58 protein-coding genes, 1 rRNA gene and 1 pseudogene (1 of these 60 only partly in view) are annotated in these 55338 nt (G+C 69.7%); 31 read left to right on the top strand and 29 right to left on the bottom strand.

Annotation, left to right across the window (positions count from 1 at the left end):
• From ACZ4WS_RS39940 to ACZ4WS_RS39900, 9 genes are all read right to left on the bottom strand, one after another.
• Positions 1–36, bottom strand: the beginning of a protein-coding gene (locus ACZ4WS_RS39940) for an ABC transporter permease (RefSeq protein ID WP_467988044.1). Its footprint begins 1182 nt before the window's first position; the window shows 36 of its 1218 coding nt (coding positions 1–36); the start codon lies at positions 34–36; its stop codon lies off the left edge, out of view.
• Positions 33–794 (bottom strand): ABC transporter ATP-binding protein, encoded by a 762-nt coding sequence (locus tag ACZ4WS_RS39935; protein ID WP_467988125.1) that lies wholly within the window; start codon positions 792–794, stop codon positions 33–35. Before ACZ4WS_RS39935 ends, ACZ4WS_RS39940 begins: the two co-directional genes overlap by 4 nt.
• Positions 795–805: 11 nt before the next feature.
• A complete protein-coding gene (locus ACZ4WS_RS39930; protein ID WP_467988043.1) occupies positions 806–2434 on the bottom strand; it encodes a hypothetical protein in 1629 nt (542 codons plus the stop codon).
• A gap of 235 nt (positions 2435–2669) precedes the next feature.
• The gene (locus tag ACZ4WS_RS39925; RefSeq protein ID WP_467988041.1) at positions 2670–3167 is read right to left on the bottom strand and encodes a hypothetical protein; all 498 of its coding nucleotides are present in this window, start codon (positions 3165–3167) and stop codon (positions 2670–2672) included.
• 281 nt (positions 3168–3448) lie between these two features.
• A complete protein-coding gene (locus ACZ4WS_RS39920; RefSeq protein ID WP_467988040.1) occupies positions 3449–5197 on the bottom strand; it encodes an ABC transporter ATP-binding protein in 1749 nt (582 codons plus the stop codon).
• Between the two features lie 85 nt (positions 5198–5282).
• Positions 5283–5420 (bottom strand): hypothetical protein, encoded by a 138-nt coding sequence (locus ACZ4WS_RS39915; protein ID WP_467988039.1) that lies wholly within the window; start codon positions 5418–5420, stop codon positions 5283–5285.
• 35 nt (positions 5421–5455) lie between these two features.
• Positions 5456–5584, bottom strand: a complete 129-nt coding sequence (locus tag ACZ4WS_RS39910; protein ID WP_467988038.1) for a hypothetical protein — start codon at positions 5582–5584, stop codon at positions 5456–5458.
• A gap of 249 nt (positions 5585–5833) precedes the next feature.
• The gene (locus ACZ4WS_RS39905) at positions 5834–7084 is read right to left on the bottom strand and encodes an LmeA family phospholipid-binding protein (protein ID WP_467988037.1); all 1251 of its coding nucleotides are present in this window, start codon (positions 7082–7084) and stop codon (positions 5834–5836) included.
• Between the two features lie 58 nt (positions 7085–7142).
• Positions 7143–8942 carry a bifunctional metallophosphatase/5'-nucleotidase gene (locus ACZ4WS_RS39900; protein WP_467988036.1) on the bottom strand — a complete coding sequence of 600 codons (1800 nt, stop codon included), beginning with the start codon at positions 8940–8942 and terminating at the stop codon, positions 7143–7145.
• A gap of 525 nt (positions 8943–9467) precedes the next feature.
• Here ACZ4WS_RS39900 and mshD point away from each other — a divergent pair.
• Positions 9468–10394: a mycothiol synthase gene (gene mshD, locus ACZ4WS_RS39895; protein ID WP_467988034.1), complete on the top strand. Its 927-nt coding sequence runs from the start codon at positions 9468–9470 to the stop codon at positions 10392–10394.
• Positions 10395–10422: 28 nt separating this feature from the next.
• Here mshD and ACZ4WS_RS39890 read toward each other — a convergent pair whose 3' ends face one another.
• From ACZ4WS_RS39890 to ACZ4WS_RS39865, 6 genes are all read right to left on the bottom strand, one after another.
• On the bottom strand, positions 10423–10980 hold the full coding sequence (locus ACZ4WS_RS39890) for an LppU/SCO3897 family protein (protein WP_467988033.1): 558 nt from the start codon (positions 10978–10980) through the stop codon (positions 10423–10425).
• Positions 10981–11013: 33 nt separating this feature from the next.
• Positions 11014–11637: an ABC transporter gene (locus ACZ4WS_RS39885; RefSeq protein WP_467988124.1), complete on the bottom strand. Its 624-nt coding sequence runs from the start codon at positions 11635–11637 to the stop codon at positions 11014–11016.
• Between the two features lie 80 nt (positions 11638–11717).
• Positions 11718–13280, bottom strand: a complete 1563-nt coding sequence (locus ACZ4WS_RS39880) for an ABC transporter permease (protein WP_467988032.1) — start codon at positions 13278–13280, stop codon at positions 11718–11720.
• Entirely contained in the window at positions 13277–14137 is an 861-nt protein-coding gene (locus tag ACZ4WS_RS39875) for an ABC transporter ATP-binding protein (RefSeq protein WP_467988030.1), read from the bottom strand. The genes ACZ4WS_RS39880 and ACZ4WS_RS39875 overlap by 4 nt, the downstream gene beginning before the upstream one ends.
• Before the next feature lie 82 nt (positions 14138–14219).
• Positions 14220–15092 (bottom strand): zf-HC2 domain-containing protein, encoded by an 873-nt coding sequence (locus ACZ4WS_RS39870; protein WP_467988029.1) that lies wholly within the window; start codon positions 15090–15092, stop codon positions 14220–14222.
• Complete coding sequence (locus ACZ4WS_RS39865; RefSeq protein WP_467988028.1) at positions 15089–15631, bottom strand: RNA polymerase sigma factor; 543 nt, start codon at positions 15629–15631, stop codon at positions 15089–15091. Before ACZ4WS_RS39865 ends, ACZ4WS_RS39870 begins: the two co-directional genes overlap by 4 nt.
• 124 nt (positions 15632–15755) lie before the next feature.
• Here ACZ4WS_RS39865 and ACZ4WS_RS39860 point away from each other — a divergent pair, with 124 nt between their 5' ends.
• The 6 genes and pseudogenes from ACZ4WS_RS39860 (at position 15756) to ACZ4WS_RS39835 (ending at position 20067) form a co-directional block, all read left to right on the top strand.
• Positions 15756–16142, top strand: coding sequence for a GntR family transcriptional regulator (locus ACZ4WS_RS39860; RefSeq protein ID WP_467988123.1), 387 nt, complete (start codon positions 15756–15758; stop codon positions 16140–16142).
• Positions 16043–16672, top strand: a pseudogene (locus tag ACZ4WS_RS39855) (ATP-binding cassette domain-containing protein); the annotation flags it as partial. The gene ACZ4WS_RS39860 and the pseudogene ACZ4WS_RS39855, both read left to right, overlap by 100 nt.
• Before the next feature lie 386 nt (positions 16673–17058).
• On the top strand, positions 17059–18084 hold the full coding sequence (locus ACZ4WS_RS39850) for an ABC transporter permease (protein WP_467988026.1): 1026 nt from the start codon (positions 17059–17061) through the stop codon (positions 18082–18084).
• The gene (locus tag ACZ4WS_RS39845) at positions 18081–18866 is read left to right on the top strand and encodes a hypothetical protein (RefSeq protein WP_467988025.1); all 786 of its coding nucleotides are present in this window, start codon (positions 18081–18083) and stop codon (positions 18864–18866) included. The genes ACZ4WS_RS39850 and ACZ4WS_RS39845 overlap by 4 nt, the downstream gene beginning before the upstream one ends.
• The gene (locus ACZ4WS_RS39840) at positions 18863–19063 is read left to right on the top strand and encodes a hypothetical protein (protein ID WP_467988023.1); all 201 of its coding nucleotides are present in this window, start codon (positions 18863–18865) and stop codon (positions 19061–19063) included. The genes ACZ4WS_RS39845 and ACZ4WS_RS39840 overlap by 4 nt, the downstream gene beginning before the upstream one ends.
• Positions 19060–20067 (top strand): hypothetical protein, encoded by a 1008-nt coding sequence (locus tag ACZ4WS_RS39835; protein ID WP_467988022.1) that lies wholly within the window; start codon positions 19060–19062, stop codon positions 20065–20067. Before ACZ4WS_RS39840 ends, ACZ4WS_RS39835 begins: the two co-directional genes overlap by 4 nt.
• Before the next feature lie 142 nt (positions 20068–20209).
• Here the strand turns inward: ACZ4WS_RS39835 and ACZ4WS_RS39830 are convergent, their stop codons facing one another.
• On the bottom strand, positions 20210–20437 hold the full coding sequence (locus ACZ4WS_RS39830; protein WP_467988020.1) for a hypothetical protein: 228 nt from the start codon (positions 20435–20437) through the stop codon (positions 20210–20212).
• Between ACZ4WS_RS39830 and ACZ4WS_RS39825 the strand changes: the two genes are divergently transcribed.
• From ACZ4WS_RS39825 to pstB, 7 genes are all read left to right on the top strand, one after another.
• On the top strand, positions 20436–22667 hold the full coding sequence (locus ACZ4WS_RS39825; protein WP_467988019.1) for an RNA degradosome polyphosphate kinase: 2232 nt from the start codon (positions 20436–20438) through the stop codon (positions 22665–22667). The genes ACZ4WS_RS39830 and ACZ4WS_RS39825 overlap by 2 nt on opposite strands.
• Positions 22648–23778 (top strand): CHAD domain-containing protein, encoded by a 1131-nt coding sequence (locus tag ACZ4WS_RS39820; protein WP_467988018.1) that lies wholly within the window; start codon positions 22648–22650, stop codon positions 23776–23778. Before ACZ4WS_RS39825 ends, ACZ4WS_RS39820 begins: the two co-directional genes overlap by 20 nt.
• A 16-nt stretch (positions 23779–23794) precedes the next feature.
• Positions 23795–24238 carry an NUDIX hydrolase gene (locus tag ACZ4WS_RS39815; protein ID WP_467988016.1) on the top strand — a complete coding sequence of 148 codons (444 nt, stop codon included), beginning with the start codon at positions 23795–23797 and terminating at the stop codon, positions 24236–24238.
• A gap of 358 nt (positions 24239–24596) precedes the next feature.
• Entirely contained in the window at positions 24597–25724 is a 1128-nt protein-coding gene (gene pstS / locus ACZ4WS_RS39810; protein ID WP_467988015.1) for a phosphate ABC transporter substrate-binding protein PstS, read from the top strand.
• Positions 25725–25827: 103 nt separating this feature from the next.
• A complete protein-coding gene (gene pstC, locus ACZ4WS_RS39805) occupies positions 25828–26835 on the top strand; it encodes a phosphate ABC transporter permease subunit PstC (protein ID WP_467988014.1) in 1008 nt (335 codons plus the stop codon).
• A complete protein-coding gene (gene pstA / locus ACZ4WS_RS39800; RefSeq protein WP_467988013.1) occupies positions 26832–27896 on the top strand; it encodes a phosphate ABC transporter permease PstA in 1065 nt (354 codons plus the stop codon). The genes pstC and pstA overlap by 4 nt, the downstream gene beginning before the upstream one ends.
• A 39-nt stretch (positions 27897–27935) precedes the next feature.
• Entirely contained in the window at positions 27936–28712 is a 777-nt protein-coding gene (gene pstB / locus ACZ4WS_RS39795) for a phosphate ABC transporter ATP-binding protein PstB (RefSeq protein ID WP_467988011.1), read from the top strand.
• A 190-nt stretch (positions 28713–28902) separates the two neighbouring features.
• Here the strand turns inward: pstB and ACZ4WS_RS39790 are convergent, their stop codons facing one another.
• The 3 genes from ACZ4WS_RS39790 to ACZ4WS_RS39780 all read right to left on the bottom strand — a co-directional run bounded on the left by ACZ4WS_RS39790 (position 28903) and on the right by ACZ4WS_RS39780 (position 31112).
• On the bottom strand, positions 28903–29319 hold the full coding sequence (locus ACZ4WS_RS39790; protein ID WP_467988010.1) for a hypothetical protein: 417 nt from the start codon (positions 29317–29319) through the stop codon (positions 28903–28905).
• Between the two features lie 166 nt (positions 29320–29485).
• Positions 29486–30484 carry an inorganic phosphate transporter gene (locus tag ACZ4WS_RS39785; RefSeq protein WP_467988009.1) on the bottom strand — a complete coding sequence of 333 codons (999 nt, stop codon included), beginning with the start codon at positions 30482–30484 and terminating at the stop codon, positions 29486–29488.
• Positions 30485–30491: 7 nt separating this feature from the next.
• Positions 30492–31112, bottom strand: coding sequence for a DUF47 domain-containing protein (locus tag ACZ4WS_RS39780; RefSeq protein WP_327429850.1), 621 nt, complete (start codon positions 31110–31112; stop codon positions 30492–30494).
• A gap of 245 nt (positions 31113–31357) precedes the next feature.
• Between ACZ4WS_RS39780 and ACZ4WS_RS39775 the strand changes: the two genes are divergently transcribed.
• Positions 31358–31726 (top strand): metal-sensitive transcriptional regulator, encoded by a 369-nt coding sequence (locus ACZ4WS_RS39775; protein ID WP_467988007.1) that lies wholly within the window; start codon positions 31358–31360, stop codon positions 31724–31726.
• 131 nt (positions 31727–31857) lie between these two features.
• Here ACZ4WS_RS39775 and ACZ4WS_RS39770 read toward each other — a convergent pair whose 3' ends face one another.
• The gene (locus ACZ4WS_RS39770; RefSeq protein ID WP_467988006.1) at positions 31858–32052 is read right to left on the bottom strand and encodes a hypothetical protein; all 195 of its coding nucleotides are present in this window, start codon (positions 32050–32052) and stop codon (positions 31858–31860) included.
• 130 nt (positions 32053–32182) lie between these two features.
• Positions 32183–33022: an SCO4651 family lipoprotein gene (locus ACZ4WS_RS39765; protein ID WP_467988005.1), complete on the bottom strand. Its 840-nt coding sequence runs from the start codon at positions 33020–33022 to the stop codon at positions 32183–32185.
• Between the two features lie 119 nt (positions 33023–33141).
• Between ACZ4WS_RS39765 and ACZ4WS_RS39760 the strand changes: the two genes are divergently transcribed.
• Positions 33142–33312, top strand: coding sequence for a hypothetical protein (locus ACZ4WS_RS39760; protein ID WP_467988003.1), 171 nt, complete (start codon positions 33142–33144; stop codon positions 33310–33312).
• A gap of 91 nt (positions 33313–33403) precedes the next feature.
• A complete protein-coding gene (locus ACZ4WS_RS39755; RefSeq protein WP_467988002.1) occupies positions 33404–34975 on the top strand; it encodes an FAD-binding oxidoreductase in 1572 nt (523 codons plus the stop codon).
• Between the two features lie 94 nt (positions 34976–35069).
• On the opposite strand, the gene ACZ4WS_RS39750 is transcribed toward ACZ4WS_RS39755, so the two are convergent.
• Both ACZ4WS_RS39750 and ACZ4WS_RS39745 read right to left on the bottom strand, forming a co-directional pair.
• Positions 35070–35768 (bottom strand): phosphatase PAP2 family protein, encoded by a 699-nt coding sequence (locus tag ACZ4WS_RS39750; protein WP_467988001.1) that lies wholly within the window; start codon positions 35766–35768, stop codon positions 35070–35072.
• 214 nt (positions 35769–35982) lie between these two features.
• Entirely contained in the window at positions 35983–36990 is a 1008-nt protein-coding gene (locus ACZ4WS_RS39745) for a bifunctional lytic transglycosylase/C40 family peptidase (protein WP_467987999.1), read from the bottom strand.
• Positions 36991–37078: 88 nt separating this feature from the next.
• Between ACZ4WS_RS39745 and ACZ4WS_RS39740 the strand changes: the two genes are divergently transcribed.
• On the top strand, positions 37079–37750 hold the full coding sequence (locus ACZ4WS_RS39740) for a hypothetical protein (RefSeq protein ID WP_467987998.1): 672 nt from the start codon (positions 37079–37081) through the stop codon (positions 37748–37750).
• Here ACZ4WS_RS39740 and ACZ4WS_RS39735 read toward each other — a convergent pair.
• From ACZ4WS_RS39735 to ACZ4WS_RS39725, 3 genes are all read right to left on the bottom strand, one after another.
• Positions 37747–38496 (bottom strand): trypsin-like serine peptidase, encoded by a 750-nt coding sequence (locus ACZ4WS_RS39735; RefSeq protein WP_467987997.1) that lies wholly within the window; start codon positions 38494–38496, stop codon positions 37747–37749. The genes ACZ4WS_RS39740 and ACZ4WS_RS39735 overlap by 4 nt on opposite strands.
• A 79-nt stretch (positions 38497–38575) precedes the next feature.
• Complete coding sequence (locus ACZ4WS_RS39730; protein ID WP_467987996.1) at positions 38576–39166, bottom strand: Uma2 family endonuclease; 591 nt, start codon at positions 39164–39166, stop codon at positions 38576–38578.
• A 43-nt stretch (positions 39167–39209) separates the two neighbouring features.
• Positions 39210–39659, bottom strand: a complete 450-nt coding sequence (locus ACZ4WS_RS39725; protein ID WP_467987994.1) for an ATP-binding protein — start codon at positions 39657–39659, stop codon at positions 39210–39212.
• 220 nt (positions 39660–39879) lie between these two features.
• On the opposite strand from ACZ4WS_RS39725, the gene ACZ4WS_RS39720 reads away from it, so the two are divergent.
• The 12 genes from ACZ4WS_RS39720 to ACZ4WS_RS39665 all read left to right on the top strand — a co-directional run bounded on the left by ACZ4WS_RS39720 (position 39880) and on the right by ACZ4WS_RS39665 (position 53245).
• Positions 39880–40725: a helix-turn-helix domain-containing protein gene (locus ACZ4WS_RS39720; protein WP_467987993.1), complete on the top strand. Its 846-nt coding sequence runs from the start codon at positions 39880–39882 to the stop codon at positions 40723–40725.
• A 10-nt stretch (positions 40726–40735) separates the two neighbouring features.
• Positions 40736–40927, top strand: coding sequence for a DUF397 domain-containing protein (locus ACZ4WS_RS39715; protein WP_467987992.1), 192 nt, complete (start codon positions 40736–40738; stop codon positions 40925–40927).
• On the top strand, positions 40920–41165 hold the full coding sequence (locus ACZ4WS_RS39710) for a DUF397 domain-containing protein (RefSeq protein ID WP_467987990.1): 246 nt from the start codon (positions 40920–40922) through the stop codon (positions 41163–41165). The genes ACZ4WS_RS39715 and ACZ4WS_RS39710 overlap by 8 nt, the downstream gene beginning before the upstream one ends.
• Positions 41159–42058, top strand: a complete 900-nt coding sequence (gene bla / locus ACZ4WS_RS39705; RefSeq protein ID WP_467988122.1) for a class A beta-lactamase — start codon at positions 41159–41161, stop codon at positions 42056–42058. Before ACZ4WS_RS39710 ends, bla begins: the two co-directional genes overlap by 7 nt.
• 422 nt (positions 42059–42480) lie before the next feature.
• Positions 42481–43845, top strand: coding sequence for a S53 family peptidase (locus tag ACZ4WS_RS39700; protein ID WP_467987989.1), 1365 nt, complete (start codon positions 42481–42483; stop codon positions 43843–43845).
• Positions 43846–44158: 313 nt separating this feature from the next.
• Positions 44159–45475 (top strand): S53 family peptidase, encoded by a 1317-nt coding sequence (locus ACZ4WS_RS39695; RefSeq protein ID WP_467987988.1) that lies wholly within the window; start codon positions 44159–44161, stop codon positions 45473–45475.
• A gap of 504 nt (positions 45476–45979) precedes the next feature.
• The gene (locus ACZ4WS_RS39690; RefSeq protein ID WP_028804304.1) at positions 45980–46288 is read left to right on the top strand and encodes a hypothetical protein; all 309 of its coding nucleotides are present in this window, start codon (positions 45980–45982) and stop codon (positions 46286–46288) included.
• A gap of 196 nt (positions 46289–46484) precedes the next feature.
• Positions 46485–47336: a DUF8175 domain-containg protein gene (locus ACZ4WS_RS39685; protein ID WP_467987986.1), complete on the top strand. Its 852-nt coding sequence runs from the start codon at positions 46485–46487 to the stop codon at positions 47334–47336.
• Positions 47326–48657, top strand: a complete 1332-nt coding sequence (locus ACZ4WS_RS39680; RefSeq protein ID WP_467987985.1) for a hypothetical protein — start codon at positions 47326–47328, stop codon at positions 48655–48657. Before ACZ4WS_RS39685 ends, ACZ4WS_RS39680 begins: the two co-directional genes overlap by 11 nt.
• 14 nt (positions 48658–48671) lie before the next feature.
• Positions 48672–50213 (top strand): SCO6880 family protein, encoded by a 1542-nt coding sequence (locus ACZ4WS_RS39675; RefSeq protein ID WP_467988121.1) that lies wholly within the window; start codon positions 48672–48674, stop codon positions 50211–50213.
• 14 nt (positions 50214–50227) lie between these two features.
• Positions 50228–51652: an ATP-binding protein gene (locus ACZ4WS_RS39670; protein WP_467987984.1), complete on the top strand. Its 1425-nt coding sequence runs from the start codon at positions 50228–50230 to the stop codon at positions 51650–51652.
• Between the two features lie 15 nt (positions 51653–51667).
• On the top strand, positions 51668–53245 hold the full coding sequence (locus ACZ4WS_RS39665; RefSeq protein WP_467987983.1) for a type IV secretory system conjugative DNA transfer family protein: 1578 nt from the start codon (positions 51668–51670) through the stop codon (positions 53243–53245).
• A gap of 50 nt (positions 53246–53295) precedes the next feature.
• Here the strand turns inward: ACZ4WS_RS39665 and ACZ4WS_RS39660 are convergent, their stop codons facing one another.
• The gene (locus ACZ4WS_RS39660; RefSeq protein ID WP_467987981.1) at positions 53296–53847 is read right to left on the bottom strand and encodes a GNAT family N-acetyltransferase; all 552 of its coding nucleotides are present in this window, start codon (positions 53845–53847) and stop codon (positions 53296–53298) included.
• Positions 53848–53970: 123 nt separating this feature from the next.
• Between ACZ4WS_RS39660 and ACZ4WS_RS39655 the strand changes: the two genes are divergently transcribed.
• The gene (locus ACZ4WS_RS39655) at positions 53971–54732 is read left to right on the top strand and encodes a CDP-alcohol phosphatidyltransferase family protein (protein ID WP_467987980.1); all 762 of its coding nucleotides are present in this window, start codon (positions 53971–53973) and stop codon (positions 54730–54732) included.
• Between the two features lie 82 nt (positions 54733–54814).
• Here ACZ4WS_RS39655 and ACZ4WS_RS39650 read toward each other — a convergent pair whose 3' ends face one another.
• Both ACZ4WS_RS39650 and rrf read right to left on the bottom strand, forming a co-directional pair.
• Positions 54815–54964 carry a hypothetical protein gene (locus tag ACZ4WS_RS39650; protein ID WP_467987978.1) on the bottom strand — a complete coding sequence of 50 codons (150 nt, stop codon included), beginning with the start codon at positions 54962–54964 and terminating at the stop codon, positions 54815–54817.
• 282 nt (positions 54965–55246) lie between these two features.
• Positions 55247–55338, bottom strand: a 5S ribosomal RNA gene (gene rrf / locus ACZ4WS_RS39645); the annotation flags it as partial.

Raw genomic sequence — 55338 nt, 5'->3', positions numbered from 1 at the left:
GCGGACGTTCGCCAGCGCCAGACTGAAGACGTTCATTCGGCGCTCTCCGTCTGCGTGTTGGCCCTGGCCCGCTCGGCCACGGGCTTCTCCACCGTCGCGGGCTTCTCCGCCGCGACCTGTGTGAACGTGCCCTTCTCCAGGCGGTGCACCACGTCCGCGAACTCCGACACCGAGGGGTTGTGCGTCACCAGGAGCACGGCCCGGCCCTCGTCGGCGAGTTCGCGGAACAGCCCGAGCAGCACGTCCTCGCTCTCCGTGTCGAGGTTTCCGGTCGGCTCGTCGGCGAGTACCGCGGGCGGGTCGTTGATCAGCGCCCGCGCCAGCGCCACCCGCTGCTGCTCACCGCCCGACAGTTCGCTGGGCAGATGGTCGGCGCGCTCCGCGAGCCCGACCCGCGCCAGCAACGCGCGGGCGCGTGCCTCACCCTCGGCGCGGCGGCCGGTGAACGGCAGGACGACATTGCGCAGCGCCGAGTGCTGCGGCAGCAGGTTGTACGACTGGAACACGAACCCGAGCCGGCCGCGGCGCAGATCCGCCAGCGCGCCGTCCGAGAGGCCCGCCGTGTCGACGGGATCCGCGCCGTCGGTGTCCGCGACGAACACCCGGCCGCTGTCCGGCGGCGTCAGCAGCCCGAGGATGTGCAGGAGCGTGGTCTTCCCGGAGCCCGAGTGGCCGACCAGGGCCGTGACCTCGCCTCCCCTCACGGTGAGGTCGACGCCGCGCAGGACGTCGACCCTCCTTCCGCGCAGGGTGTAGGACTTGCCCACACCTTCCGCACGCAGCAGCGCGTTCACCGAACTCTCGCTCACTTTCCGTTCCTCGGGGTCCCGGCCGGCAGCCATTCCATGGCGCCGTGCAATTGCCGGTCGAGCGTCCACACGCTCCAGGTGGTCTTCAGGTCGCAGGCGGTGTCCCCGCCGCCGACCTGGTACAGGTCCGGCAGGCCGGGGCAGCCCTTGTACGGCGTGATGCCTCGCCCGAGGGCTTCGCGCAGCGTCACGTCGAGTGCGCCGCCGCCGAGCGAGTATGCCCGTACGACGAGTGCGTACTGGTAGACGGAGGTGAACCGGTCCGGGTTCTGGGCCCACGGCTTGAGAGCCGCGGCGGTGATCCAGGACGGGATGCTCCGGCTCCGGTCGCTGTCGGCGAGGCCGACCGCGACGGTGGCCGCCGCCACCACCCGGTCCGGTGTGTCCAGGCTCCAGGTGCCGATCGTCGGGGCGCCGGCCGTGACCCCGGCGTCGACGCAGTTGAGGGTGGTGCGCTGCCACTGGGTGGCGTTCGCCTCGGTCACGGTGGCGGGCAGCACCTGCGGGTCGGCGCACAGCTGCCGCGCCTGTTCGCTGGTGCCGCCGCCGGCGGTGACCTTGCGCAGGGCGGCCCGGTTCAGCCGCTCGGCGCCTTCCTGGCCGGCGTCGGGGGACTTCTCCTCCCGCTCAAGTGCCGCCAGCAGTGCGGGATCCCGGCGCGACCAGCCGGCCAGGGCGCGCAGCCGTTGTACGAAGAGGGAGGCGTCCGGGTTGCCGATGTAGGCGTCGGGGTCCCGCACCGTCCCGTCGTCGAGCCGTTCGTCGTCGAGCCGCTTCAGCACCGGCGCGAACACGCTCTTCGGCGAACCGGCCGCCTTCAGCACATGGACCAGGCGGTAGAGCTGCTCGTACGGGAGCGTCTTCGCGCCGTCCCGGAGCACCGGTTCCCAGACCTGGCGGTTCACGGCGGGCCGCTTCCCCGCCGCCTCCTGGATCAGCACATAGCTGTAGGTGTCTTCGAGCCGGGTCGCCCTGGCGTCGGGCGTGAGGTCCGCGAAGTCGTCCGTACGCGGCGCCCCGATCCGGGTGAGGGCGGCGGGTACGGGCTCCTTCAGCAGCTGGAGCGAACGGGCCAGGGCGCCGCCCCGGTCCAGCGTCTTGGACTTCCCGGCCAGCGAACGCAGCCAGGCGACGGTGGTGGCCCGGTCCGCATCCGGGAGGTCCCGCAGGCGCCCGAGTGCGTCGAGCACTTCGAGGGCGGCCCAGGTGGCGCCGAGGTGTGCCGGGTCCCCGTCCTTGCCGAGGGCCGAGTCGACGTACCAGCCGCCCTTGGTGCGGGTCTTGTTCACGTCCACCGCGTCGCCCTTGCCCAGCGCTCCGTCGGCGCCGGCCCGCCGCAGCGGGATCAGCCAGTCACGGCCCCAGAGCGAGGAGGTCTCCAGCGCTTCCCGGCGCAGTGACGCGGCGTCCGCCGAGGTGATGCTCGTCTTCGGATCACGGCCCAGCTCGGAAAGCGTCCGCAGCGCGTAGGACTGCGCCGCGGGTCCGGCCGGCTCCTGGCGCAGGAAAGGGTGGTAGTAGTAGCCGTTCTGCTTACTGACGAGAAGCTCGAATTGCCGGGCTGCGGCGGATTCACGCCGCGCGGAATTCTCCGATGTGGATGATGTGGATGTGCATGACGTCATGAGGGCGGCACACATGGCCGCCCCGACAAACCGGGACGCCAGCTTTCCGCCGCGCGTCACCGAACCGAATTTCACCGAACGCCCCCGTGCGTCGTCCTTCGTCTTCACCGGTCGCACTCACACGAAAAGGCGCCACACCGCCGGGCCCTGACGGTGTGACACCTCTTCTCAGTTCACTCGCCGCGTCAGCTCAGCTCAGCCCGGACCGGCGGAACCGAGTGGAAGCGGAAGCGGATCAGGCGGCGCCCGCGTACGCGCACTTCTCGCTGACGTTGATCGCGCTGGTCACCCGAGCCGAACCGCAGCTCTTGGTCGACACGTAGGTGGTGGCACCGCCCGGCTTCATCTGGCCGTAGGTGTCGGAGATGTTGGCGTTGGTGTTCTTCCAGCGCACCTCACCCAGGGACCGGCTCTTCATCGTGAGCGTGGCCTCGGGGTTCTTGGAGATGGTGATGGAGACGCTGACGCCGTGAGCCTCCAGCAGGGCGCGGTTCTGGATCCACTGCGCCTTGCGCGGATTGGTACCGGACATCTTCGTGGACGCCTTCCAGTCACAGGCGGTCACGTAGAAGCCACAGTGCCAGGCGTTGATCGAGATCTTGTTGCCGCCCGGCAGACCCACCGAAGTGGAGGCCGAGGTGGCGTGGGCCGGCGCCGCCGCCATCACGAGGGCCCCGGCCGCGAAAGCGGCGGCAGCCCCGGACATCAGGCGCATACGTATGCCCTTGTTCATTCGATTGTCTCCCCGTTCGAGATACCAAAAACGGCTCCCTGGTCAAGGAACCGGAACCGCGTCGCACCTGAATCCCCCAGGCGTCATTCGCGGTCCCCAATTGATACCTGGCTTGAATCGCGTGGCGCAATCTGGCAGGTCACCGTCAAGCATGCGCTTCATCACACCCGGGAAGTGGAACCCGATGGCTGAAAACTGCATCAGGGGCTCGCGGACCCCGACGCCCGGCTTCGTCCGCATTCACCGGGCGTGCCGACGAAATTACTCCCGGCACGCGGTCTTCACACAGAAACGGTGATTCCTTTACCCGGGGAAGCGAGCCGTGCGTACACCCCGTCCCGCGCCATCAGCTCATCGTGCCGGCCGGCCTCCACCAGCCGTCCGCCGTCCACGACCAGGATGCGGTCCGCGTCGGGCGCCAGCGACAGATCGTGCGTGATCATGACGGTCGTACGGCCCGCCATAAGCCGGCGCAGCGGCTGCACCACGCGGCGCGCGGCGACCGAGTCGAGACCGGCGGTGGGTTCGTCGAGGACGAGGACGGGGGCGCCGCGCAGCATGGCGCGGGCGATGGCGATGCGCTGAAGCTGGCCACCGGAGAGCGTGGCCGTGCCGGGCGCGATCTCGGTGTCGTACCCGTCGGGCAGCGCGCTGATGAAGTCGTGGGCGACGGCGTCGGTCGCGGCGCGCCGGATCTCGTCCTCCGTCGCCCCCGGCCGTCCGCACTCGATGTTCTCGCGGATCGTGCCGCGCAGGATGAGGGTCTCCTGGGGCAGCAGCGCGACGTTCTCGCGCAGGAACTCCAGGGGTACGTCGGTCAGCGGGACGCCGTCGAGGCAGATCACGCCGGACGTGGGGTCGTAGAAGCGGGTCAGGAGCTTGGAGAGGGTGGACTTTCCGGCGCCGCTGGGCCCGGTGACGATGACGAGTTCGCCGGGTCCGGCCGCGAACGTCACATCGTGCAGGGTGTCGCGCTCGGCGCCCGGGTAGCGGAACGAGGTGCCGTGGAAGCTGACCCAGCCGCGTACGGGCCATTCCCGGACCGGGTCGGCGGGGTCGGTGACGGCGGGCTCGGTGTCCAGGATCTCCTGGAGCCGCTCGGCGCCGGCGGTGGCGGCGGTGAGGGTGAGACCGAGCTGGCCGAGGTTGCGGATCGGCGGGTAGAGGTAGCCGAGGAAGGCGGCGAAGGCGAGCAACTGGCCCAAGGACATCCGCCCTTGAGAGATCTCCCAGGCGCCGAGGCCGATCACCGCGAGCACGCACAGCGTCTCGACGACCTCGACGAACTGCTCGTACATCTCGCTCGCCCGCGCCCCGCGCACGGACGCCCGCATCCAGGCGCGCGCCTCCTTCTCCAGCCGCTTCTCCTCGGCGCGGCGGCGGTTGTACGCCTGCGTCAGCACCACATTGCCGAGCGACTCCTCGACGACCGAGGTGATCGCCCCGTCGGCGGCCCGCTCCTCCTGGGAGGCGGTCTTGATCCGTCCGGAGAAACGCCGGGCGGCGACGAGGAAGAGGGGAGCGAGGACGAAGGTGACCAGGGCCAGGTCCCAACGCAGCCAGAGCGCTGCGGCCGCGTAGAAGACGGCCGAGAAGGCGGCGGAGACGGTGCCGACGACCCCCGACACGACCATCTGCTCGATGGCCTCGACATCACCGGTGAGGCGTTCGACCAGATCGCCCTGGCGGTGCTTCTGAAAGAAATCGGGCGGCAGATCCTGAACGTGACGGAACACACCCGCGCGCAGCCGGAGTACGAATCTCTCGGCGGTCCACACGGCGAGCGAATTGCCGAGATAGCCGACGATCGCACCGAGTACGGCGACCCCGAGCCAGGCTCCGGCGGGCCCCCAGAAAGCGGAGAGCGAGCCCGCCTTCAACGCGTGGTCGGTCAGCTCCGCGAAGAGCAGGATCGACGCAGTCTCGGCGAGTGCGGCCACGACCACACACCCGATGATCAGCACCAGCCACTTGCGATCGCCGCGCGTCAGCGGCCAGAAGCGCGCGAACGCCTCCCGGACTTCCCGCATGTCGGCTCAACTCCCTTTTCCGGTCCAGAACATGGCCGAGGCGGGGCCACCGGAACAATTCCGGGGCCCCGCCTCGTGACGGCTACTAGCGGCCCTGACGGCTCACCGGGCGCTGCTTCGGAGCGGCGGGCTTCTTCGCGACGGGCTTCTTCGGGGCCTTGCCAGCGCACTTGTCGGCGGGCTTGTTCTGCTTCTTGACCGGGGCGATCTTGTGGAAGCTCATGAGTGTCCCTCTCTCTGCTGCGGTAGGTCTGCTGGTTACTTGTTGCCGACGGGGCGGCGGGGGGCAGCCTTCTTCGGCGCCGGCTTGGCGACCGTGTGCGCCTTCTTCGGAGCAGGCGCGGCCTTGCGGTGCTTCTTGACCGGGGCGACCTTGTGGAAGCTCATGGGGTTCTCCTTCTTCCCAGTGGGTGAATTCCCTTTGCCGTTTGCGTCGTTCGCTTTCGACATGGAAAACACTACGGGACCCAGGACCCCGAAATCGCCAATTCGGCTTAGACCTCAATGAATTGCGGCTGAAAGACATTCTTAGAGCGGCGGGGGAACCAACCCGCCGCTCACACAGAATTTATTACGGACCTCACCTGGAATTTACCGAGGTAACTGCCAGACTAATTCATTGCGGCGACCGGCCTCTCAGTCACCGATCGCCAGCCCCGACCCCGTCACCCGTACCCGTATCCCGTCCTTCTCCACGCGTACGTCCCGCAGGCGCACGTCCCCGTCCGCCGGATGCGGCAGGCGGAAGCCCAGGGACAGCTGGTCCACGAGGACGGGTCGGGTGAGGCGCGCGAGCCCCTTGAGGAGGGCCGGGTCGAGGCCGAGGCGCTTCAGCAGCTCCGGGTGGCCGACCGCCACGTCGATGAGGTTCAGGCGCATCGCGCGGCGGGCGAAGTCCGCCGAACCCGTCAGCGAAGCGAGCCTGGTGTCGTCGCGCAGCGCCTCCCGGACCGCCGCGTCCGGCACCCCGAGGCGGTGCACGATCGACGGTACGGACAGCAGGGCCCGCGCCTTGTCGGTCTCCTTGCCGAGGCGCGCGGCCGAACGGGGCGTGAGATGCAGGCCCTCGGAGGCACGGGCACCAGGCCGGTACGTCGCCAAGTCCCCGATGTCCAGGCGCATCCCGCCAACCTGGGTGGAGATGCCGCGCTCGCCGTCGCGGCGGATACGGGCGTCGGCGCGGAACTTCAGGTCGTGTCTGGCGACGGGCAGCGTGCCGCGCGCACGCACCTCGTCGCGGCCGTGTCCCGTGAACTTCACCTGGGACGCGCCGAGCTCACGGTTCAGGTCGTCGAAGGAGAGCAGCGCCTCGCCGCGCAGCTCAGGGACACGCGCGCCGCGCACGGAAGCCGGGCCGTCGCTGTCGATCCTTACGTTCGTCGCCGTCACCGACACCTTCGCCAGGGTGACCCGGTCCGCCGCCACGTCCGGCACGGTCACCTTCACGGAGTCCAGCCGGTCGTCCGCGAGTTGGGTGAGAAAGGGGAACCCGTCGATTTCGACCTCGGGCGCGGCGCGCAGCTTCAGCTGGTCCTTGAGCTTCTCGGCCGCCGTGTGCTCGGCGTACAGAAGTGCCCAGCGGTCGACGAGGGTGAGGAAGGAGGCGAGGACGACGACACCGATGAGGGCCTTGGCGGCGAGGGACAGCCGGGAGAAGCGCTTTCGGCGGCGCCGGGTGCCGCGGCGGTGGTTGGGCGGGGCCCACTCTTCCTCGGGCTCTTCCTCGGGCTCCTCGTGGAGGAACTCCTCCAGGGGACCGTCGTCGAGGGCGGCCAGCTCGTCGTAGGGGTTCGGGTAGTCGTCGTAGGAGTTCGGGTAGTTCTGGCGTGAATCCGGATAGTTCTGGTGTGAACCGGAATGGACTGTTATGCGGTGGGGGGTACGCATCGTCTCATCCGACCATGCGTACCGCCCCCGCTCGCAACCGCTACGGGCAGTATGCGATCTACTTCACGATCGTGATCCGATCCGCCGCAGGCACCGCATACGGCGCCGCGGCCGACGACTTGGCGGTCAGATAGGCCTCGAAGGCCGCCAGGTCATCCCCGCCGACCAGCTGATTCGCACCCTTGCCGAGCTCGGCGAAGCCGTCGCCGCCGCCCGCGAGGAAGGAGTTCATCGCGACGCGGTAGGTGGCGGTGGGGTCGATCGCGGTGCCGTTGAGCTTGACGGAGTCCACGACCACGCGCGCGGCACCCGCCTTCGTCAGATCCAGCGTGTACGTCAGCCCCGAAGAGATCTGCAGGACCTTCGGCGCAGCCTCGTTCGAGCCGCTGACCTGCTGCTGGAGTGCGGTGATCACCTGGGCGCCGGTCAGATCGACCAGGTTGACCGTGTTGGAGAACGGCTGAACCGTGTACGCCTCCCCGTACGTCACCACCCCGTCGCCCTCACTGCCGCTCGCCGCGTAGGTGAGCGGGGCGCGGATGCCGCCCGGGTTCATCACCGCGATGTCGGCTTCCGGGTCGAGGGACTTGGCGTACGCGAGCTGCGCATCGGCGATCAGGTCGCCGAGCGGGGACTCGGTGCCGCTGCTGCCGATCTCGCCCGCGATGTAGCCGATGGGGCGCGAGGCGATCGGGGCGGAGAGGGTCTTCCACTTCGTGATCAGGTCCGTCATGTCGGCGGCCTTGGCCACATCACGGGTGACCACGTGGTTGGCGGACTTCACCGCCGTACGGGCGATGTCACCGGTCCAGCGGTCGTAGGTGAGGGTCGTGTCCGTGTAGAGACGCCCGTACGAAGCCGCCGAAGTGACCATGCGCGGGTTGCCCGCCGGGTCCGGGATGGTGCACGCGTACGCCTGGTGGGTGTGGCCGGTGACCAGCGCATCCACGGCCGGGGTGACGTTCTTGGCGATGTCGACGATCGGCCCGGAGATCCCGTCGCCGGCGCCAGGGCTGTCACAGTCATAGTTGTACGCCGTCGAGGCCGGCGCCCCACCCTCATGAATCAGCGCGACGATCGACTTCACACCCTGACGCTGCAGCACCTTGGCGTACTTGTTGATCGTCTCGACCTCGTCGCCGAACTTCAGGCCCTTGACGCCCTCGGCGGACACGATGCCCGGCGTGCCCTCCAGGGTCACGCCGATGAAGCCGACCTTGACGCCGTTCTTCTTCCACACCCAGTAGGGCTTGAGGATCGGCTTGCCGGACTTCTCGTCCGTCACGTTCGCCGCGAGATACGGGAAGTTGGCCCCGGTGAACTCCTCGCTGTCGTCGTAACACCCATCGGTCGGATGACAGCCACCGTTCTGCAGCCGGGCCAGCTCCTTGGCCCCCTCGTCGAACTCGTGGTTGCCGACACTCGTCACATCGAGATCGAGCTTGTTCAGCGCGTCGATGGTCGGCTCGTCGTGGAAGAGCCCGGACATGAGCGGCGAGGCGCCGACCATGTCACCGGCGGCGGCCGTGATCGAGTACTTGTTGCCCGCGCGGGCGTTGCGCAAATGCGTGGCGAGGTACTCGACACCACCCGCGTCGATGGTCTTGGTGGTGCCGTCCGCCTCGACCTCGGTGACCCGCCCCGAGGAACCGGCCGGCGGTTCCAGGTTCCCGTGCAGATCGTTGAAGGACAGCAGCTGCACGTCCTGGTAACGGCCGCTGCCATGGTGTTTGAGGGGCGTAGCGGTGTCCTGACCCGCACTGGCGGGCATCGCGGCGCCCAGGGCGCCGACGGTGGCCAGTCCGGCGGCGGCCGCGAGAAGGCGATGGGTACGTCTGTGCCGGGGCGTCGGCGGCATGGGATCCCCCCTGAGAGACGAGAGCGCGCCACGAGAGCTGTGCGACGGCTGTGGCTTTGCACGCACTTTAGAATCAACGCGCGTAGCGCAACAGGGGGTTCGGGGTTACGGACTGATTGCCATCGCCTCACCACCCCCACCACCGCAAGCCCCCACGCACCCGCAGCCGCCGACGCACGGAGGGGCCGCACCCAAGGGACCATGCCGGGGCTGACACCCAAGCCCCCGATCCCCCACGCACCCGCAGCCGCCGACGCACGGAAGGGGCCGTGCCGGTACATCAAATGCCCGCAGCCGAACGGATCAAAGAAAACAGCACCCTTCTCACCCACAGCCGATCCGTTCGGATGCGGGCGGATGTACAGGCGCGGCCCCGACCCACCACCGACCGGCAGGCGACCGCGGCCCCGACCCACCACCGACCGGCAGGCGACCGCGGCCCCGACCCACCCTTGGCGGAAGGCGACCGCGACCCGGCGCCCAACCCCTCCCGCCACGATCCACATCCGCCGTACCCTCGTAGGCATGACCAGCGACGACACCGCACCGCCCGCCCACTCCCGCTCCATCGAGACCTACTCCGCACTCTCCTCGGCCCAGGCCGAGGACGTGCTCCGGCTGCTCGCGGAGGCCGCCCGTACCGACGGGCAGCAGGCGGTGTCCGAGCAGGGACGGCTACAGCTGAAGGGCGGGGCCCGGGAGGGCGTACGGCATCTGCTGCTGACCCTCGGCGACGAGCTGGTCGGATACGCGCAGTTGGAGGACACCGACCCGGTGGAGGCCCCGGCCGCCGAACTGGTCGTGCACCCGGCCCACCGAGGCCACGGGCACGGCCGGGCACTGGGCTCGGCGCTGCTCGCCGCCTCCGGCAAGCGACTGCGAGTGTGGGCGCACGGCGGACACTCCGCCGCCCGGCATCTCGCCCAGGTCCTCGGGCTCACCATGTTCCGCGAACTGCGCCAGATGCGGCGGCCGTTGACCGACCTCGACCTGCCCGAGCCGAAGCTCCCGAACGGCGTGCACGTCCGCGCCTTCGTGCCGGGCCGGGACGACGCCGCCTGGCTCGCCGTGAACGCCGACGCGTTCGCCCACCACCCCGAGCAGGGCTCCCTCACCCAGCGCGACCTCGACGACCGTATGGCCGAGCCGTGGTTCGACCCCGCCGGCTTCTTCCTCGCCTTCCGCGAACACGAACTCGTCGGCTTCCACTGGACCAAGGTCCACGCCGAGGAAGGCCTGGGCGAGGTGTACGTCCTCGGGGTCCGCACCGGCGCCCAGGGCGGTGGCCTGGGCAAGGCGCTCACGACGATCGGCCTCCGTCACCTCGCCGCGCAGGGCCTGCCCACCGCGATGCTCTACGTCGACGCCGACAACAAGGCGGCGGTGACGGTGTACGAGCGCCTCGGCTTCTTCACGCACGAGACGGACCTGATGTACCGGTCGGAGTCGTAACCACAGCTCCGGCTCTTGAACCCGGCGCCTACTTGTCGATCTCCGACAGACACATCGTGAGCAGCGTCGTGGTCCGACGGGTCTTCGTGTACTTGAGCTGACCGTCCTCGCACTTACTGGTGGAACCGGTCTGCTCGACCTTGTACGCGGCCGCACTGCTGGTGCAGTCGACGACCTCCAGGTCCGGGCTGCTCTCGGTGCCGTCGTTCTTCATACAGTCGCCGACCTCTGCGCTGAAGTCGCTGTTGCTGGTGTCGGTGCTCGGCTTGTAGGGCTCGTCGCTCTTCGTGAAGTAGTAGACGCCCGCACCGATCAGCGCGATCACGAAGACGACCGCCTTGAACATCGGCGACCGCGAGTTGAAGCCGGACCGCTGCCGGCCGGGCGGCGGCACGGGCGCCGGGTGCTGCTGGTACGGGGGCTGACCGTAGGGAGGCTGCCCCTGATACGGCTGCTGCCCGTACTGCGGAGGCGGCTGCTGCCCGTACTGCTGGGGCGGATACGCCCCCTGATAGGGCTGCTGGGGCTGCTGGGGCTGCTGGCCATAGGAGTTATAGCCACCCTGGGGCGGCGGAGGCATGGACATTGGGGTCCCCCTTCAACACATGCTCACGTCAAGTCAACGGTGAGCAAAGGAGGTTACCTGCCACCGCTGTGCCGGTTCGCCACACGACCCCGCGCAGACCAGCGCCGCCACGATCAGGACGATCGCCCACCGTTCGTGGACGGCACCCCAGCGCGGGTCGCCCACCGCCACGAGCAGCGTCCACCGGTCGGGGAACAGCGGCGCAGCCACCGCCGTACCCAGCAGCCCGGCCGACACCGCGACCCCCGGTTCGGCCACGTCCGTGCACCGCACGGCGGCGGTCGCGGCGGCCAGGGCGAGCACGGCGGTGGCGGCCGCCTCCAGGGTGACGGCGCCCACCGGGGGCCGGACCTCCTCCGGCACGAGGAGCAGCGCGGCCGTCCACCAGAGCACGGCGAGCGGGGCGACGAGCGCCACCCGCAGCCCGATGCGCACCGGGCGCCGGGTAGGTACGGCCGCGGTGGTGTGCCGGGCCGGATCGTCCAGCAGGAAGGCCAGGCCCAGGCCGAAGGCGAGCGCGGCGGCCCGCAGCAGGTTGAGGCAGAGCCACGCGTCGGGCGCGGAGGACAGCAGCCGAGGGGCCCCGGCGAGCAGCAGCCCGAGAACACCGCCCGCCGCGAGGGCCCGCCACGGCAGGGTCCGGGCCACGGGACGCAGGAGGGCACGGACCACGTCGTACGAACGCGCTGTGGTCGGCGTACGCCCTGACGTACTCCCATGACCGGCGCCACGCGAGCTCACCGATCGCACGAGTCACCGCCCGCGCCCGCCGCCCCACCCACCGGCACCCCCAACAGCTGAGCCACCCGAGCCGTAGAGGTCTTCGAAGACGTGAGCTCCATCCAGTGGGCCTTCACCTTGGGGATGACGCTGTAGCGGGGCTTCTCGAGCAACGCTCGCACGATCCTGGTCTGTTCGTAGGTCAGGGAGACCGGGTTGGTGGGCGCGAGGGAGACCCCGGAACCCGTGGCGCTGTCGTCGAGGCGGATGTCTCGGAACACGGTCATCGGGTCGGACTCGGTCCCCAGCGCCAGCCACATGACGGTGATCGCGCGGGCGTCGCAGCCATCGCCGAGGGATTTCTCGTCGCCCGCCACCAGCACGGAGGCGACGCCGACCGCGAACTCGGGGATCCGGTTGCCGCCCCACCGCGTGCCGACGGTCACCGTGCCCGGCGTGCCGGACGGGTCGAGCGCGGAGTCGCCCTCCAGCCCGTAGCGGGCTTCAACGCGCTGCCGTACGGTCAGCCGCTCACCTCCGGCGGCGCCGCCCGCGAGGGACTGGACACGCTCGACGACGGCCGCCCAGTCGGCGGTCCGGCCGGTCCACTCGGGGAAGGCGCAGTACGTCGACCGGCCGCGCGCGACGCAGGACTGCACCTTCGCCGGGGTGCTGGACGCCTTCACGCGGGCCGCGGTCAGCGCGGCCGAGTCGCCCGGGGACTGCCCGGCGACACCCGCGGCGGTGGCGGCGAGGGCGAGCACGGTCACGGCCTTGACCAGCCGCGTACGACCGCCGCCGACCAGGACCGCAACACACAGCACGAGCACCACGAGCCCCGCCAGATACAACGCGTGCCAGGCGGCCGGTCGCCCCAGCAGATCGGAGGGGAACGGCGGCGCCCCCTCCTCGGACACGGCGGGCGCCAGCCACCGCACCCCGTGCACGCTGCCCGAGCTCGCGGACACAAGGACGGTGAGGACATAGGCGCCGACCACGAAGAGCGGGGCGCCGAGCGAGGACGGGATCAGCCGCGCGAGCAGCACACCGAGGACGCCGGACAGCAGCACCACCAGCGGCCCCACGGCCAGTTCGAAGAACGAGCCGTGGCCGACCGCGCCCGGCTTCAGCGCCGCCCAGGTGAACTGGAAGGCGACGACCAGCGCGGTGAGCGCCGCGTACGGCACGACCGACAGTGCGTGCGCCACCGTGCGCCGCCACGGCTCCATGACCAGCACGTCGAAGTGCCGGTCGGTGCCCTGCCGGCGGGAGCGCAGCACGGTCCGGTTGACGCAGGCCAGCAGCGCGATGCCGAGGAGCAGCGGGCCGGTCTGGGTGGACCGGTCGACGTCCTGGAGGACGGGGTAGTCGTCCATGCCCTCGCGCCCGGAGAACAACGTCCATCCGGTGTAGGCGACGTACAGCACAGAGAAGACGAACACCGGTATGTGCCAGAACAGTTGACGCGCCTCGAAGCGGGCGAGCGCGAGGACGGCAGCCGTCCTGGACTGCTGGGTCCGCGTGGGCGGCTCCACCCCCGTGGGAGCCGCCTCCATGACCGTGGACGTCGTGCCGCTCATGCCGCCACCTCCGCGGGCTCGCCGTCGAGAGTGAGCAAGTAGCCGTCCTCCAGGGTGGGTTCAAGAAGATCGGCGCCCTGGGGCGGATCGCCGACGTTGCGGAAGGAGCCCGTGCCCGTGCGCCATCCGGCCCGTGCGCCCGGGTCGCGTTCCGTGCTGCTCCACACCCGGCCCGCCGCACGCGCGGTCAGCTCGGCCGGGGTGCCCTCGAAGCGGACGCGCCCGCGGGCCATGACGATCACGCGGTGGCAGAGCATCGCGACGTCCTCGGTCTGATGGGTGGAAAGCAGGACGGTCCGCCCCTCTCCCGCCTGGGCGATCAGCTCTCTGAAACGCATGCGCTGTTCGGGGTCGAGTCCGACGGTCGGCTCGTCGAGGACGAGGAAGGCGGGATCGCCGACGAGCGCGGCGGCCAGCGCGACCCGCTGACGCATGCCGCCGGACAGCTTCCTGATGCGCTTGCTCCGTACGTCGGAGAGGTCGACGGCGTCGAGGACGCGGCGCACCTCCCGGTGCCGGGCGCCGCGGTCCGTCAGCTCCTTCAGGATCGCCACGTAGTCGACGAACTCGAAGGCCGAGAAGTCCGGGTGGAATCCCGGTGTCTGCGGCAGATAGCCGAGCGCGCGCCGCACGTCCAGGCGCCCCGCGGGCGTGCCCGGGTCGTGCCCGAGCACCGTGAAGGCCCCCCGGTCGGCGGGCACGGCGGTGGCGAGTACCCGCAGCAGGGTGGTCTTTCCGGCCCCGTTGGGTCCGAGCAGTCCGGTGACGCCTTTGCCGAGCCGCACGGAGACGTCGTCGAGGGCGACGGTGCCGCCGTAGCGGAGGGTCAGGCCGGATGCGGAGACGGTGGGGGTCATGCGGCGCTCCTGTCGGAGAGGTCGGTGAGGGGGGTGCGTGACGGGCGAGAGGCGGTCACGCGGCGCCCCGGTCGGCAAAGGGTCACGCGGCGCCCCGATCGGCGAAGGGATCGAACGCGGACGAGGAGTCGAACCGGTCCCGTACGAGATAGAGCAGCCCGGCGGCGAGCGCGGCGACCGCCCCGGCGACCCCCTGCCCGGCCGCCGTGAACGGCGCGAGCGTTCCGCCGGGTCCGGTCGTCGCCTGCGCGGTCATCAGCAGCGCGATCCACGCCCCGCCGACCAGGGAGGGTGCGAGGACGGGCCCGAGCCGGGCGGTCAGCGCGAGCCCGGTCGCGGTGAGGGCGAGCGCGGGCAGCAGCCAGGCCAGCGCGCGCAGCCCGTACCCGGGCAGAGCGAGGGTCGCGAGCCCGTTCAGCCCGAGTCCGACGGTCAGTACGGCGACCGTACGGATCATCAGCAGCCGGAACCCGTGCAGCGGTGAGACGACGGCCATCTCGTACGTCGGGTCCAGCGCGGGCCCGTAGGAGAGCGCGACCCCGGCGAGCGGGAGCAGCGGTGCGAGGGCGAGGAACAGCGTGGGCGAGGCTGCGACCCGCACCGAGTGGGCCACCGTCACCGTCATCAACAGCACGGCGACGACCGCTCCCAGCCAGGAGCGGCGCAGCACGGGTGTGGCGGCCAGCAGCCGGGCCGTGTGGTCGGCGACGCCGATCCGCACCAGCAGCGACTCGACGATCCCCGGCCGCGGCGCGTCCAGCTCGGCGTCGAGCCGCTCCCACCCCGCGTCCAGCGCGACCGGGTCGCTCACCGTGACCAATGCCGCCCGGCACCGCGCGCAGGAGGCGAGGTGCGTGTCGGCGGACCACAGCCGGGGAGCCGCCAGCTCGCCCCGCACGTAAGCCTGGAGGTCTTCCTCCGGCACATGCCACGTCGTACGCATGTCATCGCTCATGCCAACTCCTCCCGCAGCTGCTTGCGTGCACGCAGTGCGCGCGTCTTGACCGTGCCCGGCGGAATGCCGAGCAGGACGGCCGCTTCCCGGGTGCTGAGTCCGTCGATCACCGTGGCCTGGAGGACCGCGCGCAGTTCGGGCGAGAGACGGATCAACGCGCCTGCGAGGTCGCCGTGTTCGACGCCGGCCAGGACGCGCTCCTCCGCGGAGGCCTCGTCGCGGTGGCGCAGCCGGGCCAGTGCCTGGCGGAGCCGGCCGCGGGCGCCGTCGCCGCGCAGGGTGTCGATGAGCCGGCGCGAACCGATGCGCCACAGCCAGCCGGCCGCGTCACCCTCCTCGCGGTAGCGGGCGGTGCCGCGCCACACGGCGAGGAACGTCTCCTGCACGACGTCGTCGACGACCCCGGCGTCCGCGCACCGGCCGCGCAGCCGCGCGGTCAGCCATGGCGCGTACCGCCGGTACAGCTCTTCGAAGGCGCGACGGTCCCCGTCCGCCGCGATGGCCCGCAGCAGTTCCCCGTCGCTTCTTGTTTCCCTCACGACCCCTCATCGGACGAGCCCCACCGATCGGTTCACGCACCGGCCCACAAATCTTGCTCTTGACGTCGGGCTCCGTCTTGCACCACCCTTTCACTACTCAATTAGTGAAAGGGTGGTTGTCCGAGTGGTCGAGTACCGCATCGACCGGCGCAGCGGCGTCGCCACCTACGTCCAGATCGTCCAGCAGACCAAACAGGCGCTGCGCCTGGGCCTGCTGGAGCCGGGCGACAAGCTCCCCACGGCCCGCGAGGTCGTGGAAGCCACCGCTATCAATCCGAACACCGTCCTCAAGGCCTACCGCGAGCTGGAGCGGGAGGGCCTGGTCGAGGCGCGGCGGGGCCTCGGCACCTTCGTGCGCCGGGGACTGAGCACCACCCCGGCCGACTCGCCCCTGCGCACCGAACTCGACGCATGGGCGGAGCGGGCCCGGGCGTCCGGTCTCGGCCGGGACGACATCGCCGCACTCTTCACCGCCGTACTCGAAAAGCACTTCCAGGGAGAACCGTCATGACAGGCACCGCCGCGATAGAGGCCGCCGCGCTGGGCAAACGTTTCGGCCGGCGATGGGGGCGCCCCCGCTCGAGCGAAGCCGAGAGTGGGGGAGGGTGGGCGCTGCGGGACTGCACCTTCCGGCTGCCCGCCGGGCGCGTCTGCGCCGTGGTCGGGCCCAACGGTGCGGGCAAGTCCACGCTCCTCGCGCTGGCCGCCGGTCTGATGGCCCCCACCGAGGGCGAACTCGCCGTCCTGGGGAAGGTGCCGGGCGCGGCACGCGAGCGGGTCGGGTTCGTCGCCCAGGACAAGCCGCTGTACCCGCAGCTCACGGTCGCCGAGACGCTGCGCATGGGCGCCGACCTCAACACCGACCGCTGGGACGCGGCCACCGCCGAGCGCATCGTGGCCGGCGGCGACCTGAACCCGAAGTCCCGCATCCGCACGCTCTCGGGCGGCCAGTGCACCCGCGTCGCCCTCGCGCTCGCCCTGGCCAAGCGGCCCGAACTGCTGCTCCTGGACGAGCCGATGGCTGACCTGGACCCGCTGGCCCGGCACGAGATGATGGGCGTGCTGATGGCGGAGGCGGCCCAGTACGGCACCACGATCGTGATGTCCTCGCACGTGGTCGCCGAGCTGGAGGACTCCTGCGACCACCTGCTGCTGATCGGCGGGGGCCGGGTCCAACTGGCCGGTGAGATCGACGAGTTGCTCGAAGCCCACGCCCGCGTGTCCGCTCCCGCGCAGACCGTCCTCGGCCCGCACACCGTCGTCGAGTCCCGCACCAACGGCCGCCAGCTCACCGCGCTGATCCGCCCGGCGGGCCCGCTCGCCCCCGACTGGCAGGCCGGCCCGCCCACGCTGGAGGAGCTCCTCCTCTCCTATCTCCGCAACCCCCAGGCGCCCACCGCCGCCGCCAAGACGCCGGAGACCGCCGCGTGACCGCCCTCGCCACTCCCGCGCGCCCGGCCACCGGCCACCGGTCCGGCACGCCGAGCCTGCTCCGCTGGGTGCTGCGGCTGCACCGCCCGGCCCTGCTGGTCTGGGCGGGATTCGTGCTCGTCGTCGGCGCCCTCCTGCTGTGGGTCGGCGGCCCGTTCACCGACGCGTCGGCCGAGGGCTGGAAGCAGTACAACGCCTGCAAGACGTACACCTGCGTGCACGACACCGAGTCGATCGGCCGCTACAAGGACTGGTACGCCTACACGACCTACACCGTCCTCGCCGTCCCGTTCCTGGTCGCGGCCTGGTCCGGCGCCACGCTGACCAGCCGCGAACTGGAGAACGGCACCGCTCAGCTGGCCTGGACCCAGTCGATCTCCCCCGCCCGCTGGCTCGCCGCCAAGCTCGCCGTCCCGGCCGTCCTGGTCACCGTCGGCTCCGGACTCCTGGTGGGGCTGCACCACTGGGCCTGGTCGACGGGCCAGGGCCGTATCGACACGGCCAAGGACTGGTACGACATCGGGACCTACGCCGCCAACGGCACGGCCACCGTCGCCATGGCCCTGGCGGGCCTGGTGAGCGGCGTCTTCTGGGGCCTGCTCAAGCGCAACTCCCTCGCCTCGCTCGTCGGCTCGCTGTGCACCACGGGCTTCCTGTGGAGCGTCATCGGGCTGGCGACACCCCACCTCTGGCCCACCGTCACCAAGCTCAGCAGCCTCAGGCACAGCGTCCCGTCCGGCTCCGGCATCAGCGTCTCCCAGGGCGTCCTGACCTCCACCGGCGCCCGCATCGCCAACCCGGAGTGCGGCCCCATCACCGACGAGGGCTGCCGGGCCGTCTACACCAAGCTCGACGCCGTCAGCTTCTACAACGTCTACCACCCCGAGTCCCACTACTGGCCCCTCCAGCTGACCGCGAGCGCGATCGTCCTCGCCGTTACCGCCGCGCTCACGCTGGCCACGTTCCAGCTCCTCAAGCGCCAGACCGGTTCGGCGCACGTCCGTAAGGCAGCCGCCGTATGACCACCCTCGCCGTGGGCCCCAGCACCGCCCGACCGCAGCGCGCCGTGCTGCGGCTGCACCGCCCGGCGCTGATCGTCTGGGGCGCGTTCCTGCTGCTCGCCATCGGCGACCTGCTCTGGCTCCATCTGTTCCGGGCACCCGCCGAGCGGACGTCAAAGGCATGCGACTTCGAGATCACCGACTGCTCCGGAGGGCCCGCGTACCACGCCTTCACCGACGTCAACAACGTCATGAACTTCACCGGTGAGGTCGTCAGCCGCGTCTGCATAGTCGTCGCCGCCTGGGCGGGCGCCGCGCTCATCGGCCGCGAGCTGGAGACCGGTACCGCCCGCCTCGCCTGGACGCAGGGCGTCTCCCCGGCCCGATGGCTGACCGCCAAGCTCACCGGGGCGGCACTGCCGCTGATCGCCGGAACCACCCTGCTGACCCTGGTCTTCGCCTGGGTCTGGACCGCCGACCAGGACGTGCTGGTCGCCAACTGGTCCTACGACCGCTTCCTCGTCTCCGACGGCCCGCTGGCCGTGGCCCTCGTCCTCGCCGCCCTCGCCGTCGGCGCCCTCGCGGGCGTGGCCATCGGCCGCGCACTCCCCGCCCTCGCGGTGGCCGCCGTGGCGGCCTACGCGCTGCGCTGGTTCTTCAGCGACAAGTGGGACAACATCTGGCCCGCCCGCCACTACTGGCCGGTCCAGATCACCAGCACCGTCCTGCTGCTCCTGATCGCCGCCCTCGCCACCGTCCTCACGTTCCGCCTGCTGGCCCGCCGCACGGAGTCCCGTTCATGACCGCCCTCACCGCCGACACCCCGGCGACCGGCACCCGCCCGGCAGGCACCGCCCGCACCGTCCTGCGCCTGCACCGCGGCGCCCTGATCGGCTGGATCCCCCTCGCCGCCCTCGCCGTCTTCATCTCCTGCCGCCTGCTGAAGCGGCACACCGGCGCCACCACCGTCACCGCCGCACACAAGGAGCCCGCCGCATGACCGCAGCCACCGCCGCGCCGCAGCTCGCCCGGCGCACCCTCCCGTTGGTCCCGCGCCGCACGGTTCGGGCGGTACTGCGGGTGCACCGCACCGCGCTATGGGCCTGGGGGGCGCTGGTCGTGGCGGCCTCGGCCGCCCTGCTGTGGGCGTACTGGCTCGGCACCGATGCCGTACGGGAGTTGAGTCACTCGGTGGCTTCGTGCGCCGCCGACACCTCGTGCGTGGACGACACGCTCAACAGCCCGACGTACGAGTTCTACGACACGGTCACCTCGCTGGCCACCTCCGCCGTGGTCTACCTGCCCTACCTCGTCGCCGCCTGGGCGGGCGCCACCCTGGTCGCCCGTGAGCTGGAGAACGGCACCGCCCAGCTGGCCTGGACGCAGTCCGTGTCGCCCGTCCGCTGGCTGGCCGCCAAGCTCGCCGTGCCGGCCGCGCTGATCGCCGCCGGGACCTCGCTCCTGGTACTGCTGCACCGCCTGATGTGGACCGACGCGCGGGACATCCTCGGCCAGGACTGGTACCTGTCGGACGCCTACCGCTCCAACGGCACGGTCGCCGTCGGCTCCGCCCTGTGCGCACTGGCCGTGGGCGTTCTCGCGGGCCTCCTGCTGCGGCGCACGCTGCCCGCGCTGGGGCTGGCCGTCGTCGTCACCCTGGCCGTGCAGAACCTCGGCGATCTCTACCGGGCCAGCCTGTGGCCCGCGGTCACCGTCACCGGATCGGCCGCCTCCAACCTCCCGGGCACCGCGTTCCAGCTCGAACACGGCGTGGTCCTCACCTCCGGCGAGCGGATCGGCAACAACCTGGCCTGCGTCGACAACGACAGGGCCGTCGACCTCAAGAGGTGCATGAGCAAGAACGGCATCTCCGACCTCTGGGCCACCTACCACCCGAAGTCCCACTTCTGGCCCCTCCAGCTGGTGGAGACCGGCATCCTGCTCGCCGTCGCCGCACTCGCCACCGCCGCCGCCTTCTGGCTGCTGCGCCGCCGTACCCCCTGAAAAAGCACAGACATGTACGCGTCCCACGGGGGTGGGCGCGTACGAGGCTCCCGGGCGTGTACTGAAAGACGTCCGGGAGCCGCCCCCCGCTATCCCGCACGTCATGTCGCCGTAACCATCGATTCAGACGGGCTTGCGACGCTCAGCGAATGAAGCCCGCCGTGCCCGAGCCTTCGCCGCCGCCGGACAACGAGCCCTCGTCCACGCCCGGGAGCCCGCCCGCACCGACGACGACCGGCAGCGCGCCCGCACCGACGACCGGCAACATGCCCCCGCCGGTGATCCGGAACGGGAACATCCGCCTCGCCGCGCTGCCGCCCGCCCTCTCCGACGCGCCGGTCTCGCTCCCGGCGCGGAAGAATGGGTCCATGAACCAGCCCAGCGCCCAGGCACAGGTCCAGCACCCGCAGCCCTCCGTGGGCTCCATAGCCGCCCACCGCCCGCACACCGTGGCGGCGAACGTCTCCGACCTCGAGCCGGACCTCGACGCCGACCTCGACGCGTACGAGGACACGGCGGAGGACGGCATCCACCTGCCGCAGGGCCGGTTCCTGGACCGGGAGCGCAGCTGGCTGGCGTTCAACGAGCGCGTCCTGGAACTCGCCGAGGACCCGAACACGCCCCTCCTCGAACGGGCGAATTTCCTCGCGATCTTCGCCAGCAACCTGGACGAGTTCTTCATGGTCCGGGTGGCGGGCCTGAAGCGCCGCATCGCCACGGGTGTCGCCACGAAGTCCGCGTCCGGGCTGCAGCCCCGCGAGGTCCTGGAGATGATCTGGGCCCGCTCGCGCGAGCTCATGGCCCGGCACGCGGCCTGCTACCAGGAGGACGTCGCCCCCGCGCTCGCGGAGGAGGGCATCCACCTGGTCCGCTGGAGCGAGCTGACCGAGAAGGAGCAGGCCCGCCTCTTCACGCTCTTCCGGCACCAGATCTTCCCGGTGCTGACCCCGCTGGCGGTCGACCCCGCGCACCCCTTCCCGTACATCTCCGGCCTGTCCCTGAACCTGGCCGTCGTCGTACGCAACCCGGTCAGCGGCCACCGCCACTTCGCCCGCGTCAAGGTCCCGCCGCTGCTCTCCCGCTTCCTGGAGGCCTCCCCGAACCGCTTCGTCCCCATCGAGGACGTCATAGCGGCCCACCTGGAGGAGCTCTTCCCGGGCATGGAGGTCCTGGAGCACCACACGTTCCGGCTCACCCGGAACGAGGACCTGGAGGTCGAGGAGGACGACGCCGAGAACCTGCTCCAGGCGCTGGAGAAGGAGCTCATGCGGCGCCGCTTCGGGCCGCCGGTGCGCCTGGAGGTCGAGGAGTCCATCGACCGGTACGTACTCGACCTGCTGGTACGGGAGTTGAAGATCTCCGAGGCCGAGGTGTACCCGCTGCCGGGTCCCCTGGACCTCACCGGCCTCTTCGGTATCGGTGCCCTCGACCGGCCCGAGCTGAAGTACCCGAAGTTCATCGCGGGCACCCACCGCGACCTCGCGGAGGTCGAGTCGGCGTCCGCGCCCGACATCTTCGCCGCCCTGCGCGAACGGGACGTCCTCCTCCACCACCCGTACGACTCCTTCTCCACCTCCGTCCAGGCCTTCCTGGAGCAGGCGGCGATGGACCCGGACGTACTGGCCATCAAGCAGACCCTGTACCGGACTTCGGGCGACTCGCCGATAGTCGACGCGCTCATCGACGCCGCCGAGTCCGGCAAGCAGGTCCTGGTCCTGGTCGAGATCAAGGCGCGCTTCGACGAGCAGGCCAACATCAAGTGGGCCCGCAAGCTGGAGGAGGCGGGCTGCCATGTCGTGTACGGGCTCGTCGGCCTGAAGACCCACTGCAAGCTGTCGCTCGTCGTACGGCAGGAGGGCGACACCCTGCGGCGCTACTGCCACGTCGGCACGGGCAACTACCACCCCAAGACGGCCCGGCTGTACGAGGACATCGGACTGCTCACCGCCGATCCGCAGGTCGGCGCGGACCTCTCCGACCTCTTCAACCGGCTCTCCGGCTACTCCCGCCGCGAGACCTACCGACGGCTCCTCGTCGCCCCCAAGTCCCTGCGCGACGGCCTGGTTTCGCGGATCAACAAGGAAGTCCAGCACCACAACGCCGGACGCCCCGCGTTCGTCCGGATCAAGGTCAACTCGATGGTGGACGAGGCGATCATCGACGCGCTGTACCGCGCCTCCCAGGCCGGAGTACCGGTCGACGTGTGGGTGCGCGGGATCTGCGCGGTCCGGCCCGGCGTGACGGGCCTGTCCGAAAACATTCGGGTCCGCTCCATCCTCGGCCGCTTCCTCGAACACTCCCGGGTCTTCGGCTTCGGCAACGGCGGCGAGCCGGAGGTGTGGATCGGCAGCGCCGACATGATGCACCGCAACCTCGACCGGCGGATCGAGGCACTGGTCAGGGTCACCGACCCGGCCCACCGGGCAGCCCTCAACCGGCTGCTGGAGACCGGCATGTCCGACACCACCGCCTCCTGGCACCTGGGCCCCGACGGCGAGTGGACGCGACACGCGACCGACCCGGAAGGCCAGCCCCTGCGGAACGTCCAGGAGATGCTCATAGACGCCCGGAGGCGCCGGCGTGGCACAGCAGCACCTTGATCCCCCCACCGACTCCACGGCCCGGTCTGTTTCCGGCGATGCCCTGGCGGGCTATCTGCGAGCCCAGGCAACGGAGTTCCTCCGTGCGCTGCGCCTGCACCGGGAGACCGGCGCCGACGGGGGTCCCCCCGCTCGCGCGAAGTCGAGAGTGGGGGAGAACGGCTCGGCGGAGTCCGTCGACGCGGCCCGCGCCCTGCGTCACTCGGCCCGCCGCATCAGCGGCACCCTCCACACCTTCCGGCCCCTGCTGGACACGGACTGGTCGGAGGGCATGCGCCCCGAACTGGCCTGGCTGTCGGGCACGTTGGCGAGGGAGCACGCGTACGGGGCACGGCTCGAGCGGCTGCTCGCGGCTCTGCACCGCCTGTCGGGTTCCTCCGCGTTCCCGGTCCAGCCGGCCGCCGCTTCCGCCGTGCCCCATCGTTCCGCCGGTGCGGAGTCCGTCCCGGCGGAACCCGGCGTCTCCGGCCCCCGCACCCAGCCCACCGGCCACCTGACGGTGGGCGCCGCCAAAGCGGGCGCGCTGCTGGACCGCCAGCTGACCCTGGCCCGCACCCGGGCCCACTCGGCAGCGCTCCAAGCTCTTGGTTCGAGCCGCTTCCACGCGGTCGCGGACAGCGTCGCCGTCCTGGCGAGCGAGGTCCCGCTGACCCCGGCGGCGGCCACCACCGACCTGCGGCTCCTGGCCGCTTCCGCGGAGGACCGCCTGACGGACGCCGTCACCGCGCTGCCGCTGGTCACCGCGGGCCACCCGTACAACGCGGCGGCCCTCGTCCACGGCCTCTCCGCCGACACCGCGCCCCAGCCGCAGGACGCCCCCTGGCACCAGGTCCGCCTGCTGCTGCGCCTGCACCGCTACGCCCGAGAGGTCCTCTACGGCGAGGACATCCCCGTGGACGGACGGCTCCTCGGCGCGGGCCAGGCCCTCAACCGGCACCGGGACGCGGCGGAGGCGGCCTCGGCCGCGGCGTCGGCGGCCCGCACCCCGCGCATCGCCCCGGCAACGGCCTACGCGCTCGGCGTGCTCCACGCCGACCAGCGGCACGAGGTGGAGGCGGCGCGGTTCGCGTTCCAGCAGAGCTGGCAGAAGGAAGCCGTACGCGCTCCGTAAGGGGAGTGGAGGTCCCATGAGCCCGACGAGCCCGATGAGCCCTACGACCGACGACAACACCGTCCAGGCGGCGGGCTGCGTCCTGTGGCGCCGCTCCCCCGTCGACGGCGAGCTGGAGATCTGTCTGGTCCACCGGCCGAAGTACGACGACTGGTCGCACCCGAAGGGCAAGCTCAAGCGCGGCGAGGACCCGCTCGCGGGTGCGGTGCGCGAGGTCGAGGAGGAGACTGGCTACCGCTGTGTGCCGGGCGTCCGTCTCCCCTCCGTCCTCTACTACGCGGGCGGCCGCCCCAAGCACGTCAGCTATTGGGCCGCCGAGGCGACGGAGGGCCACTTCACCCCCAACCGCGAGGTCGACCGCATCCTCTGGCTCCCCCCGGACGCGGCCCGCGACCGCCTCACCCAGCCCCGCGACCGCGACCTGGTTGACGCGCTACTGAGCACCTTGCACATGGCCTGAGCATGAGCGCGCCCCGGAGGGGGCGCGCTCAACCGCGCGCCCGGCCACGAGCCCCGTACACCTGCCCGGTCACCGGCGCCTCGCACCCGCCCAGCCCCGAACCCACGTGTCGTCCCACGGTCCCGTCCAATGGAATGCCACCGTGTCCTCGACGTAAGCGTTCCGTGACCTCACCGCACCGACCGCAGGGGTTCACCCCCCGTTCACTTACGGCCATCGACGGCTTCACCTGATCTGCCTAATTTCGGCCTTACACGGTGCGAAGCGCGTCCTGGATGCGTCCGCCGCGTGACAGACCGCGTTTCACCCACTCCGCACGCCGCCACCAGACGGCGGCTCTTGGAAGGAACTCCCGAAAGTGAAGCTTCAGCGCATGAACCGGCGGGCCCTCACCCTCGGTGCTCTCGCCGTCTCCGGCGCCCTGGCCCTCACGGCGTGCGGCTCCGACGACAACGGCGGCAAGGCCGGCGGGAACAGCTCGGCCTCCGCCAACGCCGGCTCCATCAAGTGCGACGGCGCCAAGGGTCAGCTGCTCGCCGATGGCTCCTCCGCGCAGAAGAACGCGATCGACGCCTGGGTCAAGCAGTTCACCGCCGCTTGCTCGGGCGTGCAGATCAACTACAAGGGCGGCGGCTCCGGCGCCGGCGTCACCGCGTTCACGCAGGGGACGGTCGCCTTCGCCGGTTCCGACTCCGCGCTGAAGCCCGAAGAGGTCACCGCCTCCAAGAAGGTCTGCTCCGGCGGCCAGGGCATCGACCTCCCGATGGTCGGCGGCCCGATCGCCGTGGGTTACAACGTCCCGGGTGTCAGCAACCTGGTCCTGGACGCCCCGACCCTCGCCAAGATCTTCGACAGCAAGATCACCAACTGGAACGACTCGGCGATCGCGAAGCTGAACCCCGACGCGAAGCTGCCCGACCTCAAGATCCAGGCGTTCCACCGCTCGGACGAGTCCGGCACCACGGACAACTTCACCAAGTACCTGATCGCCACCACCCCGGACAACTGGAAGTACTCCGGCGGCAAGGCCTGGCAGGCCAAGGGCGGCCAGTCCGCTCCGCAGTCCTCCGGTGTCGCCCAGCAGGTCAAGCAGACCTCCGGCGCCATCAGCTACATGGAGCTGTCGTACGCCAAGGACGGCATCAACACCGTCTCCATCGACACGGGTGCCAGCGCGCCGGTCGCCCCCAGCACCGACAGCGCCACCAAGGCCATCGCGGACGCCAAGGTCGTCGGCACGGGCTCCGACCTGGCCCTCCAGATGAACTACAAGACCACGGCCGACGGCGCCTACCCGATCACCCTGGTCACGTACGAGATCGCCTGTGACAAGGGCAACAAGTCGGACACCCTGGCCGCCACCAAGGCGTTCCTGACCTACATCGCGAGCGAGGACGGCCAGAAGGTTCTCTCGGAGAACGACTACGCGCCGATCCCCGCCGACATCATCGCCAAGGTTCGCACCACCGTCGCGAGCCTGAGCTGACCTGAGTGCGGTCCGGTCCCCACCCGGGACCGGACCGCACCGTCCGGTGCACCGCCGCCAGGGAGCCGCACACCACGTACGGCTCTGCAGACCGGAGAATCCGATGGACATATCAACACAGAACAAAGAAGCACCTCCCCCCACCCCTCAGCCTTCCGCGGCCCAGCACAAGCGTGCGGACCGCGGCGCCACTCGGCCCGGTGACCGGATCTTCCTCGGTCTCACCCGCGGGTCGGGCATCCTGCTGCTGGTGATCATGGCCGCCATCGCGGCCTTCCTGGCCTACCGGGCCTCGCTCGCCATCAGCAAGGACCACGGCAACTTCCTCACCACCTTCGAGTGGAACACCAACCTCATCCCGCCGACCTTCGGCATCGCCGTCCTGGCCTTCGGCACGGTGGTCTCCTCGATCATCGCCATGGTCATCGCCGTTCCCGTCGCGGTGGCCATCGCGCTCTTCACCACGCACTACGCCCCGCGCAAGCTCAGCGGCACCATCGCGTACGTGGTCGACCTGCTCGCGGCCGTCCCGTCCATCGTGTACGGCCTCTGGGGCGCCCTCGTCCTGGTACCGCACATGAACGGCCTCTTCGGCTGGCTCAACCACTACTTCGGCTGGACCGGCATCTTCGAGTGGCAGGGCGGCGCGCCCCGCTCGATGCTCACCGTCGGCATCCTGCTCGCGATCATGATCCTCCCGATCATCACCAACGTGAGCCGCGAGGTCTTCCGCCAGGTTCCGCAGATGCACGAGGAAGCCGCACTGGCTCTCGGCGCCACGCGCTGGGAGGTCATCCGCATGTCGGTGCTGCCCTTCGGCCGCTCCGGCGTGATCTCCGCCTCGATGCTCGGCCTCGGCCGCGCGCTCGGCGAGACGATGGCCGTCGCCACGGTCCTCTCCCCGACCTTCGAGATCAACGCCAGCCTGCTCGACCCGGGCGGCGGCACCTTCGCGCAGAACATCGCCAGCAAGTTCAGCGAGGCGACGGCGGACGGCCGTGACGCGCTCATCGCCTCCGGTCTGGTCCTGTTCGTCATCACCCTGCTGGTCAACGGCGCGGCCCGCATGATCATCGCCCGTCGCAAGGAGTACTCGGGGGCCAACGCATGAGCACCGCCGGAGCCGTTACCGCCAAGCGCCCCACCAGCCTGCGCGGCGCCACCCTCCCCAAGTGGTCCGAGTGGGCGATCGCCGTGGGCTCCGTCGCCGTCGCCATCGGCATCGGCGTGGGCGCGGGCCTCGACAGCAAGGTCCAGTGGGGCCTGATCGCCGCGATCCTCTTCGTCCTCGGCACATACGGCATCGCCGCGCGCGTCGAGGGCCGCCGCCAGGCCAAGGACCGCATCGCGACCTCGCTCGTCTGGGTCGCCTTCATCCTCGCCGTGGTGCCGCTGACCTCCCTGATCTGGACGACCGTCAAGCGCGGCGTGAAGGTCCTGGACCCCTACTTCCTGACCCACTCGATGGGTGTCGTCGCCGACACCGAGCCGGGCGGCGGTATCTACCACGCCATCCTCGGCTCCCTGGAGCAGGTCGGCCTCGCCGTCCTGATCGGCGCGCCGATCGGTGTCCTGACCGCGATCTACCTCGTGGAGTACGGGCGCGGCAACCTCGCCCGAGCCGTCACCTTCTTCGTCGACGTGATGACCGGCATCCCGTCGATCGTCGCCGGTCTGTTCATCCTCAGCCTGATGCTGATGTTCGACATGCAGCCCTTCGGCTTCGCCGGCTCGCTGGCGCTGGCCATCCTGATGATGCCGGTCGTGGTCCGCTCCACGGAGGAGATGCTCAAGCTCGTACCGAACGAGCTGCGCGAGGCCTCCCTCGCCCTGGGCATCCCGAAGTGGCGCACCATCCTCAAGGTGGTTCTGCCGACGTCCATCGGCGGTATCACCACCGGCATCATGCTGGCGATCGCCCGTATCGCCGGCGAGACCGCACCGGTGCTGCTGCTGGTGTTCGGCAACCCCTTCATCAACGCCAACCCCTTCGAGGGTGCGCAGGCGTCGCTGCCGCTGTACATCTACCAGCAGTACGCGAACAGTGCGGGCTCGGGCGCGGCGTACGACAGGGCATGGGCGGCATCGCTCACGCTGATCGCCTTCGTGATGATCCTCAACCTGGCGGCCCGCGGCATCGCCCGCTGGAAGGCCCCCAAGACCGGTCGCTGACGCGGCCCATCAGCGACGTACGGAAGAGAAGTAACCACCATGGCCAAGCGAATCGACGTAAGCGGACTCACCGCCTACTACGGATCCCACAAGGCAATCGAAGACATCTCCATGACGGTCGAGCCCCGCTCGGTGACGGCCTTCATCGGCCCCTCCGGCTGCGGCAAGTCGACGTTCCTGCGCACCCTCAACCGCATGCACGAGGTCACCCCCGGTGGGCGTGTGGAGGGCAAGGTGCTCCTTGACGACGAGGACCTGTACGGCCAGGGCATCGACCCCGTCGCCGTGCGCCGCACGATCGGCATGGTCTTCCAGCGCCCCAACCCCTTCCCCACGATGTCGATCTTCGACAACGTGGCGGCGGGCCTGAAGCTCAACGGCTCCTACAAGAAGTCCGAGCTCAGCGACATCGTCGAGAAGTCCCTCAAGGGCGCGAACCTCTGGAACGAGGTCAAGGACCGCCTGAACAAGCCCGGCTCGGGCCTGTCCGGCGGCCAGCAGCAGCGTCTCTGCATCGCCCGCGCGATCGCGGTCGAGCCCCAGGTCCTGCTCATGGACGAGCCCTGCTCGGCCCTGGACCCGATCTCCACCCTCGCCATCGAGGACCTGATCGGCGAGCTCAAGGAGCGCTTCACGATCGTCATCGTGACGCACAACATGCAGCAGGCCGCCCGCGTCTCCGACCGCACCGCGTTCTTCAACCTGGCCGCGGTCGGCCAGCCCGGCAGGCTCATCGAGATCGACGACACGGAGCGCATCTTCTCCAACCCGTCGGTCCAGGCCACCGAGGACTACATCTCGGGCCGCTTCGGCTGAGCCGACGCCTCACATACCCCTCGCGGTGCTGCATGGCGGTGCCACCGCGAGGACGAGAAGGGCCCGCCCCTGGCTCCCGGGGGCGGGCCCGCTCATTGTCGCGGCCGCGGCACCGTGACCGTTCCCCCGACGTACAGAAGGCGCTTGCCCAGAGCTGACATGCCTTCCTCCCCAGAATCGAACATCAGTCCTACACTGGGCTGCCCGCGTACTGCTTGTCCCAGTCGCTGCAGGTGGCCTCGATGACGTCACCGTCGTTCCGGATGCAGACCTTGATGTACACGTAGGAGGTCTCGGCGACGTTGTGGTTCTCGTACTCGCACTCGCCGTAGCCGTTGCCGTCATAGATCGAGTGCACGGTGCCGCCGCTGCCGACCTTCCAGTAGCCGATGACGCCCGCGCCGTCCTTCCAGTTGTCGCAGACCCCGAACTGGTCTCCGTAGCTCTCGAAGTACATGGATCCGGCCTGGTAGAGGTACGCGCTCGTCTCGTGGGTGACGACCTCGACCGTTTGGGCCGACGCGGGGGAGGCGGCGTAGAGGAGAAGGCCCGTGAGAGCCGACGCCACTCCCGCCCCGGACATGAGGTGCCGACGAAGTTTGGACATAGGGGACCCCCACCCTCGTATGGCGCGTTCAATTCGAACGCTTGATCCCCAGAAGCTAGCAGCGGCCCCGGTGGCGCCATCCGGATTCCGCGAAAGTAGTTGCGCATTCACAGGAATGGCCCGCTCCGGAAGTCGGAGCGGGCCATGCACTGGTGCGGCGGGAGTGCTACAGGAACGCCAGGTTCACGACCCAGAAGCTGGCGGCAGCCACCAACCCCGCCGCCGGCATGGTGATGAACCACCCCAGGACGATGTTCTTGGCGACGCCCCAGCGAACGGCGTTCACGCGCTTGGTGGCGCCGACGCCCATGATCGCGGAGGTGATGACGTGGGTCGTGGAGATCGGCGCCTTGAAGATGTACGCCGTGGCGAACATGATCGACGCGCCGGTCGTCTCTGCGGCGAACCCCTGCGGCGGGTCGAGCTCAATGATCTTGCGCCCGAGCGTCCGCATGATCCGCCACCCACCCGCGTACGTGCCGAGGGACAGCATCGCCGCGCAGACGATCTTCACCCAGACCGGGATCGGGTCGCCCTGCTTCTGAACGTCTCCGATGACCAGGGCCATCACCACGATGCCCATGGTCTTCTGCGCGTCCTGGAGACCGTGACCGAGCGCCATGCCGGCCGCGGACACCGTCTGCGCGATACGGAAACCGCGCTTGGCCTTGTGCGGGTTGGACCGCCGGAACAGCCACATGATCGCGGCCATCACGAGGTAGCCGACGATCAGACCGACAACCGGCGACAGGAACATCGGGATGACGATCTTGTCGAGGACGCCGGACCAGTACACCGTCGTCCCGCCCGCCAGCGCCGCGCCCACCATGCCGCCGAACAGAGCGTGCGAGGACGAGGACGGCAGACCGAAGTACCAGGTGACGAGGTTCCAGGTGATCGCGCCGATCAGCGCGGCGAAGAGGATGCCCATCCCCTTGGAACCCTCGGGCGTCTGGATCAGCCCCTCGCTGACCGTCTTGGCGACACCGCTGCCGAGGAACGCACCGGCCAGGTTCATCACCGCGGCCATGGCGAGCGCGGCCCGCGGGGTCAGCGCCCGCGTGGACACCGACGTGGCGATCGCGTTCGCCGAGTCGTGGAAGCCGTTCGTGTACGTGAATCCGAGCGCGACGCCAATGGTCACGATCAGTGCAAAGGTGTCCATGAAGGGGTCAGGACTCCTTGACCGCGATGGTCTCCACCGTGTTGGCCACGTGCTCGAAGGCGTCCGCCGCCTCCTCCAGCACATCCACGATCTGCTTGAGCTTCAGCACGTCCATGGCGTCGTACTTGCCATTGAAGAGGTGGGCGAGCAGCTTGCGGTGGATCTGGTCGGCCTGGTTCTCCAGACGGTTGACCTCGATCCAGTACTCGGTGAGGTTGTCCATGGTCCGCAGGTTCGGCATGGCCTCGGCGGTCAGCTCGGCCGCGCGGGCCAGCACCTCGATCTGCTGCTCCACACCCTTGGGAAGCTCCTCGACCTGGTACAGCACGACCAGGTCGACGGCCTCCTCCATGAAGTCCATGATGTCGTCGAGGGACGAGGCCAGGTTGTAGATGTCCTCGCGGTCGAACGGCGTGATGAAGGAGGAGTTCAGCTGGTGGAAGATCGCGTGCGTGGCGTCGTCACCGGCGTGTTCCGCGGCCCGCATACGCTCTGCGATCTCGGCCCGGCCGGCGGTGTCCGCCCCGAGCAGTTCCATGAGGAGTTTCGAGCCCGTGACGATGTTGTCCGCAGACGCGGAGAACATGTCGTAGAAGCTCGTCTCCCTGGGGGTCAGACGAAAGCGCACGTTGGGGTCCTCGGGGTGCTTCGGTTCGGTCAGGCTGATGCTAGGCGCATCATCCGGCCACGGCTAATGGGCCGTCCCCCAGTGTCGCCCATCGGGCACAGTGATCAGCACAGGGTCCGGTTCGGGCAGCGGGCAAGGGCTCCATACCCAGCAAAGTTCGATACCATATACCTACCAGGGGTATATGTAAGTGGCGTTTCAGGCAGCTTCACCGATGCACCGGACCAATCCAGCAGGAGGACGCGATGACGACCACCGAGGCCGGCGCGACGGCGCCCTCCGGCGATGCGGAAGAAGCCGTGCAGGAGATCGTGACCGACCACGACCGCGGCATCCACGGCTACCACAAGCAGAAGGACGAGCACCTCAAGCGCCTGCGCCGCATCGAGGGCCAGATCCGCGGTCTGCAGCGGATGGTCGACGAGGACGTCTACTGCATCGACATACTCACCCAGGTCTCCGCCTCCACCAAGGCCCTGCAGTCCTTCGCCCTCCAGCTCCTGGAGGAGCACCTGCGCCACTGCGTCGCGGACGCGGCCCTCAAGGGCGGCGACGAGATCGACGCGAAGGTCGACGAGGCGACGAAGGCGATCGGGCGACTGCTGCGTACGTGAGGAAGCAGGCGGGGAAGGCGCCGGGGGAAGTACGCGGTCAGCGCGAGCGCAAGTACGGGCGTACGAGCGGCGGACGTACGGGCGGTGAAGCGTGGCGGGGACCGGGCCACGCCCGCGAGGGGCCCGGAGTACTAGTCCGTATCCCTCTCGTGCCCATCCTCATGGGCACGTTCTTCGGTTACTTTCAGGACCTCGTCGATGCTCTCAAGGCTCAGCCGGTCCTCGTGGGCGGCCGAAGCCGCGATGATCAGGTCACCGCACAGCTCGATCTCGGCGAGGGCCACGTGGTCCTGAACTGCCGTACCGCCGACCGGAGCCACGTGCATCACCTCTTCCTGCCGTCACCGACTTCCTAGAGTAGGGAGCGGCCTACACACCGCGCATGGCACGGAAGGGCCATTTCCGGCCCCCCCAAGCCCTCCTACTGCCCACTCCCCCGAACCCCATGCCACCGCCCTACTGCTCGACGATCTTCCCGGCGAAGATGTCCCCGGAGTCCGGCAGTTGTACGTGGGCGGGGACCCCGAAGTCGTACAGCAAGGTCGTCGAGGCGACCGCGACGGTGCCCTTCTGCTGCCCGTTGACAAAGCTGAACCGGTGGCGGACCTTGCGCAGCCGCCCCTGGTCGTCGAGGTAGGCGTCGAACGGCACTTCGGCGGTGGCGAACCCTTTCGCCGCGGCCTTCAGCGCCTTCCGGTTCGCCTTCGACGCGCTCCGCGCGGCGATGTCGAGGTCGGCGGTGCCGCGATAGTGCCGCACCGGCGTCCCGGCGACCTCGGTCCTCCCCATATACGTCGCCGTCCGCGCCCCGCGCAGCAATTCGGCCGCCGCGTACGGGTCGGTGGCGCCGCCCGTCACCAGGTTTCCGTCGGAGAGTCCGGCGATGTCGACGCGGACCCACTTGTCGGCGGGGACACCGGCGCCGCGGTTCTTCATGAACAGGGCGCCCGGGGCGAGGAGTTCGGTGATCGGCCGGTGCTCCTCCGTGCCCGCGGGGTCCTGCGGCAGCAGCACCTTGAGCTGTCCCCGCTGCTCCATGAAGTCGTACACACCCTCACCACGGATGGTGACCCTCGTCCCGCCGGTGGCCATCTCCATGGACGTACGGGCCTTCGAGCTGCCCGCGCGCTCCAGCGTGGCGGCGGCCCGGTGCAGCAGCTCGACGCCCTCCGCACCGTCGCGGGCGTCCTCGGCGGCCGCCCCGCCGCCCGAGCACCCGGCACCACAGACCATGAGACCCGTCACCGCGACCGCGACGACCGCCCAGCCGGGCCGCCTTACCTGCTGCGCCACCATCGCCTGCCGACCCCCAGCCGGTCCGTCCCGGGCCCTCCCCGTCGTTTCGGTTAACGACGGGTAGGGTCGCCCGTCACGCGGCTGTGGACCGTTCACTTGCCTTGGGTAACGTTGTCGCCGTGGCCCAGCAGGACGAGATCCACCCCGCCCCGGAACACCGCACGATCACGGTCGAGCAAGGCCGCTTCTGCCTGGCCCGCTGCACCTGCGGCTGGAGAGGTCCGGCCCGCCGGGCGCGCAGCCTGGCCCGCGCGGACGCGGACGGCCATACCGAACACCTGCTCGCCTGACTGAACGCTGTAGCAGTTCTGTGGCTTTCCCCCGTGGAACCCTTGGGCGCGAGGGCCCGTCTCGTTCCACGGGAACCAACGGGAGGCGCACATGCAACGGCGTACGTTCATCGGCGGAGCCACCGCCGCACTCGCGGCGGCGGCGACGTCGGCGTGCGAAGGCAGCGGCGACACGAAGTCGTCGGGGGCCGCGACACAAGCGACCACGAGCACGCCCACGGGCATACGTACGGCCACCACCAGCACCCGCGCCGCCGCCGCGAACTGGACCGCCCTGTCCGCGCAGCTGGACGGCGCGCTCGTCCGCCCCGGCGACCACACCTGGCCGGCCGCCCACCAGCTGTACAACACCCGCTTCGACACCCTGAAGCCCGCCGCCGTCGCGTACATCGCCCACGCGGACGACATACGCACCACCATGGACTACGCCCGCGCCCACGGCATCAAGGTGTCGATCCGCAACGGCGGCCACTCCTACGCGGGCTGGTCCTCCGGCGACGGCCGCCTGGTCATCGACGTCTCCAAGCTGAACAAGATCCGGGCGAGCGCCAACGAGGCGGTGGTCGGTGCCGGTTCCAAGCTGATCGACGTCTATCGCGCCCTCGCCGCGAAGGGCGTCACCATCCCCGCGGGCTCCTGCCCCACGGTCGGCGTCTCCGGCCTGACCCTCGGCGGCGGCCACGGCGTGGTGTCCCGGGCGTACGGGCTGACCTGCGACAGCCTCACCCAGGCGACGCTGATCACGGCGGACGGCAAGCAACTCGTCGCGAACGCCACCGACAACAAGGACCTCTTCTGGGCCCTGCGCGGCGCCGGCAACGGCAACTTCGGTGTCGTCACCGAGCTGCGCTTCAAGACCCACCCGGCCCCGCAGGCCGTCTCCGCGTACATGACCTGGCCCTGGTCGAAGGCCGCCGCCGTGGTGAAGGCCTGGCAGGAGTGGGGCCCGGACCAGCCGGACGAGATCTGGTCGTCGTGCCACCTCGCGAACGCGCCCGGGGGCACGCCCACGGTCTCCGTCGCGGCCTTCTCCCTCGGCACGTACGGCGAGCTCCAGAACGCCGTCGACCGCCTCGCCGACAAGATCGGCGCACCCGCGCGCAGCGTCTCCCTCAAGAAGCGCTCGTACGAGGACTCGATGGAGGTGTACGCGGGCTGCTCGTCCTTCTCGACCGACGCCCAGTGCCACCTGCCAGGCTCCACACCGGGCCGCTCCCCGCAGGGCGCCCTCGGCCGTGAGACCTACGCGGCCCGCTCGGACTTCTTCGACCGCTCGATCTCGGCCGCCGGTGTCCAGACACTCCTGAACCAGATCTCATCGGTGCGAGGCGGCGCGGGCAGCATCGCGCTCACGGCCCTCGGCGGAGCGGTCAACCGCGTCAGCCCCACCTCCACGGCGTTCGTCCACCGCCGCTCCCGCATGCTCGCCCAGTACATCGCCTCGTGGCAGGCGGGCACCTCCGGCACCACCGCCCAGTCCTGGCTCACCGCCGCCCACTCCGCCATGTCCCGCCACGCCTCCGGCGCCGCCTACCAGAACTACACCGACCCCACCCTCACCAACTGGCGCAAGGCGTACTACGGCGACGCGGCCACCCGCCTGACGGCCCTGAAGCAGCAGTACGACCCGAACCGCTTCTTCACGTATCCCCAGGCGCTGTAGGGGACCAAGGATTCAGCCCCTCCGGCGTTTGAGGAGCGGGGTCTGGGGGCGGAGCCCCAGGACGGGAAGGGCAGGGGCGCCGGGGGCGAAAGAACTACGCGGCCAGATCCCGCTCGTCAGGCCGCTCGGCCCGGGCCCCCGGAATCAGCGCGTCCTGACTCACAGCCGACACGCGGGCCCGAATCAGCCACCCACCCCGCGCCGACCGCTCCACCGCCTTCATGACCGGCGTCAGCAGAGCCATGGCCAGCGGGGACAACAGCAACGCGACAGCCGTCCCGAGCGCGAACCCGCCCACGACGTCCGTCGGATAGTGCACGCCCATGTAGACCCGGCAGAAGCCCTCGAGCAGCGCGAGCCCTATCCCCACGAGCCCGAACTTCCGGTTGGCGACGAACAGCCCGACCCCCATCGCCATCGTCAGCGTCGCGTGATCGCTCACGAAGGAGAAGTCGGTCTTGCCGCTCACCAGCACATCAAGCCCTTGGTGGTCGACAAAGGGGCGGGGTCTCTCCACGAAGCCCCTTATGGGGACGTTCACCAGCACCGCGATACCGGCAGCCAGCGGCGCCCACACGAGCGCGGCCACGGACGGCGCGGCACCCTCGCCGCCCCTCCGCCGCACGGTCCACCAGCACCACAGCACCAGCAGGACCATGGCGAGCAGCAGCCCGTACTCACCGACGAACTCCATGCCCCGGTCGAACCAGTGCGGCGCGTCCTTGGCCAGGCCATTGATGTCGTAGAGCAGGTCGACGTCGGGGTTCGAACCGGATTCGGCGAGTCCAGCCATGGTGCTGCGGCCCCTTCGTCGTCATTCCCGCGAGCGCACCCGTTCGTGCGCCGCCCGATCCACCCCCGTGGTCGTAGAACCGCTAGAACCGCGTCATAGATCAGCGCTACGTCAAAAGGAACGCACAGTCCCCTCCACTACGTTCCACCCTCCACGGAATGATCACGCAGACGTTATCGAAGAGAGATACATCTCCGCAGCTCAGGGGGTGGGTTCACACACTGGTGGGCAATGCTTTCGCGCCATCTTCTGTCACCCGGGTGGCTCCGAAGTAATCGGGGGTGTCGACGGGGTCGAAGCGGATGACGGCACCGGTCCTCGGCGCGTCGATCATGTACCCGCCGCCCACGTAGATCCCGACATGCCGGATGGCCCGCGAGTCGGTGAGGTCGTCCGAGAAGAAGACGAGGTCCCCCGGCAGCAGCTCTTCCCTCTTCGGGTGCGGCCCGGCGTTGTACTGGTCGTTGGCGACCCGCGGCAGGGTCACCCCCACACTCTCGTACGCGGCCTTCGTCAGCCCCGAGCAGTCGAAGCGTCCGCCCTGGTCGGCGGTGCCGTTCCCGCCCCACAGGTAGGGCGTGCCGAGCTTCTTCTGCGCGTACGAGATGGCCGCCGCGGCCTGCTTGGAGGGGTCCACCCGGGTCACGGGCCGGGCGAAGCTCTTCGACAGCGTCGTGATCGTCTTCACGTAGTTCTGGGTCTCTTTGTACGGCGGCACGCCCCCGTACTTGATGACCGCGTACGCGCCCGCGTTGTAGGCGGCGAGCATGTTCTCGGTCACGTTCCCCGGCGCGTCCTTCACGTACGACGCGAGCTTGCAGTCGTACGAAGCGGCCGACGGAATCGCGTCATTCGGATCCCATACGTCGCGGTCGCCGTCCCCGTCGCCGTCGACTCCCTGCGTGGCCCAGGTCCCCGGGATGAATTGCGCTATTCCTTCCGCTTTCGCCGGACTCTGGGCCTTCGGATTGAACCCGCTCTCCTGATACAGCTGGGCGGCCAGCAGTGCCGGGTTGATCGCGCGGCAGAGATTGCCCCACTGCTGGACGAGGGTCTGGTACGCGGCGGGCACGGCCCCCTTGGCGAGCCCGACGGATCCTCCGCCGATCCCGTTGGCGAGGTTCCCCGCGACCATGTAGACGCCGACGACGAGCAGCATCACGAAGCTGAGCCCTGCCCCGACGGCAGCGGTCGCTACGATCCATGCCTTACGCACCGTCAACCGCCCCTCGCTGCCCAGGAGTCCGCCGCCGCCAGTGTAGAGGCGGCCCCCGCGCGACGGGACGATCACATACGAGGAGAACCCGCACGTGGCGACCCCGCCCCAGCACCCGAACCCGCCCCAGGGCAACCCCTTTGCCCCGCAAGGCGGTTACGCGCCAAACGGGGCGCCGACTGCGCCGGCGTACGGCCAGAACCCGTACGCGCAGGACTCCGCGTACGGCCACAACCCGTACGCCCAGGCCCCGGCGCAGGGCCAGAACCCCGACTGCGCCCAGAACCCGGCATACGGCCAAAACCCGGCCTACGGCCAGAACCCGGCATACGCCTACCAGGCCCCGGCCGGGGCCGCAGCCGCCCCGCCCCTGACCCCCGGCTGCCGCATATGCGCCGCACAGCCCGCCAAGGACATGACCATCCGTCAGCACACGGGTCTGCTGGTCGCGATGCGGTTCTCCAAGATGGAGGGCCCGTTCTGCCGCTCCTGCGCCACCGCGATCCACCGGGACATGACGACGAAGACCCTGGCGGGCGGCTGGTGGAGCCCGGTGTCACTGGCCCTGTTCACGCCGCTCACGCTGCTGTGGAACCTGTTCGTACGCGTGAAGATCGGCAAGCTGCCGCACCCGGCGATGCCGTCCCCGACCGGGATCGTCATGGACCAGGGCAAGCCGGTCCTTCAACGCCCGCTGGCGTATGTGGTCCTGCTCCTGCCGCTGCTCTGGCTCGCCGCGTACATCTCCAACGAGATGTCGAGCTAGCTCGACATGACGGCCTGGCGATAGAGCCCCGCGGCCTCGTCCCCGAAGACGACGCTGTACGAGACGTCGTCGGTGTCCCCGCCCTGCAGGTGCCCGCCGATGACGCCGACGACTTCCCCGTCGCCGTTCACCCAGGGGCTGCCGCTCGTCCCCGCGGCGAAGGCCGGACATTCGATGCGCTGCTGTGTACGGCTGTGGACGGTGGGCTTGTTGGTGCAGGTGATGGGTGCGTCGAGGGAGTTGGGGTACCCGGTGACGGTCACCCCGGTGGCCCCGGTGGCACGCCGGGCGGCGAACACGTTCCCCCCGACGACGCCCTCGACCGTCTTCCCGTCCTGAGCGGCGAGGACGGCGAAGGCGACATCGCTGTCCTCGTCGCCCGCGTCCGTCCACTGCTCGGCGATGTACGTCCGCTCGACCTGCCAGTACCCGTACGGCGCCCTGCCGTCCCGGTATCCGGGGGCGAACCGGAGCGCCCCGCCGTCGTCCACGCAGTGCGCGGCGGTCACGATGAGATCCCGCCCCTCGCTGCGCACCACCGACGCCGTACAGAAGTGCCCGCCGCTCCCGTGGAACAGCGCGCCCACCCGGGCGCTCTGCGCGGTCGCGGCGGCCTGGACCGTCACCCCGAGCGGCCCCGGACCGGCGTCCGCGGCCGCCACGGAGGAGGACGTGACTGCCAACAGCACGACCGCACCGAACAGGGCGTGCCGACGGGTACCGGGGGGACGGGTGGTGCGCTTCATCAGAGCTCACTCTTTCCCGCAGTCCTGAGAAAAACCCTGGGGGCACGCTGAGAATCGCCTGTGAACCGGCGGTGGACCGTCAGCTTCCGTACACCGGGAAGCCGTCCGTCGCTACCTCGAAGCCGAGCGGGTCCGGCAGCGGCACGGGCTCCCCGAACTTGGCGGGCAGCACGTCCTGGTACGCGCCGTTGCCGGGGCGGGTGTGCAGCGCCCAGGTGCCCTTCCGGGGGTCGATGACGAGCAGAGTGGCCACGCCCGCGACCGCGTACCAGTCGGCCTTGTCCCTGATCTCCCTGGACTTCTCGGACGGGGAGATGACCTCGACGGCGAGGGCCGCATCCTCGGGAGCGGCCAGCCAGCCGTCGTCCGACCCCCACTCGGTGGGCAGCACGATCAGGTCCGGCGTCGCGTAGTCGTCCGGGTCGTCCGGGAGCGCGATGGAGGACACCTCGTACGCCCCCAGCCCTGCGGGCAGAACCGCCCCCAGTTGCCGACGCAGCCGCCACACCACACCCGCGTGCTTTCCACACCGCGCAGGGGACGTCACGAGCTTTCCGCCCACGATCTCTACCCGCAGACCCGTCGCGTCCTCGATCTTCTCCGCGATCGCGCGCAGATTCCGCGGGCGGGACCGCGGATGCGTCCAGGCGTGCCGTTCGGCTTCTGCCACCCCACCCATCCATCACGCTCCGATCAGGTGTTTTCACTTTAGGTCACACCGCTGACAATCCGGCTCGCGCGCACTCCACCCACAGCAGCTTGCCACCCTTCGACGCGCCCAGCTCGCGCAGCACGGACACGCCCCACGCGTCCGCGCAGGCCCGCACGAGGTGCAGGCCGCGACCGCCTTCGGCTTCTTCCGGGGGTACGAGGGCGGGGGCGCCCTTCTCCGAAAAGCCGGGCGGGACTCTCGGGTCGGTGTCCCACACGGCGACCGTGAGCCGATCCGGCTCCCCCGCGTGGATACGGAGGGCGTAGGGACCCTGTGTGTGCAGGTGGGCGTTGGTGAGGAGCTCCGATGCCAACAGCTCGGCGGTAGGCGTGAGTTCGGCGAGCCCGTGGGCGGCGAGGACGGTACGGAGGGTCGCCCTGGCAATGCCCGGGGCACGGGGATCGTGCGGGAGTTGGAGGGTGTAGGCCCAGGGCGGGGATACGGTGGCCATGAGAAGTCTCCGATCACGGAGGGAAGTTGGGTGGTGTCGTTTCGTTGCGTTGTGTGCGTTGCCCAGTGACCGCGGCCGCTCCGTCGAGCGGGGTGCTTCTGGGTGGGGCGCCTGAGAAATAAGGTAGCGGCGACCGATGTCATGCATGACATAAATGCCGAGAATCCATGACTTGCCACCCGTGTGGGTGACCAGCCGCAGCAAGGAGGCGGGCCGGCTCATGAGAAGCAGCCCGACGGGTCGACAACTCCGGTTCGGCAGTGAGCTGCGCAAACTGCGCGAGCGCGCAGGCTTGAGCGCGACCCAGGCCGGTCAACTGATCGGCGCTCAGCAGAGCCAGATCAGCAACATGGAGGCCGGGCGCGTCGGCGTGAGCGCGGAACGCGTGCGCACGCTGGCCTGCCATTACAAGTGCCCGGACAAAGCCCTCGTCGAGGCACTCGCGGACATGACCTCTCTACGCAAACGCGGCTGGTGGGAGGAGTACCGCGAGATCCTGCCCGCTGCTCTGCTTGACCTTGCCGAGCTGGAGCACCACGCCGGGTACCTGCGTACTGCAGTCACCGTGCACATCCCCGGCCTGTTCCAGACCACCGACCACGCCCGCGACCTGTTCCGCCAAGTCGTACCCGAGCTCTCTCCACCGGAGATCGAGCACCGTGTGTCGTTCCGCATCAAGCGCCAGACCGTCCTCTTCAGGGACCGCCCGACCCGGCAGGTGGCGATCATCCACGAGGCAGCTCTGCGCATGCAGTTCGGCGGACCCAGCGTGGTCAAGGGGCAGTTGCGGCACCTGCTGGACATGAGCGAACAGGACCACATCACCCTGAAGGTGCTCCCTTTCGCCGCGGGTTCCTTCCCCGGTTCCGGCCAGTCGATCTTCTACTCCAGCGGCCCCGTTCCGCAGCTCGACACCGTGCACCTCGACCAGTCTCACGGCCCTGTGTTCCTGGACGCGGAAGCTCAACTACAGATGTACCGAGTCCTCCTGGACCGTATGGAATCCGTGTCCCTCGCCCCCGAGGGCTCCCGCGACTTCATCCACAAGCTGATCCACGATCTGTAAAGGGACCGAAATGCTCCAGCTCGACTCCTGGCAGAAGTCGTCCTACTGCGGGTCAGGCGACTCGTGCGTGCACGTAACCGCCACCCCGGCCCACATACATCTCACCGAAAGCAGCGACCCCACCGAAGCGATACTCACCGCCACCCCCACCACCTTCCGCACCCTCCTCCACGCCCTCAAGAAGGAACACCCCCGTGGCTGAAGTCCCCCCTGACCTCGACTGGGTCCGAGCCGCCCCGGAGGACGCCACCGGCCCCGGCCCCTGGATCGAACTCGCCTTCGGGGACAACGACCTGGTCTACATCCGTGAAACCAGCGACCCCACGAACATCGTCACTACCACCCAGAGGAAGTGGGACGCGTTCGTACTGGGCGTACAGGCAGGCGAGTTCGACCACTTCGTAGAGGGCGTAGAGGGACTGGAGGACGAAAAATCTTAGGCTCGACGACAACACGACGGACCCTGCTCACCACCGCCTCCGCCGCCGCACTGGCGCTCGGCACGGGACCGGCGTACGCCGTCACCCGTGACCGGGACGCACGGGACCGCCTGCGGGAGCTGGAGGAACAACACGGCGCCAGAGTGGGCGCGTTCGCGCACAACCTGGGGACGAAGACGACCGTGCGATACCGGGCGACGGAGCGCTTCCCCATGTGCTCGCTGTTCAAGACGTTGGCGGCCGCGGCTGTCCTACGGGACCTCGATCAGCACGGCGAGACACTCGCCCAGCTCATCCACTACACGGCGGCGGACGTGGAGGCGGCCGACGGCGGGACGGTCACCAGCAGGCCGGAGAATCTGGCCTCCGGCCTGACCATCGCGGAACTGGCCGATGCCGCGATCCGCTACAGCGACAACACGGCGGGCAACCTGCTGCTCCGCGAACTGGGCGGCCCCACGGCGATCACCCGCTTCTGCCGTTCGCTCGGGGACCCGAAAACCCGTCTGGACCGCTGGGAGCCGGCGCTGAACTCGGCGGAGCCTTGGCGGGTGGAAGACACAACAACGCCCGGGGCCATCGCCCGCACCTACGCCCGTCTCGTCCTCGGTGACGCCCTCGGCCACCCGGACCGCGCCCGCCTGACGGCCTGGCTCCTCGCCAACACCACCAGCGGCGACCGCTTCCGCGAGGGGCTGCCCAAGGACTGGACGATCGCCGACAAGACGGGCGCCGGCTCCTACGGCACCAACAACAACGTGGGCATCGCCTGGACCCCGGACGGGACCCCCGTCGTCCTGGCCGTACTGACCACCAAGCCCGCCCCTGACGCCCTCTCCGACAACCCCCTGGTCGCCAAAACGGCCTCGGTGCTGGCGGACGCGGTGAGCTGACCCCCACTATCGGCCTAATGGCCCCGCCCTCAAACGCCGGACGGGCTAAAGATTTTCAGCCCTTCCGGCGTTTGAGGAGCGGGGTCCGGGGCGGGGCACCAGGGGACGGGAAAGGTAGGGGCGGCGGGGGCGAAGAACCGTCCTCACCCGACCGCAACCTTGGCGGCGCAACCCACAACACCGATGACTTTCCTGTGAGTTGAGTCAAGCAGGCGTCAGCTCTCGGCCATCGAGGGGCCATTGACCGGTATGCCGACGATCTTGGTTCAGTAAGGCGGAAGTCAGGATTCCAGATTTCCCTTGTTGTCACGTACTCAACAAGGCGAAGGTCTACGCGGGTCACACGGCCCGGCCGCCGGGGACACCGCACCGACGGCGCAGCACCCGCACCGCCCCTGTCAACCACTCTCAGGAGCAGTTCGTTGCGTACTTCACCCCCCACACAGGCCAGTTGGCGCCGCATAGGCGCCGCGGCCGCCGCCACCGCCACCCTCGTCCTGGCCGGCTTCGGCACCGCCGTACAGGCAAGCGCCGCACCGGCAGCCAAGGCCACCGCCACCAAGGCCACTTCCTCGGCCTCAGTCTCAGCCTCTTCCTCCGCCTCTGCCTCCACCTCCTCCTCCAAGGTGACGTGGACCCACTCCTGCGCCACCCCGAAGAAGGGCCAGATGGCCTGTGACGCGCTGCGCGTCACAGGCGGCGTCACCGCGTTCCAGAAGGCCAACGCCCACGCGGACGCCGTCACCCCCAAGGCCGCCGACGCCTCGACGCCCTCCGGCTACGGGCCCAGTGACCTCCAGAGCGCCTACGGCCTGGCGGACGCCGCCGCCTCCAACGGCTCCGGCGAGACCATCGCGATCGTCGACGCGTACGACGACCCGAACGCCGCGGCCGACCTCGCCGCGTACCGCACGTACTACGGCCTCCCGGCCTGCACCGTCGCCAACGGCTGCTTCAAGAAGGTCAGCCAGACCGGCTCCACGACCTCCCTCCCCACCGCCGACAGCGGCTGGGCCGGCGAGATCTCGCTCGACCTGGACATGGCCAGCGCCATCTGCCCGAACTGCAACATCCTGCTGGTCGAGGCCAAGTCCGCCACGATGGCCAACCTCGGCACCGCGGTGAACGAGGCCGTCACCCTGGGCGCGAAGTACGTCTCCAACAGCTACGGCGGCTCGGAGTCCTCCTCCGACACCACCTACGACACCTCGTACTTCAACCACCCGGGCGTCGCCATCACCGTGAGCGCGGGTGACTCGGGCTACGGCGCCGAGTACCCGGCGGCCTCCAAGTACGTCACCTCCGTCGGCGGCACCGCACTGACCAAGGCCACCTCCACCACCCGCGGGTGGACGGAGACGGTCTGGAAGACCAGCAGCACCGAGGCCACCGGCTCCGGCTGCTCCTCGTACGACGCGAAGCCCACCTGGCAGACCGACACCGGCTGCTCTAAGCGCACGATCGCCGACGTGTCGGCCGTCGCAGACCCGGCGACCGGCGTCTCGGTCTACAACACCTACGGCGACGGCACCGGCTGGGCCACCTACGGCGGCACCAGCGCCTCGGCGCCGATCATCGCGGGCGTCTACGCCCTCGCCGGCACCCCGTCCAGCAGCTCCTACCCGGCGCAGTTCCCGTACAACGCGGCCGGCACGTCCGCCCTCAACGACGTGACGAGCGGCAGCAACGGCTCCTGCTCCACGAGCTACTTCTGCACCGCGACGTCGGGCTACGACGGCCCGACCGGGTGGGGCACCCCGGAGGGAGTCTCAGCCTTCACCGGCTGATCTCCAACAGTCCGAAACGGGCCGCGGCAACCAGCCGCGGCCCGTTCGCCGTTCTGACCAGCTGTTGAAAGCCCTTGAAAGAACTGTGAGTTGAGTCAAGCAGCCGTCAGCTCCCAGCCATCGAGCGGCCATTGACCAGTAACGCACAGGCCTCCTTCAGTAAGGCGGAAGTCAGGATTCCAGAAGCCTCTTGTTGTCACGTACTCAACAAGGGATGGTCAACGCCGGGTCACAGGCCCCGCCGCCGGGGACACCGCACCGACGGCGCAGCACCCGCACCGCCCCTGTCAAACCACTCTCAGGAGGCTGTACGTTGCGCACCTCACACCCCCAAAGACCCTCCGTACGCGGTAGATGGCGTCGAATAGGCGCGGCCGCCTTCGGTACGGCGGCCCTCGTCGTCGCCGGCTTCGGCAACGCCGGCGTCGCGGACGCCAAGGACAGCGTCGCGAAGGTCACCCCCCACGTCACCTGGACGAGGGCGTGTGCGACGCCCACGAAGGCGGACGTCGCGGCCTGTGCGGCCAAGCGTGTGACCAGTGGCGTCACGGAGTACATGTCGGAGAAGGCGTACGCCAAGGGCGTCACGCCGAAGGCCGCCGACGCCACCACCCCGTCCGGCTTCGGGCCGACCGACCTGCAGGCCGCGTACGGCCTGACCTCGGCCGCCTCGTCCAACGGCGCGGGCGAGACGATCGCGATCGTCGACGCGTACAACGACCCCAACGCCGAGGCGGACCTCGCGACCTACCGCTCGTACTACGGCCTCTCCGCCTGCACCACCGCCAACGGCTGCTTCAAGAAGGTCAGCCAGACCGGTTCGACGACCTCGCTGCCGTCGAGCAACACCGGCTGGGCCGAGGAGATCTCCCTCGACCTGGACATGGCCAGCGCCATCTGCCCGAACTGCAACATCCTGCTGGTCGAGGCCAAGTCCGCCACGATGGCCAACCTCGGCACCGCGGTGAACGAGGCCGTCACCCTGGGCGCGAAGTACGTCTCCAACAGCTACGGCGGCTCGGAGTCCTCCTCCGACACCACCTACGACACCTCGTACTTCAACCACCCGGGCGTCGCCATCACCGTGAGCGCGGGTGACTCGGGCTACGGCGCCGAGTACCCGGCGGCCTCCAAGTACGTCACCTCCGTCGGCGGCACCGCGCTGACCAAGGCCACCTCCACCACCCGCGGCTGGACCGAGACGGTCTGGAAGACCAGCAGCACCGAGGCCACCGGTTCGGGCTGCTCCGCGTACGACGCGAAGCCCACCTGGCAGACCGACACCGGCTGCTCGAAGCGGACCATCTCCGACGTCGCGGCGGTCGCCGACCCGGCCACCGGCGTCTCGGTGTACGACTCGTACGGCATCACGGCGGGTTGGTACACCTTCGGCGGCACCAGCGCCTCGTCGCCGATCATCGCGGGCGTCTACGCCCTCGGCGGTACGCCGACCAGCACCTCCTACCCGGCGAAGTTCCCGTACACGGCGGCCGGCACCTCGGCCCTCAACGACGTGACCTCCGGCAACAACGGCACCTGCACCACCAGCTACCTCTGCACCGCGACGTCCGGCTACGACGGACCGACCGGCTGGGGTACGCCGGAGGGAGTCGCAGCCTTCACCGGCTGACCTCCGGGAACCGGGGGGAGCCGCCGGGGGCGGTTAGTGGGGACCTCCCGGCAGCACATGAGAACGGGCCGCGGCAACCAGCCGCGGCCCGTTTCCCTGTCTGCCGGGAACGCGGGATAGCCTTCACTCCGTCAGTCGGCGACCACACCCGCCGGACTCGGCGACCCGGAGAACATCGGTGCTCAGAAGACAGCTCGGAAGACAGCCCAGCAGACAGCTCGGAAGACACCGGTGCCGAAAAGGGGCTAACGACGGAACCACACGACAGGTTCCGCTCCGGCTTCATTGCCCGTCGTGACCGGCCGTGATACACAGAGTGACCATACGACTCTTCGCATACCGTCCTACGCCCTCGCGTGGGCCGGCGGCCAGGGATTCGTACGAAACCCGCCAATCAATGACGCCAAGTCGACATACGACAGCGTCGTTGTCAGCGAGAATGGGCCCGACCTCTGCGCGCAGTGGCAGAGGGTGCAGAACTACCCACTAGGGGCGGTGACTTACATGCTTTTCGCAGCCGATAAGGGCGACATCACCACGATCATCGGCGGGATCGCTCCGGACTGGGGTCCCTTCGGCAGCCTGGGCAACGAGGCGAAGGTGATGATCGAGGTGGTGATGGCGGTCGCCATCCTGCTCTGCCTCGGCATCGCGATCTGGGGCGCGGCCAAACAGCGCATCGGCGCCACGGCCCTGCGCGACACCTTCAGCGCCGAACAGGGCAAGGGCCTCATCATCGCGGGCCTCACCGGAGTCTTCATCATCGGATCCCTCGGCACGCTCTTCACCATCGTGTACGGCATGGCTGTCTAGGGGGTGCTCGCCACTCCCCGCCCGGCCGGGCGCGCCCGGATCTCCTCTCCTCCCCTCCGACCCACCTGTCCGTCGTGCCCACCGGCTGAGGTTGCGTTTCCCTGATGTCGAGTCACCACACCGCGCCCACGCGGGAACCAGCACGGCTACCGTCGTACTACGCGGTTCAGCGAGAGGTTGAGGGGGCGTACGCGGCATGAGCCTTGGTGACGAGCCCGGATACGGCGACGCCTCGCGCGGCGACGACGGGGGGTACGGCGGCTCCGGCCAGACCCGGACGCGGCTCCCCGGCGGGGGCGGTGACGTCTACGGCGGTGCGCGCCGGGGACGCGGCTCCTCCTCCCGGAGCCTGGTCACGGTCGTGGGTGTCGTCGTCCTGCTGATCGCCGCCATCGCCTTCGCGAACCGCGGGGACGACTCCTCTTCGGGCAACGGGGGCAGCAGCGACAAAGCGAAGACCTCGCCCACGGCGGCTTCCGGGGAACGGCCGGTGGAGTCGAAGGCGGCGGGGATTCCTTCGGGGTTTGCGCATAGTGAGCATGGGGCGGAGAGCGCGGCGGCGAATTATGCGGTGGCGTTGGGTTCGACCGGCATGTTCAAGACGGCCAGTCGGCACGACATCGTCAACACCATCTACACGTCCAGCGCGGCCAGCCAGCTCCAGGGCCCGATGGACGCGGCGTACTCGGCGGCCTTCCTCGCGAAGCTGGGCCTCGACGCGGACGGCAATCCACCGGCCGACAGCACGTTCGTCTCGCGCACGATCCCGGTGGGCACCAAGGTCCAGCAGTACAGCGACACGGGCGCCAAGATCTCTGTCTGGTACATGGGACTCATCGGCATGTCCGGACAGGGCTCGACCAATCCCGTCAGCTCGACCTGGGAGACGTGGACCTTCGACCTCCAGTGGGACAACGGCGATTGGAAGATCGTGACGGACTCCCAGAAGGACGGTCCCGCTCCGGTCCCCGGCGACGACAAGGCCGCCACCTCCGACGAGATCAGCAAGGCCATCGAGGAGTACGGAGGGTTCACGTATGCCCGGTAGCCGAAGCCGCGTACTCAAGCTCGCGGCGGTACTGACCGTCGTCCAGACGACGGCCGTCCTGCTCGCCACCCGCGCCGCCGCGGCGCCGACCCCGACGCCATCGACGTCGAAAGACCCGTGCGGCCTGCTGATCGGCCCCTCCAAGAAGTACTGCGAAAGCGACAGCGGAAGCAGCAGCGGCAGCACCGGCGGAACCCTAGACCCCACCTCCACCCTCGACCCCCTCTCCTCCCTCGCCAAGGGATGCGCCGACGCAGCCTCCTGGACCGTCGACAAGCTCAGCGCGGCCGTGAACGACACGGCGAACGTGGACTTCACGAACCCGAAGTTCCTCCAGCAGTACGCCGTCGTCTTCGCGGCGTCGACGATCCTGACGCTGCTCCTGTGGCTGCTGGCGGTGGCGAAGAGGGCGGTGCGAGGTGTCCCCCTCACCACCGCCCTCTCCGAGGCGATCGGGTTCCTGTGGCTGACGGTGCTGGCGTCGGCGTTCACGCCGCTGATCCTCTACACGGTCGTGTCGGCGACGGACGGTGTGACGGAGGTGCTCGCCAAGACGACCGGCAACCAGACGGACACGTTCTTCGGGACGTTCTCGGGCGCCCTGAACAAGGGCGAGGACATCGGCGGCGGACCGATCATGCTGATCGTCGTCTCGCTGGTGTCGATCCTCGCGGCGGGCGTGCTGTGGCTGGAGCTCGTCATCCGGGCCGCCCTCCTCTACGTCGGCGCCCTGCTCGGCACCGTCGTGTACGCGGGCCTCGTCGACAAGAACCTCTGGGGCCACGTCCGCCGCTGGGCGGGCATCATGATCGCCGTCATCCTGATCAAGCCGGTGATCGTGATCGTGCTGGGGCTCGCCGGCGCGCTGTCCTCCGACAACGGTCCCGACGCGTTCTCCGCCGTCGTCTCCGGCCTCGCCATCATCCTGCTCGCCATCTTCGCGAGCGCGATGATCTACCGCTTCGTACCGGGCTTCGGCGACGAGATCGCCAACTCCCGCAACAACCGCATCATGCAGGGCGCCGAGGGCAAGGCCGCGGCCGTGATCAGCTCCCCGGCCACCCTGGTGGCGCAGGGCATCAAGACCCACAGCTCCCGCGCCGACAACAACGGCGGCGGAGGCGGAGGCGGCAACCAGCAGGCCCGCCCCGCCAACCCCGTGTCCGGCGGTGTGGCCGCGCACAGCACGCGTACACCGGGAGGTGGCGGCGGATCTGTCCCCCCCTCCGCACCCCCACCGCGCACCAGCCCGGTCAACACCCCGCATGCGAGCAACGCCCGCAACAGCAGTAACAACCGCACGGGAGGTGAAGGGCGTTGACGACCGAGTCCCACATGTCCCATCCGGTCACGCCCCGCCGTACATATCTGATCGGCCGCGCCCGGCCGAACGCGATCGTCGGCCGGAACCGCGAATCCGGTGAGATCGCGCTGATCATCGCGGGCGCGTTCCTCGGCATGATGTGCGGCTTGCTCGTCCCGGTGCTGTCCTTGCGGATCGTGCTGCTGATGGGCTTCCCGCTGCTGGCTCTCGCCGCGGTGTACGTCCCGTACAAGCGCCGCACGTTCTACAAGTGGTTCGAGATCAACCGCAGTTACAAGCGCACCCTGCGCCAGGGGACGACGTACCGCTCGAACGTCATGGAGGCCGGTACGCGCCTCGACGGCAAGGAAGTCGAGATCGGGCCGCCGCCCGGCATCGGGCGGATCAGCTGGCTCGCGGCCCCCTTCGGGCCCGACGAGATCGCCGTACTCCTGCACGCCGACCGCCGCACGGTGACGGCCGCCATCGAGATCGAGGGCCCTGGCGTCGGCCTGCGCGACTCCGAGGACCAGGAAGCCCTCGTCGACCGCTTCGGAACCCTCCTCAAGCACGTCGCGAACGGCGACGGGTTCGTCACCCGCCTCCAGATGCTCGCCCGCACCCTCCCGGCCGACCCGGACGCACACGCCAAGGACGTCGCCGTACGAGGGGACGAGCGGGCCCCCGGCTGGCTGCAGCAGTCGTACGACCAGCTCCAGTCGATGGTGTCCACCAGCAGCGAGCAGCACCGCGCCTATCTCGTCGCCTGCATGCACTACTCCCGCGAACTCGCCGCCGAGGCACAGGCGATGGCACGTGCCGCCCGTCCCCAGGCCGGCAAGAAGCTGGACCGGGACGCGGGCCTCGCCGTCGTCATGGCGCGCGAGCTCACCGACATCTGCTCGCGGCTCCAGGAAGCCGACATCCGCGTACGGCAGCCGCTTGGTCAGGGGCGGCTCGCCTCCCTCGTGCACTCGATGTACGACCCCGACCACCCGATCGACCACATCCAGGCGATGACGAAGCGCAACGCCTGGCCCGCCGAGCTCGACGCCATGGAGCCCACCTACCTCCAGGCGAAGACCCGCGAGTCCTCCACCCGCGCGCCCTGGTGCCACTCCACGGCCTGGGTGAAGGAGTGGCCGATGACGCCGGTCGGCGTCAACTTCCTCGCCCCGCTGCTTGTCCACACCCCGGACGTCATCCGGACGGTGGCCGTCACGATGGACCTCGAACCCACCGAGGTCGCCATCGAGCGCATGCTGACCGAGAAGACGAACGACGAGGCCGAGGCCAGCCGCGCCGCCAAGATGAACCGCACGGTGGACCCGCGTGACGTCGCCTCGCACAACCGCCTCGACCAGCGCGGTGAGGACCTCGCCAGCGGCGCGGCCGGCGTGAACCTCGTCGGCTACATCACCGTCTCCTCCCGCTCGCCGGAAGCCCTCGCGCGCGACAAGCGCACGATCCGCGCCTCGGCCGGCAAGTCGTATCTGAAGCTGGAGTGGTGCGACCGCGAGCACCACCGGGCCTTCGTCAACACACTGCCGTTCGCCACCGGAATCCGCAGGTAGGGGCTGATGTTCTGATGCGGGATCCGCTGTCCGCGGCCACGGACGCCTTCACGTCCTTCCTCTTCGGCAAGGTCGAGTCGACCCGCCTGCCCGTGCGCACGTCCACGGGCCAGGCGCAGGCGGTCTACCTGCCGACCGCCGCGCCAGGCCTCGGCGACTCGGGCGTCATCATCGGACGCGAGGTGTACTCCGGAAAGGGATACATCTACGACCCCTTCCAGCTGTACGGGCAGCAGCTCCCGGCCCCGCACTGGCTGGTCCTCGGCGAGTCCGGCAACGGCAAGTCGGCGCTCGAAAAGACGTATGTCCTGAGGCAGTTGAGATTCCGCGACCGACAGGTCGTCGTCCTCGACGCACAGGGCGAGGACGGGGTCGGCGAGTGGAACCTCATCGCGGAGGAGCTGGGGATAACCCCCATCCGGCTCGACCCGACAGCCGCCCTGGACATGGGTATCCGGCTCAACCCCCTCGACCCGGCCATCACCACCACCGGCCAGCTCGCCCTGCTCCGGACGATCATCGAGGTCGCGATGGGGCACGGCCTCGACGAGCGCTCGGGCTTCGCGCTCAAGGTCGCGCACGCGTACGTGAACGAGACGATCCTCGACCGGCAGCCGGTGCTGACGGACATCGTCGAGCAGCTACGGCACCCCGAGCCGGAGTCGGCCGAGGCGATGAACGTCGCACTGGACGACGTACGGGCGTGGGGCCTGGACGTCGCCCTGGTCCTGGACCGCCTGGTCGACGGTGACCTGCGCGGCATGTTCGACGGCCCCACCACTGTGGGCATCGACCTGGACGCGCCCCTGATCGTCTTCGACCTCTCCCACATCGACCGGAACTCCATCGCCATGCCGATCCTGATGGCGATCGTCGGCGTGTGGCTGGAGCACACGTGGATCCGGCCGGACCGCAAGAAGCGCATCTTCCTGGTGGAGGAGGCGTGGCACATCATCAACAGCCCCTTCGTGGCCCAACTCTTCCAGCGCCTGCTGAAGTTCGGACGCCGGCTGGGCCTGTCCTTCGTCGCGGTCGTCCACCACCTGTCGGACGTCGTGGACGGAGCGGCGGCGAAGGAGGCCGCGGCGATCCTGAAGATGGCGTCGACACGGACGATCTACGCCCAGAAGGCCGACGAGGCACGCTCGACGGGCCGCGTCCTCGGCCTGCCCAGGTGGGCGGTCGAGATCATCCCGACGCTGACACCGGGCATCGCGGTCTGGGACGTCAACGGCAACGTCCAGGTGGTCAAGCACCTCATCACCGACACCGAACGCCCCCTCGTCTTCACCGACCGCGCCATGACCGAGTCCTCCGCCGACCTCCTCTCCGACGACGCGCTGCGCGCCGCGGAGCTGGAGGCGGAGGAACGGGCGGCGGCCTTCATGGAACAGCACCTCAGCGATCTCGACGACTCGTCCGAGTCCACGGTGGCGTGAGAGCGGTGGCGTGAGATGAGACAGGACCGGCGCGACCCGCGCCACGAGAGCCAAGGCGGCATCCCCGACGGGCTGTTGGTCGGGGTGCTGGCCTTCCTCCTCGGCATGACCCTGATGGTCTGGACGGCGACGGGCCTCGCGGGCTGGTTCTCCCGAGGCGCATGGCCCGACGCCGTCACCTTCGCCCACACACCCCTGGCCATGCGCCACCTGGTCGGCCGCCCGCACGACATGCCGGGCGCCTGGCCGGACACCCCCGACAGCCAGCTCTCCGGGTACGGCCTCTTCTGGGGCCTGTTCATCGGCCAGCTGATGGTGCTGCTGGTCCTCACGGTGTTCGTACTGGGAACGGTGGCCCGGTGGAGGGCGGGGAGGGCACGCCGGAAGGCGGAGGCGACGGCTTTTACTCGCCCTGAGGGGGCGGCGTTCGCTCATCCCGGGGAGGCGGCGTTCGCTCATCCCGGGGAGGCGGCGTCCGTTCGCCCCGAGGAGGCGGCAGGCCTGCCGAGGCAGGCGACGGAGCCGCAGACGCCACAGGACCCCGTACCCCAGCCGGCGACGGTTCCTTTGGCAGCTGAGGGTGAACGGTCGGGCGGGTGGGAAACGACCCGCGCCGAAGGCGCGGCACACCCAACGCAACCGCAGGCACCAACGGCGAACGGCCGGCCCAAACCCGCGGTCATCCTGGCCCCGGCCGAATCCCGCCACCCCACCGCAACCCAAGCGGTACGGGACGCGGAGGGCCCCGCCCTGGTCATCACCTCGAACCCCAACACCTGGTCGGAGACCAAGGACGCACGAGCGAAGCTCGGCCCAGTCCTCCTCTACGACCCCTCGCACCTGTGCGACACCCCGGCAAGACTCCACTGGTCCCCCGCCTCCGGCTGCGAGGACAAGGCAACCGCAACGGCCAGGGCAACAGCCCTACTGGCCCCCGTACGCCCCACCGCAAAGGTGGACCAGGCCATGGCAGACACAGCGGAAACGCTCCTGCGGAGCTATCTGCACGCCGCCGCCGTGGAAGGCAAACCCTTCCGCCACGTCCACCGCTGGGCCCAGGGCACGCAAGTACAAGAGGCGGTACGAGCCCTCCGTACCAACCCCAAGGCCGCATCCGGCGCCGCGGGCGAACTCGAAGCCGCCCTCACGTCGCACCCCGAACGCCGCGACATAGCTCAGGAGTTGACGGCCCGCGCCCTCTCCTCGCTCTTCACGGTCAACATCCGGGAATCCTGCACACCCAACCGAAGTGACACCCTCGCGCTGGATTCCTTCGTCAATGAAGGGGGCACGCTTTATGTGGTCGGTGAACCCATCGAGGACCCCAAGGCGAACCCCGGCGCGATGCCGCTCCTGACGGCCCTCGCCTCAAGCGTGGTCGAGCGCGGCCGGCGCATGGCCGAACGGTCATCCTCCGGTCGCCTCGACCCACCACTCACGCTCGTCCTGGACGACGTCGCGGCCGTGGCCCCGCTCCCCCAGCTACCGGACCTCCTGTCCACCGGAGCGGACCGGGGCCTGCCGACCCTGGCCCTGCTCCGCTCCCGGGAACAGGGCAAGGCCCGCTGGCCACAGTACGAACTCCCGGTCTGACGGCCCCCCTAGACCCGAATCATCACGAGCTGGATCCGAATCATCACGAACTAGACCCGAGTCCTCACGAACTCCAGCTCCCGCTCCCCCGAGCCCCCCGGCATCGGAACGGTCTCCCCGGTCGGCAGGAACCCCGCCTTCCGGTAGAACGCCTCGGCACGCGCGTTCTTCTCGTGCACGAAGAGCCGTACCCGCTCGAGCCCGATCCCCCAGGACCACTCAAGGGCGGCATCGAAGAGCGCCCCGGTCACACCGGCCGCGCTCCCCCGGTGCTCGGGCCGTACGAACACCCCCACCAGATGACCCTGGCTCCGCTCGACCACACCCCCGAACGGATCCGTCGACCCGGCCTCCTCGACCAGCACGGTCACGGACCCGGCCCACACCCCGTCCGCGCCCACGGCGACGAACTGCTGCCGCTCGGACGTCCCTTCGGCCGCCCCGGCGGCCCGCTCCCGCCAGAACGCGTCGGGCCTGGCGACGGCATCCTCGTACGTCTCAAGGAACGCGAGATGGGCGACGGGGTCCCGCAGCGCGGCGAGCCGGAGCTCCTTCACCTTGGCCCACTCGTCGGAACGTATGGACCGGATCACGTGGTTCATGGGGGTCACGGTAACCCCCGCGCCCGACACCGCTCACCTGATATCCACCCTGCTTGTCCCCTCCGTCGGGGCCCCCGTCATGCTCTTCCCTGTACGCACGTTGATCGCAGGGGAGAAAGCCACATGCCCATGGTCCAACTAGACGAACTCCGCCAGGTCATCCACCCTGAGGGCAAGCTGGACAGCAGGGCGGAGCACTGGGCCGGCCGCCTCTACATGCGCTCGCTCTCCCTCCGTGTCACCCGCCACCTGGTGGACAGACGCATCTCGCCGAACCAGCTCACGGTCATCATGGTCTTCGCCGGCATGCTCTCCGGCGTGGCGCTGATCCTCCCCGGCCTGGCCGGCGCCGTGCTCTCCATCCTCTTCATGCAGCTCTACCTCCTCCTCGACTGCGTGGACGGCGAAGTCGCGCGCTGGCGCAAGCAGTTCAGCCCGCTCGGTGTCTACCTGGACCGCCTGGGCGCCTACCTCGCGGACGCCGCCGTCATGGTCGGCATGGGCATCCGCGCCGCCGAACTCGGCCTGAACCTCTACCTGGTGGCCGGCCTGGCGGCGGCCATCGGCGTGCTGCTCCTGAAGTCGTCCTCCGACCTGGTCCACGTGGCCCGTTCGGACAGCGGCATGGCGAAGGCCACCGATCAGTCCGTGGTCCCGCGCTCCAGCGGCCTGGCCCGCGTCCGCCGCCTCGCCTCGGCCGTCGGCCTCCACCGCCTGGTCAACGGCATCGAGTGCACCATCCTGCTGCTCGTCACGGCCGTCGTCGACCTGGCACTCGGCGACCTGACGGCCACGAAGATCGCCACCGTCGCCGTCACGGCGATCGTGTGGCTGCTCGTCCCCGCGCACATCGTCTCGATCGTCGCGTCGTCACGCCTGAAGTAGCGGCGATACGACAGCCGGTACAACAACGGGGGCGGTCCCACCAAGAGGACCGCCCCCGTCGTGCTGCTCAGGTTCCGGTCACTCAGTCGTCGTCATCCAGCTCAGCCGCCTGGTCATTGGGCACGGCCCCGTACAGATCACGCCGAGGCGCGGGCATCACGGAATCCTTGCCCCGCACGCTCTTCCAGATCGCCTCGTTGAAGGTCCGCTCGTCGATCTGGTCCTCCTTCACGGCGATCCCAGCCGGATACAGTTCACGGCCTGCACGTCGGGATTCTTCGTCGGCAGCTTGATGGAAGCCTTCTCGGTCAACCGCCCGTCCACCACGTCGTACGTGTGGATGATCTCGCGCCCGCCACCGCTCGCCTACGCGTGCGTGCCGTCGGGGCTGAAGGCGAGCCCGGTGAAGATCGCTCTTCCGACCCGCTCTGACGTGGACATGACTGTACGGTGAACGCGAAAAAGCCCCAACTCACGGGTATCTACCCGGAGTTGAGGCTTCTTCTTAAAATTAGTTCGGCGGCGTCCTACTCTCCCACAGGGTCCCCCCTGCAGTACCATCGGCGCTGTGAGGCTTAGCTTCCGGGTTCGGAATGTAACCGGGCG

The sequence above is a fragment of the Streptomyces sp. NPDC029292 genome (assembly GCF_055569295.1).
Note: the sequence above shows the minus strand (reverse complement) of the source record. Positions and strands in the feature narration are given on the sequence as shown.

Bases quoted from the DNA above. Each gene is read 5' to 3' on its own strand.
- ACZ4WS_RS39930 (WP_467988043.1), bottom strand. From the start codon at position 2,434: ATGACGTCATGCACATCCACATCATCCACATCGGAGAATTCCGCGCGG.
- ACZ4WS_RS39925 (WP_467988041.1), bottom strand. From the start codon at position 3,167: ATGAACAAGGGCATACGTATGCGCCTGATGTCCGGGGCTGCCGCCGCT.
- ACZ4WS_RS39920 (WP_467988040.1), bottom strand. From the start codon at position 5,197: ATGCGGGAAGTCCGGGAGGCGTTCGCGCGCTTCTGGCCGCTGACGCGC.
- ACZ4WS_RS39915 (WP_467988039.1), bottom strand. From the start codon at position 5,420: ATGAGCTTCCACAAGATCGCCCCGGTCAAGAAGCAGAACAAGCCCGCC.
- ACZ4WS_RS39910 (WP_467988038.1), bottom strand. From the start codon at position 5,584: ATGAGCTTCCACAAGGTCGCCCCGGTCAAGAAGCACCGCAAGGCCGCG.
- ACZ4WS_RS39905 (WP_467988037.1), bottom strand. From the start codon at position 7,084: ATGCGTACCCCCCACCGCATAACAGTCCATTCCGGTTCACACCAGAAC.
- ACZ4WS_RS39900 (WP_467988036.1), bottom strand. From the start codon at position 8,942: ATGCCGCCGACGCCCCGGCACAGACGTACCCATCGCCTTCTCGCGGCC.
- mshD (WP_467988034.1), top strand. From the start codon at position 9,468: ATGACCAGCGACGACACCGCACCGCCCGCCCACTCCCGCTCCATCGAG.
- ACZ4WS_RS39890 (WP_467988033.1), bottom strand. From the start codon at position 10,980: ATGTCCATGCCTCCGCCGCCCCAGGGTGGCTATAACTCCTATGGCCAG.
- ACZ4WS_RS39880 (WP_467988032.1), bottom strand. From the start codon at position 13,280: ATGAGCGGCACGACGTCCACGGTCATGGAGGCGGCTCCCACGGGGGTG.
- ACZ4WS_RS39875 (WP_467988030.1), bottom strand. From the start codon at position 14,137: ATGACCCCCACCGTCTCCGCATCCGGCCTGACCCTCCGCTACGGCGGC.
- ACZ4WS_RS39870 (WP_467988029.1), bottom strand. From the start codon at position 15,092: ATGAGCGATGACATGCGTACGACGTGGCATGTGCCGGAGGAAGACCTC.
- ACZ4WS_RS39845 (WP_467988025.1), top strand. From the start codon at position 18,081: ATGACCACCCTCGCCGTGGGCCCCAGCACCGCCCGACCGCAGCGCGCC.
- ACZ4WS_RS39840 (WP_467988023.1), top strand. From the start codon at position 18,863: ATGACCGCCCTCACCGCCGACACCCCGGCGACCGGCACCCGCCCGGCA.
- ACZ4WS_RS39835 (WP_467988022.1), top strand. From the start codon at position 19,060: ATGACCGCAGCCACCGCCGCGCCGCAGCTCGCCCGGCGCACCCTCCCG.
- ACZ4WS_RS39825 (WP_467988019.1), top strand. From the start codon at position 20,436: ATGAACCAGCCCAGCGCCCAGGCACAGGTCCAGCACCCGCAGCCCTCC.
- ACZ4WS_RS39830 (WP_467988020.1), bottom strand. From the start codon at position 20,437: ATGGACCCATTCTTCCGCGCCGGGAGCGAGACCGGCGCGTCGGAGAGG.
- ACZ4WS_RS39815 (WP_467988016.1), top strand. From the start codon at position 23,795: ATGAGCCCGACGAGCCCGATGAGCCCTACGACCGACGACAACACCGTC.
- pstC (WP_467988014.1), top strand. From the start codon at position 25,828: ATGGACATATCAACACAGAACAAAGAAGCACCTCCCCCCACCCCTCAG.
- pstA (WP_467988013.1), top strand. From the start codon at position 26,832: ATGAGCACCGCCGGAGCCGTTACCGCCAAGCGCCCCACCAGCCTGCGC.
- pstB (WP_467988011.1), top strand. From the start codon at position 27,936: ATGGCCAAGCGAATCGACGTAAGCGGACTCACCGCCTACTACGGATCC.
- ACZ4WS_RS39790 (WP_467988010.1), bottom strand. From the start codon at position 29,319: ATGTCCAAACTTCGTCGGCACCTCATGTCCGGGGCGGGAGTGGCGTCG.
- ACZ4WS_RS39785 (WP_467988009.1), bottom strand. From the start codon at position 30,484: ATGGACACCTTTGCACTGATCGTGACCATTGGCGTCGCGCTCGGATTC.
- ACZ4WS_RS39775 (WP_467988007.1), top strand. From the start codon at position 31,358: ATGACGACCACCGAGGCCGGCGCGACGGCGCCCTCCGGCGATGCGGAA.
- ACZ4WS_RS39770 (WP_467988006.1), bottom strand. From the start codon at position 32,052: ATGCACGTGGCTCCGGTCGGCGGTACGGCAGTTCAGGACCACGTGGCC.
- ACZ4WS_RS39765 (WP_467988005.1), bottom strand. From the start codon at position 33,022: ATGGTGGCGCAGCAGGTAAGGCGGCCCGGCTGGGCGGTCGTCGCGGTC.
- ACZ4WS_RS39755 (WP_467988002.1), top strand. From the start codon at position 33,404: ATGCAACGGCGTACGTTCATCGGCGGAGCCACCGCCGCACTCGCGGCG.
- ACZ4WS_RS39750 (WP_467988001.1), bottom strand. From the start codon at position 35,768: ATGGCTGGACTCGCCGAATCCGGTTCGAACCCCGACGTCGACCTGCTC.
- ACZ4WS_RS39735 (WP_467987997.1), bottom strand. From the start codon at position 38,496: ATGAAGCGCACCACCCGTCCCCCCGGTACCCGTCGGCACGCCCTGTTC.
- ACZ4WS_RS39725 (WP_467987994.1), bottom strand. From the start codon at position 39,659: ATGGCCACCGTATCCCCGCCCTGGGCCTACACCCTCCAACTCCCGCAC.
- ACZ4WS_RS39720 (WP_467987993.1), top strand. From the start codon at position 39,880: ATGAGAAGCAGCCCGACGGGTCGACAACTCCGGTTCGGCAGTGAGCTG.
- ACZ4WS_RS39715 (WP_467987992.1), top strand. From the start codon at position 40,736: ATGCTCCAGCTCGACTCCTGGCAGAAGTCGTCCTACTGCGGGTCAGGC.
- ACZ4WS_RS39690 (WP_028804304.1), top strand. From the start codon at position 45,980: ATGCTTTTCGCAGCCGATAAGGGCGACATCACCACGATCATCGGCGGG.
- ACZ4WS_RS39685 (WP_467987986.1), top strand. From the start codon at position 46,485: ATGAGCCTTGGTGACGAGCCCGGATACGGCGACGCCTCGCGCGGCGAC.
- ACZ4WS_RS39680 (WP_467987985.1), top strand. From the start codon at position 47,326: ATGCCCGGTAGCCGAAGCCGCGTACTCAAGCTCGCGGCGGTACTGACC.
- ACZ4WS_RS39675 (WP_467988121.1), top strand. From the start codon at position 48,672: ATGTCCCATCCGGTCACGCCCCGCCGTACATATCTGATCGGCCGCGCC.
- ACZ4WS_RS39670 (WP_467987984.1), top strand. From the start codon at position 50,228: ATGCGGGATCCGCTGTCCGCGGCCACGGACGCCTTCACGTCCTTCCTC.
- ACZ4WS_RS39665 (WP_467987983.1), top strand. From the start codon at position 51,668: ATGAGACAGGACCGGCGCGACCCGCGCCACGAGAGCCAAGGCGGCATC.
- ACZ4WS_RS39660 (WP_467987981.1), bottom strand. From the start codon at position 53,847: ATGAACCACGTGATCCGGTCCATACGTTCCGACGAGTGGGCCAAGGTG.
- ACZ4WS_RS39655 (WP_467987980.1), top strand. From the start codon at position 53,971: ATGCCCATGGTCCAACTAGACGAACTCCGCCAGGTCATCCACCCTGAG.